General features: G+C 45.6%; 40 protein-coding genes (2 of these 40 cut by a window edge). 22 read left to right on the forward strand and 18 right to left on the reverse strand.

Going from position 1 to position 57,671, the window contains the following annotated elements; genetic code table 11:
- A protein-coding gene (treS, locus tag QUA45_RS00955) for a maltose alpha-D-glucosyltransferase (protein ID WP_333094690.1) crosses the window boundary here: on the reverse strand, positions 1-812 show its 5' portion. Its footprint begins 2,569 nt before the window's first position; 812 of the gene's 3,381 nt are visible here — the first part of the coding sequence; it begins with the start codon at positions 810-812; its stop codon lies off the left edge, out of view.
- A 573-nt stretch (positions 813-1,385) separates the two neighbouring features.
- On the opposite strand from treS, the gene QUA45_RS00960 reads away from it, so the two are divergent.
- Positions 1,386-1,616 (forward strand): photosystem II protein, Psb35-related, encoded by a 231-nt coding sequence (locus tag QUA45_RS00960; protein WP_333218950.1) that lies wholly within the window; start codon positions 1,386-1,388, stop codon positions 1,614-1,616.
- Positions 1,617-1,715: 99 nt separating this feature from the next.
- Here QUA45_RS00960 and QUA45_RS00965 read toward each other — a convergent pair whose 3' ends face one another.
- Positions 1,716-4,667 (reverse strand): AAA family ATPase, encoded by a 2,952-nt coding sequence (locus QUA45_RS00965; protein WP_333094691.1) that lies wholly within the window; start codon positions 4,665-4,667, stop codon positions 1,716-1,718.
- Between the two features lie 275 nt (positions 4,668-4,942).
- Here QUA45_RS00965 and QUA45_RS00970 point away from each other — a divergent pair, with 275 nt between their 5' ends.
- The 3 genes from QUA45_RS00970 (at position 4,943) to QUA45_RS00980 (ending at position 9,381) form a co-directional block, all read left to right on the forward strand.
- Positions 4,943-6,358: an MBOAT family O-acyltransferase gene (locus QUA45_RS00970; protein WP_333094692.1), complete on the forward strand. Its 1,416-nt coding sequence runs from the start codon at positions 4,943-4,945 to the stop codon at positions 6,356-6,358.
- A gap of 5 nt (positions 6,359-6,363) precedes the next feature.
- On the forward strand, positions 6,364-7,335 hold the full coding sequence (locus QUA45_RS00975; RefSeq protein ID WP_333218952.1) for a DUF459 domain-containing protein: 972 nt from the start codon (positions 6,364-6,366) through the stop codon (positions 7,333-7,335).
- A gap of 276 nt (positions 7,336-7,611) precedes the next feature.
- Positions 7,612-9,381 (forward strand): hypothetical protein, encoded by a 1,770-nt coding sequence (locus QUA45_RS00980; RefSeq protein ID WP_333094695.1) that lies wholly within the window; start codon positions 7,612-7,614, stop codon positions 9,379-9,381.
- Positions 9,382-9,497: 116 nt separating this feature from the next.
- Here the strand turns inward: QUA45_RS00980 and gloA are convergent, their stop codons facing one another.
- From gloA to QUA45_RS01000, 4 genes are all read right to left on the reverse strand, one after another.
- Positions 9,498-9,926, reverse strand: a complete 429-nt coding sequence (gene gloA, locus QUA45_RS00985) for a lactoylglutathione lyase (RefSeq protein ID WP_333094696.1) — start codon at positions 9,924-9,926, stop codon at positions 9,498-9,500.
- Positions 9,927-10,036: 110 nt separating this feature from the next.
- Entirely contained in the window at positions 10,037-10,549 is a 513-nt protein-coding gene (locus tag QUA45_RS00990; RefSeq protein WP_333218954.1) for a cupredoxin domain-containing protein, read from the reverse strand.
- A gap of 19 nt (positions 10,550-10,568) precedes the next feature.
- Positions 10,569-12,824 (reverse strand): heavy metal translocating P-type ATPase, encoded by a 2,256-nt coding sequence (locus QUA45_RS00995; protein WP_333218956.1) that lies wholly within the window; start codon positions 12,822-12,824, stop codon positions 10,569-10,571.
- A gap of 36 nt (positions 12,825-12,860) precedes the next feature.
- Positions 12,861-13,055, reverse strand: a complete 195-nt coding sequence (locus QUA45_RS01000; protein ID WP_333218958.1) for a heavy-metal-associated domain-containing protein — start codon at positions 13,053-13,055, stop codon at positions 12,861-12,863.
- Between the two features lie 322 nt (positions 13,056-13,377).
- Here QUA45_RS01000 and QUA45_RS01005 point away from each other — a divergent pair, with 322 nt between their 5' ends.
- From QUA45_RS01005 to QUA45_RS01030, 6 genes are all read left to right on the forward strand, one after another.
- The gene (locus QUA45_RS01005) at positions 13,378-14,100 is read left to right on the forward strand and encodes a DUF305 domain-containing protein (protein ID WP_333094701.1); all 723 of its coding nucleotides are present in this window, start codon (positions 13,378-13,380) and stop codon (positions 14,098-14,100) included.
- A gap of 348 nt (positions 14,101-14,448) precedes the next feature.
- Entirely contained in the window at positions 14,449-14,646 is a 198-nt protein-coding gene (locus QUA45_RS01010; protein WP_333094702.1) for a hypothetical protein, read from the forward strand.
- Between the two features lie 202 nt (positions 14,647-14,848).
- Positions 14,849-16,795 carry an efflux RND transporter periplasmic adaptor subunit gene (locus QUA45_RS01015; protein WP_333218960.1) on the forward strand — a complete coding sequence of 649 codons (1,947 nt, stop codon included), beginning with the start codon at positions 14,849-14,851 and terminating at the stop codon, positions 16,793-16,795.
- A 97-nt stretch (positions 16,796-16,892) separates the two neighbouring features.
- Positions 16,893-20,006, forward strand: a complete 3,114-nt coding sequence (locus QUA45_RS01020) for an efflux RND transporter permease subunit (RefSeq protein ID WP_333218962.1) — start codon at positions 16,893-16,895, stop codon at positions 20,004-20,006.
- A 39-nt stretch (positions 20,007-20,045) separates the two neighbouring features.
- Positions 20,046-20,525, forward strand: a complete 480-nt coding sequence (locus tag QUA45_RS01025; protein ID WP_333218964.1) for a hypothetical protein — start codon at positions 20,046-20,048, stop codon at positions 20,523-20,525.
- Positions 20,526-21,264: 739 nt separating this feature from the next.
- The gene (locus tag QUA45_RS01030) at positions 21,265-28,797 is read left to right on the forward strand and encodes an amino acid adenylation domain-containing protein (RefSeq protein WP_333094707.1); all 7,533 of its coding nucleotides are present in this window, start codon (positions 21,265-21,267) and stop codon (positions 28,795-28,797) included.
- A gap of 329 nt (positions 28,798-29,126) precedes the next feature.
- On the opposite strand, the gene QUA45_RS01035 is transcribed toward QUA45_RS01030, so the two are convergent.
- The 3 genes from QUA45_RS01035 to QUA45_RS01045 form a co-directional block, all read right to left on the reverse strand.
- Positions 29,127-30,071, reverse strand: coding sequence for an FTR1 family protein (locus tag QUA45_RS01035; RefSeq protein WP_333094708.1), 945 nt, complete (start codon positions 30,069-30,071; stop codon positions 29,127-29,129).
- An 87-nt stretch (positions 30,072-30,158) separates the two neighbouring features.
- Positions 30,159-31,187, reverse strand: coding sequence for a helix-hairpin-helix domain-containing protein (locus QUA45_RS01040; protein ID WP_333218966.1), 1,029 nt, complete (start codon positions 31,185-31,187; stop codon positions 30,159-30,161).
- A gap of 160 nt (positions 31,188-31,347) precedes the next feature.
- Complete coding sequence (locus QUA45_RS01045; protein WP_333094710.1) at positions 31,348-32,352, reverse strand: multicopper oxidase domain-containing protein; 1,005 nt, start codon at positions 32,350-32,352, stop codon at positions 31,348-31,350.
- Positions 32,353-32,557: 205 nt separating this feature from the next.
- On the opposite strand from QUA45_RS01045, the gene rppA reads away from it, so the two are divergent.
- From rppA to rpmB, 5 genes are all read left to right on the forward strand, one after another.
- Positions 32,558-33,247, forward strand: a complete 690-nt coding sequence (gene rppA / locus QUA45_RS01050; RefSeq protein WP_333094713.1) for a two-component system response regulator RppA — start codon at positions 32,558-32,560, stop codon at positions 33,245-33,247.
- A gap of 86 nt (positions 33,248-33,333) precedes the next feature.
- Positions 33,334-33,564: a hypothetical protein gene (locus tag QUA45_RS01055; protein WP_333218968.1), complete on the forward strand. Its 231-nt coding sequence runs from the start codon at positions 33,334-33,336 to the stop codon at positions 33,562-33,564.
- Positions 33,565-33,762: 198 nt separating this feature from the next.
- Positions 33,763-35,094 carry a two-component system sensor histidine kinase RppB gene (gene rppB / locus QUA45_RS01060; RefSeq protein ID WP_333218970.1) on the forward strand — a complete coding sequence of 444 codons (1,332 nt, stop codon included), beginning with the start codon at positions 33,763-33,765 and terminating at the stop codon, positions 35,092-35,094.
- A gap of 264 nt (positions 35,095-35,358) precedes the next feature.
- Positions 35,359-37,347 carry a molecular chaperone HtpG gene (gene htpG / locus QUA45_RS01065; protein ID WP_333218972.1) on the forward strand — a complete coding sequence of 663 codons (1,989 nt, stop codon included), beginning with the start codon at positions 35,359-35,361 and terminating at the stop codon, positions 37,345-37,347.
- Positions 37,348-37,488: 141 nt separating this feature from the next.
- Positions 37,489-37,725: a 50S ribosomal protein L28 gene (gene rpmB, locus QUA45_RS01070; protein ID WP_333065932.1), complete on the forward strand. Its 237-nt coding sequence runs from the start codon at positions 37,489-37,491 to the stop codon at positions 37,723-37,725.
- Between the two features lie 78 nt (positions 37,726-37,803).
- On the opposite strand, the gene QUA45_RS01075 is transcribed toward rpmB, so the two are convergent.
- Positions 37,804-40,779, reverse strand: coding sequence for an adenylate/guanylate cyclase domain-containing protein (locus QUA45_RS01075; RefSeq protein ID WP_333218974.1), 2,976 nt, complete (start codon positions 40,777-40,779; stop codon positions 37,804-37,806).
- A 367-nt stretch (positions 40,780-41,146) separates the two neighbouring features.
- Complete coding sequence (proS, locus tag QUA45_RS01080) at positions 41,147-42,952, reverse strand: proline--tRNA ligase (protein WP_333218975.1); 1,806 nt, start codon at positions 42,950-42,952, stop codon at positions 41,147-41,149.
- Positions 42,953-43,037: 85 nt separating this feature from the next.
- Here proS and QUA45_RS01085 point away from each other — a divergent pair, with 85 nt between their 5' ends.
- Together QUA45_RS01085 and QUA45_RS01090 are read left to right on the forward strand one after the other, a co-directional pair.
- Positions 43,038-43,343, forward strand: a complete 306-nt coding sequence (locus tag QUA45_RS01085; protein ID WP_333218977.1) for a hypothetical protein — start codon at positions 43,038-43,040, stop codon at positions 43,341-43,343.
- A 516-nt stretch (positions 43,344-43,859) separates the two neighbouring features.
- The gene (locus tag QUA45_RS01090; protein WP_333218979.1) at positions 43,860-46,988 is read left to right on the forward strand and encodes an MFS transporter; all 3,129 of its coding nucleotides are present in this window, start codon (positions 43,860-43,862) and stop codon (positions 46,986-46,988) included.
- Between the two features lie 276 nt (positions 46,989-47,264).
- On the opposite strand, the gene QUA45_RS01095 is transcribed toward QUA45_RS01090, so the two are convergent.
- Together QUA45_RS01095 and QUA45_RS01100 are read right to left on the reverse strand one after the other, a co-directional pair.
- Positions 47,265-47,720, reverse strand: a complete 456-nt coding sequence (locus QUA45_RS01095; protein WP_333094725.1) for a Uma2 family endonuclease — start codon at positions 47,718-47,720, stop codon at positions 47,265-47,267.
- The gene (locus tag QUA45_RS01100) at positions 47,680-47,856 is read right to left on the reverse strand and encodes a hypothetical protein (RefSeq protein ID WP_333094727.1); all 177 of its coding nucleotides are present in this window, start codon (positions 47,854-47,856) and stop codon (positions 47,680-47,682) included. Before QUA45_RS01100 ends, QUA45_RS01095 begins: the two co-directional genes overlap by 41 nt.
- A gap of 288 nt (positions 47,857-48,144) precedes the next feature.
- On the opposite strand from QUA45_RS01100, the gene QUA45_RS01105 reads away from it, so the two are divergent.
- Entirely contained in the window at positions 48,145-48,624 is a 480-nt protein-coding gene (locus QUA45_RS01105; protein ID WP_333094728.1) for an orange carotenoid protein N-terminal domain-containing protein, read from the forward strand.
- A 221-nt stretch (positions 48,625-48,845) separates the two neighbouring features.
- On the opposite strand, the gene QUA45_RS01110 is transcribed toward QUA45_RS01105, so the two are convergent.
- Both QUA45_RS01110 and QUA45_RS01115 read right to left on the reverse strand, forming a co-directional pair.
- Positions 48,846-49,277, reverse strand: a complete 432-nt coding sequence (locus QUA45_RS01110) for a VOC family protein (RefSeq protein ID WP_333094730.1) — start codon at positions 49,275-49,277, stop codon at positions 48,846-48,848.
- 38 nt (positions 49,278-49,315) lie between these two features.
- Entirely contained in the window at positions 49,316-49,990 is a 675-nt protein-coding gene (locus QUA45_RS01115; protein WP_333094731.1) for an acetoacetate decarboxylase family protein, read from the reverse strand.
- 202 nt (positions 49,991-50,192) lie between these two features.
- Here QUA45_RS01115 and QUA45_RS01120 point away from each other — a divergent pair, with 202 nt between their 5' ends.
- From QUA45_RS01120 to QUA45_RS01130, 3 genes are all read left to right on the forward strand, one after another.
- Positions 50,193-50,855: a glycerol-3-phosphate ABC transporter substrate-binding protein gene (locus QUA45_RS01120; protein WP_333094732.1), complete on the forward strand. Its 663-nt coding sequence runs from the start codon at positions 50,193-50,195 to the stop codon at positions 50,853-50,855.
- A 247-nt stretch (positions 50,856-51,102) separates the two neighbouring features.
- Complete coding sequence (locus QUA45_RS01125) at positions 51,103-51,954, forward strand: hypothetical protein (RefSeq protein ID WP_333218981.1); 852 nt, start codon at positions 51,103-51,105, stop codon at positions 51,952-51,954.
- Positions 51,951-53,180, forward strand: coding sequence for a tetratricopeptide repeat protein (locus QUA45_RS01130; RefSeq protein WP_333218983.1), 1,230 nt, complete (start codon positions 51,951-51,953; stop codon positions 53,178-53,180). Before QUA45_RS01125 ends, QUA45_RS01130 begins: the two co-directional genes overlap by 4 nt.
- A gap of 142 nt (positions 53,181-53,322) precedes the next feature.
- Here QUA45_RS01130 and QUA45_RS01135 read toward each other — a convergent pair whose 3' ends face one another.
- The 3 genes from QUA45_RS01135 to QUA45_RS01145 all read right to left on the reverse strand — a co-directional run bounded on the left by QUA45_RS01135 (position 53,323) and on the right by QUA45_RS01145 (position 56,646).
- A complete protein-coding gene (locus QUA45_RS01135; protein WP_333094735.1) occupies positions 53,323-54,804 on the reverse strand; it encodes an S-layer homology domain-containing protein in 1,482 nt (493 codons plus the stop codon).
- A 161-nt stretch (positions 54,805-54,965) separates the two neighbouring features.
- Positions 54,966-55,952 (reverse strand): DUF6263 family protein, encoded by a 987-nt coding sequence (locus QUA45_RS01140; RefSeq protein ID WP_333094736.1) that lies wholly within the window; start codon positions 55,950-55,952, stop codon positions 54,966-54,968.
- A 4-nt stretch (positions 55,953-55,956) separates the two neighbouring features.
- Entirely contained in the window at positions 55,957-56,646 is a 690-nt protein-coding gene (locus QUA45_RS01145; RefSeq protein WP_333218985.1) for a polysaccharide deacetylase family protein, read from the reverse strand.
- A gap of 600 nt (positions 56,647-57,246) precedes the next feature.
- Here QUA45_RS01145 and QUA45_RS01150 point away from each other — a divergent pair.
- On the forward strand, positions 57,247-57,671 hold the 5' portion of the coding sequence (locus tag QUA45_RS01150) for a ChaB family protein (protein WP_333094739.1). It continues 343 nt past the right edge of the window; the window shows 425 of its 768 coding nt (coding positions 1-425); its start codon is at positions 57,247-57,249; the stop codon falls past the right edge of the window.

Below are 57,671 nucleotides of genomic sequence, written 5' to 3' on the forward strand. Positions count from 1 at the left end.
TTCATATGACATTCATCCCCGGCAGCGTAATATTGAACTGCATCCTCCGGCCACTGATTCGCCTCAGCCAGCAGCATCCGGTTCGGAAATTTCTCATCTACGTGCTGCCGCAATTGCTTCAGGAATTGGTGAGTTTCTGGCAGGTTTTCGCAGTTAGTACCTTCGCGCTCGTACAGGTAAGGCACCGCATCCATCCGCAGTCCGTCTACTCCCAGTGCCAACCAGAAATCTACCACATCTAAGATGGCTTGGCGGACGGCTGGATTGTCGTAATTTAAATCTGGTTGGTGAGAATAAAAACGGTGCCAGTAATAAGCTTTTGCTACCGCATCCCAAGCCCAATTAGATGTTTCAAAATCTTGGAAAATAATCCGAGCATCTTGATATTTTTCCGGCGTGTCGCTCCACACATAAAAATCTCTTTCGTTACTTCCTTTCGGGGCGCGGCGCGCTCGCTGAAACCAAGCGTGCTGATCGGAAGTGTGGTTGACAATTAACTCAATAATGACTCGAATTCCCCGCTGGTGCGCTGCTTCTAAAAGGTCTTTAAAATCCTCTAATGTGCCGTAAATCGGGTTGACGGTAGTATAGTGAGATGTATCGTAACCGTCGTCTCGGAGCGGCGAGGGAAAAAATGGCAGTACCCAAATTGCTGTTACTCCCAAGTTTTGCAGGTAATCCAGTTTTTCTGTCAGCCCTCTAAAGTCGCCGATGCCGTCTGCATTGCTGTCGGCAAAAGCCCGAACTGGTACTTCGTAAATAATCGCGTCTTTGAACCACAAGGGGTCGTCATTTAACATTGAGTTGGGCATGATTTGTAGCGATGATTGGTAATTGGTAATTTGTACTTAAAATTTGGTAATTGGGAGTTGTTAGTTCCCATCCAAACCGATAAATCATAACTCATAATTTAGCCGCTATTCCTCATGCCAGCGGCAGACTTTTAATCGTAATTTATTAACGCAAAACTTATAATTTCTTAACTATAAAATCTCAACAAGCTGTTTTGCTATTTCGGATACAGTTCACAATTCCGATACATATGCGCGGTGTACACCCGAAAGACAGGTCCGCGGTGCACACCCTACCAAGGCGTGTCAACTTAAGCCTGAAACCCCTCTGAATCTCTCGCTGGTAGTCCAGTCTCGATCCCGCTAAATCCCCCTTGATAGGACTTTGAGAACACTCTTGTCCCCCCCTTATTAAGGGGGGCTAGGGGGGATCGAGCCCTTGTTGACAGTAAGCGCACCCTACAGACTCAGGATTAGGTGCGGTATTTACTACCTGCCAGACGGTTGCCACGACATTACAGTACCTTGACGTTTATGACTAATTTTCGTTACATTAGTTTACATAAAGCAACAAAAGTTAAGGAAAAAGCAAATATGGCTATTGTAATCGCTCTTTTAATCGTCGGTTGGGTCGCAGCCTCACTAATTGGCACTCAAGCATATTTCCTCGGGGAACAGTCAAAGCCCATCCACGAGCGGAATTGGAACGATGAATCTTTTGAAAAATTGGCTGTAGCAATCACGGCAACAGAGATGGATTACAGCGTTCGCGTTCCCGCCTACAGCCTGGATGCCTATGGCAGCCGCACCATCTCTAATTCTTGACATATTTCACCATTTTTAATAACAGGCAGGATGCCTGTTCCACAAGAAAATTGATTGTTTGTGGAACAGGCATCTTGCCTGTTCCAAACTATTCGGCAACTACAAACTGTTACCTGTCAGCGCTGGGCGAGAATCTTTTTTGCGAAATAGTAAACTATTATTTTCGCAGTCGATCGCAATTGTATCACCCTCCACAAACGCATTTTCCAGAATCTTGTTAGCCAGCGGGTTTTCCAGCTCCCGCTGGATGGCGCGTTTCAAGGGACGAGCGCCGTAAACCGGATCGTAACCGACATCTGTGATATGGTTTTTCGCCGCATCGGACAGTTCCAAAGTAATTTTTTGTTCGGCCAACAACCGCTCGATCCGCTTCACTTGGATACTGACTATTTGCCGCAGTTCGACCTTGCTCAAAGTGTGGAACAAAATTATCTCGTCCACCCGATTGAGAAATTCGGGTCTGAAGTGCGATCGCAGCGCTGTCATCACCCGTTTTAACATCTGTTCGTACTCTTGGTCTGTCTCCCGGTCTTGAGTCAATAAATTTTCATTTTCACTCTTGTTTTCAGTCTTGTTTTCACTCTTAGTTACAGTATCAACATCAACTCGCTGGGCCGACACCTCAACAGTACCGTCGGCAGCCACTTTATAATCTGTCTTTTGACTTGACAAATCTTTCGTTTCCTGCTTCCGATTAGCAGGTTTTTTGACGGTTTTTTCCTTCTTAGTAAACACGTCTAAAATGTGGTCGCTGCCGATATTGCTAGTCATCACAATTACGGTATTTCTAAAGTCAACCACTCGACCTTGAGAATCGGTAATTCTGCCGTCATCCAACACTTGCAGCAAAATGTTAAATACGTCCGGGTGCGCTTTTTCCACTTCGTCAAACAGCACCACCGAATAAGGATGTCTCCGCACTGCTTCGGAAAGTTGTCCCCCTTCATCGTAACCGACATATCCGGGAGGAGCTCCTACCAACCGGGAAACGCTGTGCTTCTCCATGTATTCCGACATATCGATGCGGACGATCGCATCATCGCTGTCAAACAAAAACTCCGCCAACGCCCGCGCTAACTCTGTTTTTCCGACGCCTGTGGGGCCCATAAACAAGAAAGAGCCGATCGGCCTCCCCGGATCTTTCATCCCCGCCCTAGCGCGCCGAATTGCCGCCGCCACGGCTGTTACAGCTTCCTCTTGACCGATGACTTTTTGGTGCAAGTGTTTTTCCAATTGCAGCAATTTTTGGCGTTCGGATTCTAACAACCGATTAACCGGAATGCCCGTCCATTTGGCGACAATTTCCGCAATATCGCCCTCAGTAACTTTTTCCCGCAGCAGGGAAGAACCTTGAGCTTGCTGTTTCAAAAGTTCCGCTTCTTTCGCTTCGCGATCGCGCACCGCAGTTTCCAACTTGCCGTACTTTAACTGTGCGGCTTTATTCAAATCGTAAGCCCTTTCTGCTTGTTCGATTTGCACTCGCAATTGGTCTTCTTCTGCTTTCAATTTATTGATTGCATCCAACAACTGCTTTTCGCCCAACCACTGAGAGGACAATTTTTCCTGCTTGACTTTTAAAATGTCAATCTCAGATGTGATGCGTTCGACGCGGAAGCCGAGCCCGGGGGCGAGAGCACCTTTTCCTTCGCCTTCGATCGACAATTTTTCCATTTCCAACTGCATCACCCGGCGGTCAATGCCTTCCAATTCCACAGGTTTAGAGGTAATCTCCATTTTCAAATGGGCGGCCGCTTCATCTACCAGGTCGATCGCCTTGTCCGGCAAAAAGCGATCGGAAATATAGCGAAAAGACAGAGTTGCAGCAGCTACCAGGGCCGAATCAGTAATTTTTACCCCGTGGTGGCGTTCGTAACGGTCTTTCAATCCGCGCAAAATCGAAACAGTATCTTCAACACTTGGTTCGCCAACAAATACTTGTTGAAAGCGACGTTCCAGGGCTGGATCTTTTTCAATATTCTTGCGGAATTCGTCGAGAGTTGTTGCGCCGATGCAGCGCAATTCGCCTCTCGCCAACATCGGTTTTAACAAATTTCCCGCATCCATTCCCGAACCGGAACTGCCACCGCCACCAGTCCCGACAACGGTGTGCAATTCGTCAATAAATAGGACTATTTGCCCGTCGGAATCGATGACTTCCCGCAATACCGATCGCAATCGTTCTTCAAATTCGCCCCGGAATTTTGCCCCAGCAATTAAACTGCCCATGTCAAGGCTAAATAGCTGGCGATTTTTCAAAGATTCCGGTACGTCGCCGTTGACAATTCGCTGGGCTAAACCTTCGGCGATCGCAGTTTTTCCGACTCCGGGATCGCCAATTAACACCGGATTGTTTTTTTGGCGGCGGGAAAGAACTTGTACCACGCGGCGGATTTCCTCGTCGCGGCCGATTACTGGGTCGAGTTTGCCTGCTTTGGCGGCTTCTGTCAAATCGCGGCCGTACTTGCTGAGGGCGTCGGAGTTAGCTTCCCCATCTTGATCTTGGGCTTTAGCGTTGCTGCGGCTGCCTTTCCCGGTTTCGGAATTTTTTTCTTGGGCTTTAGCAGTGGCGCGGAAAGATTTGATTGCTTCTTCGAGTTTTGGTCGATCGATCGTACCGGCTGGGGGTTTGCGATCGTAACCTGGGCGGCCCGGCGGGCCGTCGCCTTTTGTCAGCAACCTGCGACCGACTCGTTCGTCTTCTACTAAGCCAATTAATAAATGTTCAACGGCGATAAAATTATCTTGCCAAGTCGCCCTGGTGGCCTCGGCAACATCTAACATCACTTCTAAGCCGCGACCGAGGTATAGTTGGTCAGCGTTGGCAACTCTGGGCTGTCGTTTGGCAAAAGCATCTAACTGCTGGGCCAACCGGGGGGCATCGACTCCAGCTTTGCTGAGAATGCTGTTGGCCTGGCCTTGCTGTTCGAGAAGGGCAATGGCTAAATGTTCAACCTCTAGCTGCTGATTGGCAAAGCGGCGGGCTACATCCTGGGATTTGACAATGGCTTCCCAGGCTTGATCTGTAAATTTGCTAGGGTCTGTTGGCTGCACGTTGGTTCCTCGCAATCAAGGGGATTCCTGTTGTTATCCGTTAATACATCGTCTCACAACCATCATAATCTTTAAACAGGATTATGAATTTATGAGTGCGGTTAACTAGGGCGGAAGTTGTGAAATAATTGACCTGTTGCAAAAGCTTCCAGTCCGCAATCCACCCCAAATTTTGTGCGGTCAGATCGGCGGAGGGCGATACCCTTGGGGAGAGGTTCGCTGGCCGTACTTATAAAAATATTGCCAGAAACAAGATTTTTAATCGGCTGAGATTTATGCTATTTCCGACTTACCAATTTCTCGTATTTTTCCTAATTATTTTTAGCCTGATCGTCTCTGTGAAACCCCAAGTCGATTTGTATAAAATTGTCTTGTTAGTTTCTAGTTTATTATTTTATTCGTTTTGGAGCTTTGACTTTCTCTTGCTCCTGATTTTCTCTACAGTCTACAATTATATCATTCTACGGGTTCTCTGCAACAGTAAGTATAAAAAACTTGCTTTAATCTCCGGTCTCATTTTAAACATTGGCTATCTCGGCATCTTTAAATATTGCAACTTCTTTGTAACTTCTTTATTTGAGGTACTGAACCAGCTACAAATTCCAGCCAACTTTCCCGTTTTACAAATAATCGCCCCCGTCGGCGTGTCTTTCTACACTTTTAGAATGATTTCTCATTTAATCGACTGCTACCAGCAAAAAATCCCTTGTCCGAAATTTGTAGACTATGCCGCCTATATTACCTACTTTCCCCAAATTGCCTCCGGGCCAATCTCGCGAGCTCGCGAATTTTACTGGCAGCTAAATTCACCGGAAAAATACGACTATAAAATTGAAGAAGTTATAGTTTTGATTTTGTCGGGACTCTTCAAAAAATATACTTTATCGAGCTTTTTGTTTAACTTCACTGACTTGCCATTCAAAGTCCCGCAGCAGTACAGCAGCATCGATTTAATCCTCGCGGCAATTTCCTATTCCTGTTTGATTTACGTAGATTTCAGCGGCTATTCGGATTTAGCGAACGGCATCTCCTGTTTGCTGGGTTTCAAACCCATTGCCAACTTTAATATGCCATACCGATCGCTCAGCTTGCAAGAATTTTGGAAAAGGTGGCACATCAGTCTTTCCGAGTGGTTAAGGGATTACGTTTACTTTCCCTTTGGTGGCAATAAATACGGCAAGTTGAGGAAGTACGTAAATTTACTGATGACAATGGCGATCGGTGGATTTTGGCACGGCGCAGGTTTAAACTTTATTTTCTGGGGAGCAATTCACGGTTTAGGATTAATTGTCAACCATTTATGTAAAGATATCCCCCAAGCTATCCACTTTAAATTAGACTATGCGTTTCCCAGATTTGCAAAATTTTGCAGTTGGTTGTTAACATTTAGTTTTGTTACTTGTAGCTGGGTATTTTTCGGCACTCCCAACTGGGAAACTGCGGTGAGTTTTTTTGAAGGAATTGTCCATCCTGCAGTCGCAACTTTTCAATTTAACTTTTGGCAATTGTATTTAGTAATTGCAGTTATCGGCGCGATTAACTTGTGGGGCGATCGCATCGCGAAACTATTGCAAACCGTATTGTCATTAAAAAACATTTTCTTTCGGGTTGTCTTAGTTTCGCTGCTCGTATATACTATCTTGATGTTGGGGCCGAGTACCGTTCCGCCTTTTATTTACTTTAATTTCTAATAAATATGAAAGACCGGGAAATTTTGCTGATTGTTACTTCTGTAATTCTCACTTTAATATTTTCAAACTTATCATTATTTCTCAAAAGCTTTGCTTCAACTCCTTTCGCCAGTCCAGAAATTAAACAAGCGGCGCGCCTGATCGAAATAGACGGTTTCCGAAAATCAGAACAAGATTTTTGGAGCAAAATTAAAGATATTAACTTCGATAGCCTCCCCAAAGAACCAGAAATCCCTCCAGTCAAAACCGAAACAAAAGCGACCGTTGAACCCCCAAAGCCTGCTAATGCTAAAAAACCAACCCCAGCTAAACCCAAACTAACCAGACCTTATCGCAGATTTTTATTTATTGGAGATTCCGTAATGTTCGACTTAGGAATTCAACTCCAGTACACTCTTAAGAAAAAATACAATATCGCCGATACGAAAATTGACTACAAAGTCTCGACGGGGTTAAATCGGATAGATTATTATGACTGGTATGCCAGAACTCGCCAAGTTCTTAATAATTACCAGCCCGATGTAGTGATAGTTTTGTTCGGAGCAAACGATCCTCAAAATATTATTGATTATCAAGGAAAAGCCCGGGTTGTTATGACAAAAGAATGGCAAAAAGCTTATCAAAAAAGAGTAGAAAGATATGCCAAGTTACTAGATGCGTCATCCGTCAGAAAAGTGTATTGGATAGGTCAATCCATACCTAAAAAGCCTTTTTATATCAAAGCTTTTCCCATCATGAACGATATTTATAAAAATGCCAGCAAATCTTCATCCAAAATAGAATTTATTTCTACTTGGGAGACATTTGGACAAGCCGGAAAACTTGTTCCTGTAGTTGCCAATAAATCGGGTAAGCGAGGCTATGTAAAAAATAATGACGGGTTGCACTTTACCTCCCACGGAGCTCAAATTATCAGCGACTTAATTGTTGACCAAATGGTGAGCGACAAAATATTAAAAGTTCCGACAAAGAAATGACTATAGTAGGTTGGGTTTCGTGACCAAACCTAAAATTTTGACATTTCACCGATTACTGCTAAATTATATATTTAGTTAGGGGCGCGCCTTTGCCTTGCTCAACCAGGTTTATAAGAAAAATCTGGGGTTTAGTCAGGAGAAATTTACTGGTGAAACCGGGTTTATAACTCCCTATGCCTCCAGGACTAATATTGACAAAAAGCAGCAGTAAATGCAATGCTGAATTTAGCATCAAACAACGGCGTCCATATCTAGTAATTGTCCTGGGGACAAATTATGACGAGCAATATGTGGAAACTCGATCGCCCTAGCATCCCTGAGCCAATGGAATGCAGTGGTACAGCACTAATCATCGCTCTCACTAAATATACTCAACCTTGGCAAAGAGTAAACACAGTTGAACGAACTTTGCAACATTGCGGGATCGATCCTTTTGCTGAAGTTTTGGGCGTACAGAACAGCGGAATATTAAGGGCTAATATACCGGAATCGCTCAGAAAACCACATCCGAATTTGCTGTTTCGCGCTTTGGCAATTCAGGCATTTGGGAAGATGCGAGAGGGGCTGATATCAAGTGAGATAGCGGCTAGAGCCACTGATTTTAGCAAAAATCTGCTGGCGGCGTTAGAAGTGGAAGCGCGAGGGGGATCGACTCCTTTAATTCGCTGGTCTGCGGCTGTTAGTATTAAGTCAATTTGCTTGGATGAAGCAGGGCAAGGCAAGGAAGGTGCTGTCAATATCACCATCAATGCAGAGGAAATTGAGCGGCGGGTGGTAGAAGAGCAAATTAAAGTGTTAACAAGCAACAAATTTGCTTTGGGCGACAGCAGCAGAAATGACAGCAGTAAGGAATATGAGAATTGTCTCGATTTTTGGGTGTACGGGCCGAGCTGGCTGCTGCCGAGCCTGTCAATGGATTGCGAAGAATATCTGTTTTGGATCGAGCGAGTATTTGCTGCGATCGCAGTTACGAGTCCGTACAAATTGAGTGCCGAAAACGATGCAGCGGTAACAAACTTTTGGGAAGTTGCCGAAAATAATTTTAATGACTGGGAATTCTCCAAAATACTTGCCAAAATTTTTGAGTTCCTGCACCACCCGGAAGCGAGAGTAAAAAATCTAGCTGCTATTATTTTAGAACCGTACAAAGACAAGCTAGACCGAAAAGCGGCGCAGATTATGACAGCGATCGTATATAAATTTAATGTAAAATATCAGCCCTTAGAATGTCTGACTATTTCCGAAATTGAGGAGTACAAAGCGTCACTATATCGAGGTAAAAAGGAAATTGACGAGATGTATAGTCAGGCTTTGTCGCTGTGCGGCGATCGGGATGTCGAACTCGCAAGTTTCTTGTCATCTAAACAAAATAAATACCAAAATACTCTAGACGAGCATATCAACAATCTCAGCAAGTTAGTTAAATCAATAATATATTGCCAGAGTTTGTTAGATGCTAATAGGGAACTTTTGTATTTGACTATAGAGCGGCTAGAAAAATGGGATTACACCCTCGACAATAAACTGGCTGCCCATCGCAAACAACTCACAAACCTGAGCTTAGACAAAAACACCTCGGAGCAGTGCATCAACCTAGACAATGAACTTAATTATATCAGAGACGCTTTGCAGTATACTCTGTATGAAATTACCTCAAATATTAACAGCAAAATTAGAGAGTTAGAACTTTCTGTGTCCAAAAATAACAAGACTGCAACAGATATGTTTAAGTGGACGTGGGTATTATTCGGGGTGTGGTTTTCAGTAGGGCTGCTTTTATATTTATCTGATGTAGTAATTAACTCGATATCCACCGTGAGCTACCAAAGCGAATTTCTAGTTTATTGGACTATTTTTTTTAGTGTGATGGTGGTATTTTTGTTAGTATTAGCTGTATTCTTTTCGGCGCTCGCTGCTTTAGACCAGCGCCGAGAATCTAAATTAATTCCTAAATTTGATAGTTTAAGTCAAATAGGCAGCAGTTTTGCTATTTTGTGGCAAAAGAGTTACTTGCAGCAGTTTGTACCGTCGGTGCGATCGCATTAAAAATGTTGAAAACTTCCTAAATCCCCTCAGTAGGGTGCGTCAGAGAAAGAGTTTCAACCTAACTCAAAAAGTTTGTTTCTGACGCACCCTACCAGGACTAGGAGGACGATCGATCTCTAAGATGCGGTTGCCGCACTTACTTTCTGGGTGTTGCTACCTTGATTTGCCAGTTGAATTAATTCAACCTTATATCCATCTGGGTCTTGCACAAAAGCGATGACTGTTGAACCGTGCTTCATCGGGCCGGGTTCGCGACTAACTTTACCGCCACGAGCTTTAATTTCTTCGCAAGTACCGTAAATGTCGTCAACGCCGATCGCAATATGACCGTAAGCATCCCCCAAATTGTACTCTGTGACGCCCCAGTTGTATGTTAATTCCAAAACTGTAGTGTCGGATTCATCGCCGTAGCCCACAAAAGCCAGAGTAAATTTACCGTCTGGATAGTCCTTTTGCCGCAGCAATTTCATGCCCAGAACCTCAGTGTAAAATTTGAGGGACTCTTCCAGGTTGCCGACTCGGAGCATCGTGTGTAGTAGTTGCATTTAGCTCACTCCAAATTTCTTAAGCTTTCATCTATTTTAGCGATTTCTTGCTGAAAAAACTCGCGCCTCAACCGTCGCAGTTGCCGCAGGTTGATAACTTTCTATTTGATTTAGCTTTGTACTTCCACTACACCCCGAAACATATTCATGCCGCACGTAAATAGGTATCGTCCAGGTTGGTCAGGGGTGAATTCAACAGCCGTTACCTGATTTAGAGGTAATTCTCGCACAATGTGAAAATCTGGTAACAACACTTTTTCAAGACAACTATTGGGGTCACGCCTCAAGAAATTGAGCCTGACTAATTTACCCGCTTTCACAACTACAGTGGCAGGCTCATAACCCCCGTCTACAGTAATATTCAACTCTTGTATCCCCTGAATAGATTCAGCTTGCTGCCCTTTAGCTTTACTGAATAAAAACCACCACAATTCCAAACCAATTAATGTTAAACCACCTATTGTGACGCCAACTTTTAAACCTAGTGGCTGTTCAATGCTGCAGAATTGAGTCGTAGAAGTAGAATGCTGGACGGACATTTCGGAAGCTTGAACTCCCGATGTCATTCCCATCACAATTCCTAAACTCGCGAGACTTCGCCAAATTTGAGTAGGCTGTAACATTTTTATAATTCCTCCAAATTTAAGCAATAGATTTTGGTTTAAAATTCCGCAAACGCAAAGCATTAGTAATTACAGAGACTGAACTGAAAGCCATTGCTGCACCGGCGATAATTGGATTGAGCAGCCAGCCAAAAATGGGGAACAAAATGCCCGCCGCGATCGGTATTCCAGCGATGTTGTAAATAAACGCAAAAAACAAATTTTCCCGGATGTTCCGCATGGTGGCGCGGGAAAGTTTAATTGCTGTAACTATGCCTTGCAAATCTCCTGAAATTAAGGTAATGTCACTGGCTGCGATCGCCACATCGGTGCCGGTGCCGATCGCAATTCCCACGTCTGAAGCGGCCAAAGCCGGCGCGTCGTTAATCCCATCTCCCACCATCGCGACAATTTTTCCTCCCCGTTGCAGGGCTTGGATTTGAGCTGCTTTTTGGTCGGGTCTAACTTCGGCAAAAACGCGAGTAATGCCCACGGATTGGGCGATCGACTCCGCAGTCGCGCGGTTGTCCCCCGTCAGCATCGCCACCTCCAAACCGAGTTTTTGAAGTGCTTTCACCGCCTGCGCTGACGATGGTTTGAGAGCATCAGCAATGCCGAGAATTGCCTCTATTTGGCCTTCTACAGCCATCCAAACAACCGTTTTGCTCGCAGCTTCCAAAGCTCTCCCGCGCAGTTCCAGATATTCAGTATCGCAGCCTAGTTCCTGCATCCACCTCAGCGTTCCCAGGGCGATCGACTTCCCGCCTACAACCCCGCGCACGCCACTCCCTGCGATCGCCTCAAAATCCTTAACATCCCTCAAATTTACCTCTTGAGATTGAGCGTATCTAACAACAGCTTCCCCCAAAGGATGCTCCGAATTGTGCTCGACCGACGCCGCCAATTGCAGCAATTTTAACTCATTGCTGTTCGCCGTTCCTTTAATTGTCACAAAATCAGTTACAGTCGGCTTACCTTCGGTAAGAGTTCCAGTTTTATCTAACACGATAATTTGGATTTTGTGAGCCAATTCTAAACTATCGGCTCCTTTAATTAAAATTCCGTTTTCTGCACCTTTACCAGTGCCAACCATCACAGCAGTCGGAGTCGCTAAACCCAAAGCGCAGGGACAAGCAATAATCAATACTCCCACCATTGTCACGGTCGCTAGAGTGAAGTTTCCCGTCGTGTTAAACCAGACAATAAAAGTAGCTAAAGCGACGGAAATTACTACAGGAACAAACCAACCCGTCACTTGGTCGGCTAACTTTTGAATTGGTGCTTTTGAACCCTGTGCATCCTGCACCATCTTGACAATTTGAGCTAAAAAGGTATCTTTGCCAACTCTTGTCGCCCGAAACTTGAAGCTGCCAGTTTTGTTAATTGTCGCTCCGATAACTTCGTCGCCAAGCTGCTTTTTGACAGGCAAACTTTCTCCCGTAACCATTGCTTCGTCTACAGTGGAAGAGCCTTCAATTACCTCTCCATCTACGGGGATTTGCTCTCCCGGCCGCACCTGCACAACATCGCCAATTTCCACTTGGGCGATCGGCACTTCCAACTCTTCCCCGTTGCGAACTATCCGAGCAGTTTTTGCTTGCAAACCCATGAGTTTCCGAATGGCTTCGGAAGTCTCTCCCTTCGCCCGATTTTCTAGGGTTTTCCCCAACAAAATTAAGTCAATAACGCTAGCTGCTACTTCGTAGTAAACGCTAGGAGTCAAACCTTGGGCTGTCAAGAAACCTGGGAAAAATGTCACAAATACAGAATAAAAGTAAGCAGCACTTGTACCCAAGGCAATCAGAGTATCCATTGTCGCTACACGCCGTTTTAGGGATTTCCAAGCTCCCACATAAAACGATTTGCCGCACCAAAATTGTACGGGGGATGTCAGGACTAATTGCAGCCAAAAATTGTGCAGCCATGCGGGAATAAATGGCAGGTGCAAGCCGGTCATCGCTGGAATAGCGCCCACAACTAGCAGGATGCTTATGATGCCTGCTGTCCAGAGTTTCCGCTGCAAGGTTTGAGATTCAGATTTGCGATCGGCTTGTTCGGAATCATCCTCTGTCGCCGCCATTTCTGGAAGTGGCAAAGCTTGGTATCCCGCATCATCAACCGCCGATTGAATTGTTTGTAAGTCGGTTTGCTGGGAGTCGTATTGGATGGTTGCTTGTTCCATCCCAAAATTGACATGACACTCAATTACGCCGGGAACAGATTGAATTGCTTGTTCGATAGAGGAAGCACAAGAAGCACAACTCATGCCCCGCAATTTAAGTGTGAGATTGTCCATATATGCCATCCTCAATGAGACATTTACCCTTTGTCTTTAAATAGTTGGATAGCCCGCCGATGCGATCGCTTTCCTAACATCACTTTCCGACTTAGCGGTTTGAATCGTGACCAATTTTGTCTTGAGATCCGCCTCAACAGTTGAGGCTGAGTCAATGGCTTGGACTGCTTTTGCGATCGTAGTCGCACAAGCAGAACAAGCCATTTTAGGAACTTTTAGCTGTAAAGTCATAATTTGAACCTCAGCAGAAACTACTCTGCTCAATCAATGAATTAACTCCATTGTAAAGTCTCCAGTTAACTGGAGAGTCAAGGGTAATTGCAAAATAAATCAGGAATTATAAAAAAACTGGTTTGACACGCTACCCATAGGGGTAAGGCACGCGCTGTGCACCCTACATAATTAGATTCAAGTGAGTTCTGTAAATCTTAAATTTGAGGGCGATCGACGGCACAGCAATAATTCTTTACAAGTTCGCAGCAAAAATTTCATCCTAATTTCATTTATATATGAAAAACTGAAAATAAATGGCAGTTTTAAGGATATAAAATCTATGAAACCAATTTCATTAAAAACAGGCTTTGCAGTCCTGATATTGACCGCCGCAGCCGCTTTAACCAGCGGAGTGCTTGCAGCTTGTTCAAAAGCCCCTTCCAGCGAAACTCAAGCCCCAAATGTTACGGCTGCAACCGAAGCAAACAACAAGCAAAACGTGGCCCAAGGCGGTGGCATGAATCATGGCATGAATCATGGCATGAATCACGATATGTCAATGGATTTAGGCCCTGCCGATGCCGATTACGATTTGCGGTTTATTGATGGCATGACAGTACACCATCAAGGTGCTGTAAACATGGCAAAAGAGGTGCTTAACAAATCAAAACGCCCGGAAATGAAAAAACTTGCCACTGATATAATTGCTGCTCAAAACCGCGAAATCAATCAAATGAAAGAGTGGCGAAAAGCTTGGTATCCCAAAGCCAGCAGTACCCCGATGGCTTATCACGCTCCAATGGGTCACATGATGGCAATGACTCCCGAACAAATGCAAAGCATGATGATGAGCATGGATTTAGGGGCCGCTGACGACCAATTTGACTTGCGATTTATTAATGCGATGATTCCTCACCACGAAGGAGCTTTAGTGATGGCTGAAGATGCTTTGAAGAAGTCAAAACGCCCGGAAATGAAGAAATTGTCTCAAGAAATTCTGACTTCGCAAAAGCAAGAAATTGAGCAAATGAAACAGTGGCGCCAAACTTGGTACAAACAGTAATTTAGCTCACCTCAATAAAAAGTGACCCCAATCGCGAAAATGAGTGACATTAATCACAGTAGCTCAAGAGTTCCGAAAATACTTACTTCACCAAAGCAAGAAATCGAGCAAATGAAAAAGTCGCGACAACCTTGGTAGACAAAGTAATGTAGCTCGACTGTGGCTGTCAGCATTTGTCTGACTCCACCTCACTTCCCTGAGAGTACCTACACCTACTGTAGATAATTGAACCGCCCTACCTCTAAAGTAGTAGAAAGTTACGTAAGAATACTGTAGACAATTGCTCAGCCCTACCTCTAAAGTAGTAGATAGGTCAGCAAAAAGCTATATACATAGAGAAGGTAGTTTATGATATTGAATACCTTGGAATTAAACAGCACTTATAAATCGAATGCAGCCGTAGATGAGCTACTGAGCGAATTGACAAAAGAAATTGCAGCGCCAGCAGAGATAAAAAAAACAGAAAAAAATCTACAGCAAAATCGCTTGTCATTAGGCGAAACTTATCTTCGTATTTTAGAATCTGGTGGGCATCTGGGCTGCTGATTCAAAATTTCATCCTAATTTCATGTGACCGTGAAATACTAGGTTGAGTAGAGCATTTCTAGCTCTTGGTCATTGCTTAGCGGTCGCTTCTTGGAAAATGCTAATAAGTAACTTTACTTAATGGGTGTTACTTACTTACCTTGGCAAAATACCAACTGCTAAACCTGTGGCACTCAACCTGATTTCAAGGACAATGCCAACGATGATATTTTACAAATATGCTCCATCTCCGGCAATTATTAGCAGCTTTTCGGGAAGTTTGCTCAGCCTAATTTTGCTAACTTCTCCCGCCGCAGTTTTTGCCCACGCTGGCCACGGAAATGAATTTCACCAAAGCAGCGAAACACCTCAAACTCCTGCTGCTATTTCTGTCGATGCCGAAACAGCAAAACGATTAGGAATTAAAGTCTCCCCTGCTGCCTCTCAGCGACTAGATATCGGCATTAAAACTACTGGACAAATTGAAACTTTACCAAACCAAAAAGTAGAAGTTACTGCTCCTGTTGCTGGGAAAGTAGTAGAGTTGCTGGTTAAGCCTGGCGACAAAGTATCAAAAGGTCAACAGGTTGCGGTTTTATCGAGTTCAGAATTAGGACAATTGCGGGTTGAATCTCTCTCGAAACGTGCCGAAGCTGAGGCAGATTTTCAGCAAGCGGAAGGCGATCTCAAACTAGCACGAGAAAATTACGATCGCCAACTTCAAGTATCTGCAGCAGAAATCGCCCAAGCCCAAACCCAATTGACAGCGGTAACTAAGCAGTACCAGCGAGAACAAGAATTAGTAAACAAGCGTTCGGTTGTGCAAGCCGCTAAAGAAAACTATCAACGTCAAGTTGAAATAGCGCAAGCCGAAATAGCGCGGGCAGAAACAGAATTAACTATTGCTAAAGAACAGTTCGATCGCGACCAAGAATTAGCGGCATCAGGAGCGATCGCGCGGCGCACAATGCTGGAATCGCAAGCCCACTTCGCCGAAGCACAAGCCGCTGTTGCTAAGGCAAAAAGCCGTCCTGAAGTTATCAAAGCCCAAACCGAAATTAAACAAGCCGAAGTAGACCTGCCGATGCGGGAATTGCGGGAATCTCAAGGCAGAGTAGCAGAAGCAAAAGCTCAACTTACCAGAGCTCAGAGTCGCCGGGAAGTCCTAGAAGCCGAGAACCAACTCAAACGCGGCAAAACTGCCGTTGAAGTCGCTCAGTCGCGCATTCGCTTGGCTGACGCAGCCTATCAAGCGCGACTCCAACAATTAGGAACTGTTGCCAACGATCGAGGACTCGTTACCGTAGTTGCTCCGATTTTGGGGACGGTAGCCGATCGCGAAATCACCCCAGGAGAGTCAGTAAACGCTGAAAAACCGTTGATGAGTCTCTTAAATGACAGCCGCGTTTTTGCCACAGCCAATATTTACGAAAAAGACCTGAATCAAGTAAAAAAGGGTCAGGAAGTCAGGGTAAAAGTCGCTAATTTACCCGATCGCACTTTTAATGGAAAAATCGCCTTAATTGGGTCATCCGTGGAAGGAGAAACGCGGGTTGTGCCGGTCAAAGCAGAACTAGATAATATTAACGGGGAATTAAAGCCCGGACTGTTTGCGGAGTTAGAGATTTTAACAGACAAAACTGCCACAAATATTTTAGCAATTCCGAGTGCGGCGGTAGTGGATGTTAGCGGTAAAAAAACCGTTTACGTCCAAAATGGCAATGCTTATCAAGCTGTTGAAATTGAACTCGGTCAAACTGCCGGAGATTTAGTTGAAGTTAAGAGGGGTTTATTCGAGGGAGATTTGATAGTAACGCAGCGAGCACCTCAACTTTACGCACAATCTTTGCGGGGGGACAGCAAGTTCTCAAAAGACGAGGCAAAGAAAGACGCACCTCCCAAGGTAACAGAGGTTAATTTTAATAATTTACCCGTGTCTTTATGGTGGGCGGGAATAGGAGGAGGAGTTGCGATCGCATCCCTGACTTTCACAGCCGGCGTGTTGTGGGGAAATCGGCGCAAATTGCCAGCAATAGCAGCGGATTCTGGAAACAATGCCGGAAACAATAGTTTTTCCGCCTCTGCATCGGCGTTGGACAATGAATTGCTGTTACACAATAACAACCATCACGTTAAAACTCAAGAGGCAGAAGTCAAGAGTTTAAAGTAACAGCACGACACGGAAGTCACGGATACACGGATAGCTGTTTTTATCAATGCCCAATGCCCCATGCCCAATTCCCAATTCCCAATTCCCAAATTATTAAATGTTCAGCACAATTCTCAGATGGGTAATTAACCGTCGCTGGCTAGTCGTTATCGCCACCATTATTATTAGTCTTTGGACATTATATATCATCCCGCAAATGTCCCTTGATGTCTTCCCTCCTTTTGCACCCCCGCAGGTGGAAATTCAGACGGAAGCACCGGGTCTGGCACCGGAAGAAATCGAGTCTTTAGTAACACTGCCAATTGAAAGTGCGATTAACGGAACTCCTGGGGTGACAGCAGTGCGATCGTCTTCTGCTGTGGGCCTTTCTTCGGTTAAGGTAATCTTTGATTGGGGAACTGAAATTTATCAAGCGCGCCAGTTGATAACAGAACGGTTGCAGCAAGCTGAAAGCAAACTCCCGGCTGGGGTAGAAACACCGCAAATTTCTCCGACAACTTCTCCTGTGGGCACTGTTATTACCTATGCTTTTACATCAGAAACTACTCCTTTGATGGAAGTGCGCCGTCTGGTTGATTGGCAAGTCACAAATCGGCTTTTGGCAGTAACAGGCGTTGCTCAAGTGGTGGCTTACGGCGGCGAAGAAAGGCAGTATCAAGTATTAGTAGAACCTGCCAAGTTGAAAGCTTTTAATGTGTCGTTGCAGCAAGTTGGCGAAGCGGCGGCGGCTGCGAATGTTAACGCGCCGGGGGGGTATTTAATTACGCCGGATCGAGAAACTTTAATCCGGGGGGTGGGGCGGATTGAGTCTCTGGAAGATTTGCAGCAATCGGCGATCGCCTCTCGCCACGGAACACCTGTCAGAATTTCTGATGTAGCTGATGTCAAGATTGGTGCTGCAATCAAGCGGGGCGATGGCAGTTTTAACGGCAAAAAAGCTGTAATTGTGATGGTAAACAGACAGCCAGTTGCTGATACTCCGACGGTAACTAAAGCGGTTGAGGCAGCAATGGCTGAGGTGCAGCAAGCTCTGCCAAAAGATATTAAAGTTACTGTGACTTTTCGACAGGAAGAATATATTAACTCCTCGGTGGAGAATGTGCGATCGGCTTTAGTTGAAGGCAGTATTATCGTCACCATTATTCTCATCCCGTTTTTGATGAATTGGCGCACTCTGACGGTTGTTTTGCTGGATTTCTTTCTGACTTGGCTGTTCGGTTTGCTGGCGATGTATTGGCTGGGGCTGGGGCTGAATACGATGACTTTGGGGGGTTTGTCGGTGGCGATCGGCACTGCTATCGACGATGCGATCGTCTATGCCGAAAATACCTACCGCAACTTGAGAGAAAATACGTCTTCTCTTCATCCGCGTCCGGTGATGGATGTGATTTTTGATGGCAGTCAGGAGGTGCGCGATTCGTTAATTGGAGCGACTGTTATTGGTATTGTGGTGTTTTCTCCTATTTTTACTTTGCCCGGTGTAGAAGGTCGAATTTTTACGCCGATGGGGATTACTTATCTCGTAGTTGTGGTGATTTCTAGTCTGGAATCGCTGTTAATATCTCCGGCCCTTTGTGCTATTTTGTTGCCTAACAGACGTATGAGTTCCGAGGAACCTTGGCTTCCAAGATTTTGCAAGCGCACCTATCATTTTTTTATAAAATTGTCAATGCGCTATTCGGGAATTATTTTAGCTTTAGCTGCTGCTAGCATGGTGGCTGCGTTAATTATTTTACCTTCCTTTGGGCGGGTGTTTTTGCCGGAGTTTCAGGAGCAAACTTTGGTGAACACTATTATGCTTTATCCGGGGGTTTCTTTGGAGACAACAGATAGCGCGGCTTTTGCTATTGAAGATGCACTTAAGGATGATAGCAGGTTTGAATACGTGCAAGTGCGATCGGGCAGAGCTCCGGGAGATGCTGATGCTGCGGGAGTTAATTTAGCTCACATTGATATCGGTTTGAGCGAGGCTGGGATGAAAAACAGGCCGCAAACTTTGGAGTCGCTGCGGCAGGAATTTGCTAGATTGCCGGGAGTTGCACCCAATATCGGCGGTTTTATTTCTCACCGGATGGATGAGGTTTTATCTGGTGTCAGAAGTCAGATTGCTGTCAAAATCTTTGGCCCGGACTTGGATCAACTTCGCAGCATCGGTGCCCAAGTTGAAGAGCAAATGAAAACAGTTGACGGAATTGTGGATTTGCAACTCGAACCGCAGGTGCCAGTGCCACAAATTCAAATTAAATTTAACCGTCAAGCTGCGGGTAGATACGGTTTGAAAATCGGAGAGCTTTCAGAAATTATTGAAACAGCTTTGAACGGCAAAGTTGTTTCTCAAGTTTTGGAGGTGCAGCAAACTTTCGATTTAGTTGTTTGGTTGCAGCCTGAAGCCCGAAATAACTTAGAAACTATTCAGAATTTGCTGGTTGATACTCCAAGTGGCAACAAAATCCCCCTCGCCCAAGTTGCTACTGTCAAATACGGTACGGGCCCAAATACCATTAACCGCGAGAATGTTTCTCGCTTGATTGTGGCTGCAGCGAATGCTAAAGGTAGGGATTTGCGATCGGTTGTGAATGAAATTCAAGCTAAAGTCAAACGAGAGGTGCAGTTGCCTTTTGGCTATTTTATCCAGTACGGCGGTCAATTTGAAGCTGAGCAAAGAGCTTCGCAAAATATTATGATATTTAGTGCGATCGCCTTTTTGGTAATTACAGTATTGATGTACTTGTCCGTCAAGTCCCTTCCTTCAACTGCTATGATTATGATTAATTTGCCGATCGGCTTAGTGGGAGGAGTAATTGCGGTAGCTTTGACTGGCGGCATCATCTCTGTAGCTTCCCTAGTTGGCTTTGTCACATTATTCGGCGTTGCTACCCGTAACGGCTTGCTTTTAGTAGACAACTACAATACTAAATTTGCTGAAGGACTGCCTTTTAAGGAAGCAATAATTAAAGGTTCGATGGAAAGGCTCAATGCCATCCTGATGACCGCTTTAACTTCGGCTTTGGGTTTAGCACCTTTAGTATTTGAAGGCGGGGCGGGCAAGGAAATCCTCCAACCGCTGTCAGTAGTAGTTTTAGGAGGGTTATTTACTTCTACAGCACTAACTCTGTTAGTTTTGCCAGCTTTGTATGCTCAATTTGGGACATTTTTACGACCTCAAAAACCTCAGCCAGTTATTGAAGACGGTAAGGTACTTAATGTGTGATATTTTCTAATTATTGTCCGTCAACAAGGAGTCAAACCAATGAAATCGCTCAAGTCTAGCTTAGTTATTCTAGGTAGTGTCGGATTGCTGTTTTTGGGAGCTTGCAGTAAAGGCGACCAAGCAAGCGATCCAAATAACACTCCAGCCTCCCCTCCTGTAGCCTCTCAACCTGCCTCTTCTACTCCCGCCACTGCTCCTGCAACAGCAACTAAAGGGGGACAAGTTGTAAAGTCTGGAGCTTACTATTTAGAATTTGTACCTGAAAAAGAAGCTACCGGAACTCATTTAGATGTTTTTGTGCAAAAAGGGGAGAAAAAGGAACCAGTTCCTAACGCCAAAGTGACGGCTCAATTGCAGTTGCCGAATGGAAAGCAGCAAACCCTAGCTCTCAAGTATGATGCTGAGGGCAAACATTACGCTGTGGTGTTTCCCGGCAAAGATGCAGGAAGTTATCCCGTGAAAGTTACTGCGGATATTAACGGAGAAAAAGTTGATGGTCGTTTTACCTTCAATCAATAAATAGCTGATTTCCTAATGCGCTCTAACTTATGGGCGCATTAGGAAATCAGCAACAAACAACTGCCTCTTGCATTTCCACTAAACTAAACTTTTCCGGCAAATATACTTTCACAAACTCAAAATCATCTGATCTCAAAAATTTAAATTTTTGAGTAAAAAATGTGTACTAATGTAGATGATTGATATTTGTTTGCGATCGGCAATTATATTGAATCTACAACATCGGAGTGCGATCGCCTGCGTCAGCTATTGCTGATAAAGGGTTACAAATTTTCAGCTCAACATTTGCATCCTTTGTTGAGTAAACCTTTTAGGACTGTTAGTACATTTGTATGGGGGAAGTCCAGGTTAAAACTCCGCTGACAAATGCCCGTCAGGAACCATCGCGGACTGGGCTGGATTTTGATCGCACCTTGACAGGGTTAGGGAACGATCGCTTATGATGGGGAGCACGGGGATCGGGTGCATCGCTAGGCTAGCCTTGGGCAATGGCAAAGCTGACGGACTGGGGTTAGATCGCGAATTAGAAGTGATGATGTCAACCTATTAGAAGTGATGATGTCAACCTAGCTACTTAAAAAAATCTCAAATTAGCTAACCAGGCTTCTAGAGCGTGCGGCGAACTCTTTCATGCCTGAAACAATGATTATCAAGCGAATAAAGTGATTGTCCCAGCAGTGGAAAGACCCCGTGGCAAACACTGTTAGATTGACTTGCTCAAACTATAAGCAATACAAATATGTATATTCAGAATCAATTTAGTTGTTTTCTTATTGGAGAAGGAACTTTACTTATTCAATGTGCTGAACTTCTTTTAGAGCGGGGTCATCAGATTTTCGGTGTCATCTCCCGTGATGTATCGATAAGTAGCTGGGCGAAGGCAAAGCACATACCTCACATCCCACAAACAGAGAATCTCATAGCATTTTTAAGACAACAGCCTTTTGATTACCTATTCAACATTGTCAACAGATCGCTATTACCCAAAGAAATTTTGGAGTTGCCGCGTCAGTTAGCGATCAACTACCATGATGCCCCACTGCCGAAGTATGCGGGACTCAATGCTACCTCTTGGGCTTTGATGCACCGGGAGAAGACTCATGGGGTGACGTGGTATGTGATAAGTAATTTGGTTGAGGGCGGCGATATCCTGAAGCAGGTTGCTATCGATATTGCTGATGACGATACGGCTTTTTCTCTCAATGGGAAATGTGATGAAGCGGCGATTCGTTCGTTTGAAGAGTTAGTTGATGATATCTCAAGTGGCCAAGCGTTAGCGAACAAGCAGAACCTAGATGAGCTAACCTATTTGGGACACTCAAAAAGACTTTTTGCTGGAGGTGTACTCTCGTTCAATCGTTGTGCCTATGATATGGATGCCGACATTAGGGCATTGGACTTTGGTTCCTACCCCAATGCCCTTGGTGTGGCGAAGTTGAGTATAGGGAGCGACTTGATCATTATCCCCAAACTCGAAGTTAAGGATGACCTGTCTAAGTCTTCTCCAGGAACAATCACGGCGATTGAACCCAACTTCTTGACGGTTTCTACAGCAAGTTACGAGGTAGTGCTGCGCCAAGTGCTGACCATCGACGGTCAAGCGCTATCGATTCCTGATTTGGTCGAGAGATTTGGACTGCAAGTTGGGTATAAGTTTAAGGACATCGAGCCAGACAGGGCGAGGCGTATTGAGAGGTTTGATGGATTAATTGGTCAGCACGAGGATTTTTGGGTAAAGAAATTAGCGACGTTACAGCCAATTACGGTTCCCTATGCAGATCCGATGGCATCACACTTGGAACAGAAGCAGTACACAAGTGTAAAGATGTCCATACCGCATGAAGTCACAACATTTCTGGAGGAGCGCCAGCCCGAATGGAATAAAGGCGACTTCCTGTTTGCTGCTTTTGCCATTTATCTGGGCCGTATTGGAGGAACTGGATGTTTCGATATCGGATTTAGAGATGTCGAGCTGCAACGGGAGTTAGTAGGGATCGAAGGCGGTTTTGCCTCAATTGTTTCTTGTCGCGTAGATATAGACTACGAGCAAAGTTTTGAGGAAGTTTTTAAAGTCATTGAGGAGCAGGTGGAGTTGACCAAACTTCACAAGACTTATGCGCGTGATGTCGTAGCTAGGTATCCAGCTCTTCGTTCATTGCCCGATCGGAGTCGTGAACCCATTTTTCCGGTGGTCGTAGAACGGGTAGAAAAACTAGACGAGCACCAAGCCGGGTTTGGTAATGAGTTGACGCTGGTCATTCCGTCAGAGGGGAAAGAATGCTGTTGGCTCTATAACACCGAGGCATTGGATGGTGACAGCATTGCCAGGATGTTGGATCAGTTTGCTACTTTCTTGCAAGGTATCGTAACTGACCCCAAAGGGCGCGTTGCCGATCTGCCTCTGTTATCTGAGCGAGAGTGTCACAAAATTCTGGTGGAGTGGAATGATACTCAGGCAGATTACCCCAAGGATAAGTGTATCCATCAGTTATTTGAGGCTCAGGTGGAGCAGACACCTGATGCGATGGCGGTAGTTTATGAAGACAAACAGTTGACCTATCGGGAACTAAATGGCCGAGCGAATCAGCTAGCGCACTACCTGCAAAAACTGGGGGTAGGACCAGAGGTTTTAGTGGGGATTTTTGTAGAGCGATCGCTGGAGATGATGGTGGGGCTTCTCGCTATTCTCAAAGCGGGTGGAGCCTACGTGCCTCTAGATCCGGCATATCCGAAAGAACGTCTAGGGTTCATGCTGTCAGACTCACAGGTGTCGGTGCTATTGACCCAAGAGAAGTTGCTAACTCGATTGCCTGAGCAAGGTGCGTATGCGATCTGCTTGGATACAGGCTGGGGGTTAATTTCTCAGGAGAGTGAGAAGAATCTCAACAGCGGGGTTAATGCCGCCAACTTGGCTTATATAATTTACACCTCTGGGTCAACCGGGAAACCAAAGGGAACGATGATTGTCCACCAAGGATTGGTCAATTATCTTAGCTGGTGCATAAAAGCGTATGCAGTAGCCGATGGGGTTGGTTCTCCGGTTCATTCTTCGATCGGCTTCGACGCGACCATTACCAGCTTATTCTCTCCCCTATTGGTAGGACAGAGGGTAGTCTTCCTCCCAGAGAAGCAGGAGATAGAAGCTCTTAGTGCCGTCTTGTGTTCTCAAAGTAATTTTAGCCTCGTCAAAATCACCCCGGCCCATCTGGCACTACTCAGTGAGTTATTACCCAGTAAGCAGGCGGCGGGTCAGACAAGAGCCTTAATTATCGGTGGCGAGGCTCTCTCGAAAAAGAGCATTTCATTCTGGCAGACTCACGCACCTGAAACTAGACTAATTAACGAATACGGTCCCACAGAAACGGTTGTTGGATGCTGTATCTATGAGGTTCCGGCTCAGACCTCCCTATCAGGTTTGGTTCCAATTGGTCGTCCTATTGCCAATACTCAGCTTTATATATTGGATCGGTCTCTCCAACCCGTCCCCATCGGAGTCACAGGTGAACTGCACATTGGTGGCGACGGTTTAGCGCGGGGCTATCTCAACCGGACAGAGTTGACGACCCAGAAGTTTATCCCCAACCCCTTTAGTAACCAACCCGGAGAACGTCTGTACAAAACTGGGGACTTAGCTCGCTATCTACCCGACGGCAACATCGAGTTTCTCGGTCGTATCGATAATCAGGTGAAAATTCGTGGCTTTCGCATCGAGCTGGGCGAGATTGAGGCAGTGCTGATGCAAAACCGGGCTGTCCAAGATGCCGTAGTTATAGACCAGGAGTACGACCTTAATGACAAGCGCCTCGTGGCCTATGTGGTTCCTAGCCAGGAGCAAGTCCTCTCCATCAGTGAACTGCGCCGCGACCTAAAGCAGAAACTGCCCGAGCACATGATACCTTCTGCATTTGTGCAGCTCGAAGCGGTGCCGCTGACGCCCAACGGTAAGGTCGATCGCCGCGCTCTCCCAGTGCCTGACGGGACAAGATCAAATCTAGAAGAAACTTTTGTGCCACATCTTACGCCTTTTGAGGAAGTGCTCGCGGGCATCTGGAGCGAAGTTCTCAGGCTTGAGTGGGTGGGCATTCACGACAACTTCTTTGAGTTGGGGGGACATTCCTTACTAGCAACCCAAGTCATTTCTCGCGTGCGCGAAGCTTTCGGAGTAGAACTCCCCCTGCATACTCTCTTTGAGGAGCCTACCCTAGCTGGCTTGGCCAAGAGCGTCGAGACAGCCAGCCGAGCAGAAGAAAAAGGCAGTCTACAGGGTCTGCCCATTAGTCTCATCTCACGCGAGGGAGACCTGCCTTTGTCGTTTGCTCAGCAGCGGCTGTGGTTCCTCGACCAATTGATGTCTGGGACACCCCTATATAACCTCCCTAACGCTCTTGGCTTGAAAGGTTCGCTCAACGTGACGGCACTAGAGCAGAGCTTAAGTGAAATTGTGAGGCGTCACGAAGCTCTACGGACTACCTTTAGTGCTGTGAATGGGCAGCCAATTCAGGTCATTCATCCGGCTGTTACCTTGCTGTTGCCGATCGTAGACCTCCGGGAACTTCCTGAGACTGAACGGGAGGTGGAAGCTCAACGGTTAGCTACTGAGGAAGCTCAGCGCCCCTTTGACTTGGTTAATCAACAATTGTTTCGCGTCAAACTCTTGCACCTGGCAGAAGAGGAACATTTGCTCCTGTTGACCATGCACCACATCGTCTCCGACGGCTGGTCTCTTGGTGTGTTTATGGGGGAATTGACGGCGCTTTATGAAGCTTTTTCCACTGAGAAGTCCTCGCCATTGCCTGAACTACCTATCCAATATGCTGACTTTGCGGCCTGGCAGAACGAGTGGCTCGTCGGTGAGGTGTTGGAGGTTCAACTTAACTACTGGAAGCGGCATCTAGGTGGTCAGTTGCCCGTGCTGGACTTGCCCACCGATCGCCCCCGACCTCCAGTTCAAACTTATCGAGGTGCAAGGCAATCTCTGGAACTGCCTAAGAAAAGTTCCGATGCCCTCAAAGCGCTCTCGCAGCAGGAAGGCGTTACTTTGTTTATGACCTTACTGGCGGTCTTCCAGATACTACTCTACCGATATACAGGTCAGGAAGACGTTATTGTGGGTTCTCCCATCGCTAATCGCAACCGCGTTGAAGTTGAAGGGTTGATTGGATTTTTTGTCAATACTTTGGTGCTACGAACTGAGCTTTCAGGCGAGCCAAGTTTCCGGGAATTGCTAGGTCGGGTGCGTGAGGTGGCTTTGGGAGCCTATGCTCACCAGGACTTGCCTTTCGAGAAGCTGGTAGAGGAACTGCAACTAGAACGGGATTTGAGCCGTAATCCCCTGTTTCAGGTGATGTTTGTTCTCCAAAATGCCCCGATATCGGCTTTGGAGTTTCGGGGTCTAAGTCTAACCCCTCTGGAAGTCCATAACGGCACAGCAAAGTTTGATTTAACCCTTGAACTAGAAGAGAGTGCGGAGGGTATCAGGGGCTGGTTTGAATACAACACAGACTTGTTCGACACCCTCACTATCACCCGGATGACGAACCATTTTCAGACCTTGGTGGAAGGCATCGTCGACAATCCCGAACAGCGCCTCTGCGATTTACCCCTGTTGAGTGCAGCCCAACAGCATCAACTGCTAGTGGAGTGGAATAACACCCAGACAGATTACCCCAATCAAGCCTGTATCCATCAGTTATTTGAAGCCCAAGTAGAGCTAACTCCTAACGCGGTTGCAGTAGTCTTTGAAAACGAGCAATTAACCTACCAGCAGCTCAATTATCGTGCCAATCAACTAGCACACCACCTGCAAAAAATGGGTGTGGAGCCAGAAATGCTGGTCGGAATTTGTGTAGAGCGATCGCTAGAGATGATCGTAGGACTCCTAGGCATTCTCAAGGCTGGTGGGGCTTATTTGCCGTTAGACCCATCGTATCCCCACGATCGTCTAGCCTTCATGCTGGAAGATGCCCAGGTGTCGGTGCTATTAACCCAACAGAAGCTAGTCGCAGGTTTTTCCGAGTACAAAGCACAGCGTTTGTGCTTGGACACCGACTGGGAAGTAATCGCCCAAGAGAGCGAGGAAAAACCCCTCATCTGCCTGACGAGCGATAACCTGGCTTATACAATCTATACCTCCGGTTCTACAGGGAAACCCAAAGGAGTGCTGGTAACCCATCAAAACCTAGTCCACTCCACCAGTGCTCGTATTTCTTATTACAGCGAACCCGTCACCAGTTTCTTCTTACTTTCGTCGTTTGCCTTTGACAGTTCGATCGCAGGCATCTTTTGGACATTGTGCCAGGGAGGCATACTTGTAATACCACCAGCAAATTTCCAACAAGAGCTGTTACAGCTTACAAAGTTAATTGCTCAACATCATGTATCGCATTTATTGAGTCTTCCATCTCTCTATAACCTGATTTTGGATCAAGCGGAATCACAACAGCTCACTTGTCTTCGTAGTGTTATTGTGGCAGGCGAACCGTGTTCCAGAGAGTTGGTTGAACGCCATACTAAGCTGCTGGCTAAGACATCTTTGTTCAACGAATACGGGCCAACAGAAGGAACGGTCTGGAGCAGTGTATATCATTGTCAGTCTTCGGCACTCAGAACACAGGTTCCGATTGGTCGCCCTATTGCCAATATGCAGATATATCTGCTGGATAAATATTTGAATCCTGTTCCCATTGGTGTACAGGGGGAACTCCACATTGGTGGTGAAGGCATCGCCCGAGGCTACCTCAACCGCCCCGAGTTGACCAAAGATAAATTTATCCCCAACCCCTTTAGCAATGAACCAGGGACACGCCTTTATAAAACTGGGGACCTAGCTCGTTATCTACCCGACGGCAACATTGAGTTTCTCGGTCGCATAGATAATCAAGTCAAAATCCGTGGTTTCCGCATCGAACTGGGGGAGGTTGAGTCAACTCTATCCCAATATCCTACTGTGCAGCAGTGTGTAGTAACAGCAAGGGTTGACATAGAAGGCGACAAACGTTTAGTTGCCTACATTGTTTCCAATCAACAGCAGAAACCCACTACCGACGACCTACGATGCTTCCTCAAGCAAAGGCTCCCTGACTATATGGTGCCATCAGCCTTCGTTTTCCTAGACACCATACCCCTAACACCCAACGGGAAAATAGACCAGCGCGCCCTGCCCGCACCCGACGGGCTCAGGCAAGAGCCAGCTAGTACCTTTGTGCCTCCCAGCGATGATTTAGAAATCCAACTAACAAAAATTTGGGAAAACGTTTTACGCAAAAAGCCCATCAGTGTGAAGGACAATTTCTTTGACGTGGGAGGACACTCTCTACTAGCCGTGCGCCTATTGGCACAAATCGAGAAAGCCTTTGGGAAAAATCTCCCCCTGGCTACCCTCTTCCAATCACCAACTATTGAGCAACTGGCCAACATTCTCCGCCAGAAAGGATGGTCAGCACCTTCGCAAACGGTGGTGACAATTCAACCGGGAGGCTCTAAACCGCCTTTGTTCTTTTTCCATGTACTTGGCGAGGGTCTAAAGTTTTGTCGCCCTTTGGCCAGTCATCTAGATCCTGAACAACCCATTTATGGGCTAGCAGTAGGGATTATGGATGAAGTTTCTTTGAATAAAATTGAGGATCTGGTGGCTCACTACCTCAAAGAAATGCGAATCATCCAACCTGAAGGTCCTTATCTTTTAGCAGGTATATATTGCGGGGGCCGAATAGCCTATGAGGTGGCGCAGCAGCTCCACGCGCAAGGTCAAAAGGTAGCTCTGCTAGCCTTGTTAGATACTTTAAAAGATGATAGAGCCATCAAAATAATGCCAGTCGAAGAGCGGGTATTGGCGCACTGGAATAACTTTTTACGATTTGGCCCCGCCTACTTGTTAAGCCAGAGGAGGCTAGAGGAAGCAAAGAATCGGCTAATGAGTATTTACTGCGAGTTTTACGAGCGTATGGGGCGTCCTTTGCCTCCAGCTTTCCAAAGCTTCACTTATCGAAAGAAAAAAGAGGAGGGAAATATGGAGTGGGAGTTCGCACCAAAACAGGTTTACCCGGAGCGAGTGACCCTCTTCCGGCCTATGGAGAACATGGACTTCTTAGAGCCTGATTTGGGATGGAGCGAACTGGCTCCTGGAGGATTGGAGATCCATGATGTTCCTGGCAATACCTTTAGTATGCTACAAGAACCTCACGTACAGGTGCTGGCTGAAAAATTGAGGGAGTGCATAGATCGTGTGCAGGCGGATGATTTCTATCATGTCGGGCCGATTAACGATGATTAAACTTTTGCCTCCGGCTACCAAGAGACTGGACTTCCCCCATACAACTGTACTAACAGTCCTAAAACTCTTACTCAACAAAGGATTCAACTGTTGATCTGACAATTTGTACCCATTTATTAGCAATAGCTGATGCAGGATCTCGCGCTCAATTGTTGTAAATTCAATATAATCGCCGATTACAAACAGATATCAATCATCTACATTGGTACACACTTTTTTACTCAACAATTGACACCTTTGTGATAAGAGGCTTTTGAGTTTGTGTAAGTATATTTGCTGGGGCAAGTTCCGACTAAAAAGCCGATCGTATTTCGATCGCACTTAATTTCCTATTTCATTACCTGTGTTTTTTTCAATGGGAAAAAGACGCGACCTGCCAGACTTTGGAAGTAGATGCCACCGACAGTACCTAAAAACATCAAATAGGCGATCGCCTGCACGACATAGAGCTTATCCGTGTAGCCAAACAGCGCACTCAACAACAAACCGGGAAACTTTTCTTCGGGAAGCAGTTGCGAGGTATTCCAGACCATCGGCCCGAGAATGCAAGAGTGAATTTTAGTAAATCTTTCGTAATAGAAACACAGTGCTGCTGATTCGCGATTTGTTTGCGATAAAATATTCATCGCGCTGTCAAAAATTCCCAAAGTAGATACCACTAAACCCGCTACAATAAAGAGCAATAAAATGCCCATATATTTGAAAAACAGGCGGATATTAATTTTGACTCCCCATTTAAATAGCAGGACGCCCAGTCCGGTGGCTGAGAGAATGCCCGCCAAAGCGCCGAGGGCTGGAATAATGCCTTGTTGAAACTTGGCAACGACAAACAAAACAGTTTCAAACCCTTCGCGCAAAACGGCAATAAAAACTAAACTAAATACGCCCCAACCAGCATGAGAGTTTTGCGTTAAGGCGGCACTCACAGCGCCTTCAACTTCGGCTTTCATAAATCGCGCTTGCTTGGTCATCCAAATCAGCATCCAGCTCAGCATTGCGATCGCTATCAGCCCAAAGATTCCCTCTAGCAGCGACTCCATAATCGGTGCAAAAGGCTGATTGGATGCGGACAAAATTTGAATCGTCCAGCCGAAAAGTACACCTATCAAAGCGCTGGCGATAAGTCCAACGCCAACACCACCGAAAACCCAAGGACTTAAATAACTTTGTCCTGATTTTTTGAGGCAAGCTAGAACGATTCCGACAACTAAAGCGGCTTCGACTCCTTCGCGGAGGGTAATTACAAATGTGGGCAATGCTTCGCCAAAATTCATTTTTTTATGGTGGGAATGAGAGTGGTTAATGAGCGAGGTAATTGGCAGATTATTTACCAATTACCGCTCTTGATGAGAGTGGTGTTTTTAGGATGCTGGTTTGAGAACTTTTTGGCTGTCGCTTTCGATCGTTTTAACTAGCTGGTTGACTTGTTCGGTGGTTTTGACGGGGGTGGGGGGTGCGATCGCCGTTGGCCAATTTGTCTTCAGTTCAGCCATGTTGGCAACAATTGCTTTGTCAATTTCAGGGCTGGTTTTAGCCACTTGTTCGGCGATATCTTTGTACAGCATTTCCGCGTACATGACAAAACCCCGCGAATCTTGGTATTCAATAATTGCGGAAATTTTGCCGTTAGCAACTGCGGCTCCGTATTCGGAATTAGCTGTATCCAGCAAGCCGTTAATCACTTGCAGCACGAATTTCGGATCTTTTCGCTGCGTTTCGGGAAGGGCGGCAATTGCTCCATCAACTGCTTGCATAGATGTGTCAAATTCCGCCTTGACTTGAGCCGGATCTTTTGCACCCGCTTTAACTAAATCCTGCAATTTAATTAAAGTAGCCTTAAATTCAGGAATTTTACGCTCGTTTAACTGATCTTCCACATCGGCATAAATTTCTTCGACTGGATGCCCGATGTGCGGTTCTGCCTGGTCGGGTTTGCCTTGATCCAATAGTTCTTGGGCTACGAAAAGATGCCCTTTCATCAAGCCAAGTTTAGTCATGTAATCTACATCTTTGGCTTCGCCTGTCAGCACCACATTTTCAATAGTTACCAGGTCTTTAATTTGGTCGAATTGGGCTTGAGTAATGACATTTTTGGAAACCAATTCTTCGACTTTTCCGTAAGGGCGGCTGGCTTGAATTTTGTTAGAAAGTGCCGGCACTCCTAACTTGGCTTCAAGTTTATCTAACTCTGAAAGAATGGCAGTATTGATGTTGATGCCGCCCTTGCCGCCGTGATTCCCGCTGTGACCGCTTGTGGATGCCGGACTGGCTGTGGCAGCGGGTGAGGGTGTGCTGTCGGTGTTGCTAGCCGTGGGGGAAACGCAACCGGTCAGAGCAACGAGGATGGCTGTAGCAGTGACTGTAGGTAATAAATGAAAAGTTGATAACATGGCAGTTGCTAATTTTTACGTTATGTGCATTTGGACTCGCAAGTTATTAAGAAACTTTCTCAATTATTTACGAGCTATTCATTTTACCTATTTGCGATCGAGCTTGTCAAATAATTTCATACTTTATGTGAATCGGCGCACCCTGGTAGCAGGATTCGGTTTAAGTGATGACTTCAAATACCCCCATGCAGCCTGCTTCGGCGATCGCATCTTGATGGGGATGAAACATATATTTTCCAGGGTAGCCGTAGGTAAATTCTAATATATGTCTTTCAGCTACTCCCATGGTGATGACATCAGTTCTTTCACTGGGAGTTAAAGTCATTCCCGTGCGATATACGTCAAAAAAGTTGGCGTGCAAGTGGAAAGTTACTGCTGCTTCGTACTCAATCAGGTTGAGAACGTAGAGCCGGATTAACTGATTTTTGTAAATAGGAATCGGGTTATTCATATAATAATTTGGCAACCCATTAAAAGCGTATAGTTCGTTTTTTTCGTCCTCGTTTACGTCATATCCCCCCATGATTAACATGATTTCATCTGCGGGAGGACGGGGTTTTGGCGGATCGATAATGAACATTCCATATAGTCCTTTACCGATGTGGCGTGTTACGGGAGCAATATGGCAGTGATATAGATGGACTCCATAAGGATTGGCATCGAATTCATAAATAAATACCGAACCGTTCCTTACTGGTTTAACGCCATCCATTTCTGTGGGGTGAATGCCGTGAAAGTGCAGCGAGTGAGAATGTCCACCTTTGTTAGAAAAGATGACGCGGATACGATCGCCCTCAGTTGCCCTCAATGTCGGCCCCGGCACGCGATTGTTGACGTTCCAGGTGTTGAAAGTGACGGCGCTGTTAAGTTGGACGATCGAAGTATTAGCTTCCAGGCGAAATTCCCGAACCGTGCGCCCGTTTTCGCGCGTCACCGTGCCGTAATCAAAATCCCGCGCAATTTGCATCGGGTTGATATTGCTGACGGTGAGTGCATCTGCCGGGATTGGCGGAATTCTCGCCACTGATGTCGGTTTGCGAGTCAGGTTTTGAAGTGCGATCGCGCTCCCCGCTACCCCAGCCCCAGCTATTCCTAGCTGTAGCAGTTGGCGGCGACTCCAGCGCCCAGCCTTTTTAATGGCGGGGCGATCGGATAAATCTGTCATACTTATTGATAATTTTTCGCAAAAATTTACTCGTGGTAGATTATAAGACATTACCAGCTTGTTGTCAATTATTGTCAACAGTTATTTTTTCGGCGAAGTCAGAAAATTTCATGCTGATTTCATCTCAGTATGTGAGGTTAGATGTTGGGGTAGATGCTGCCAATCGCTAACAATGTATAAGGATTTACCGCTATAAATTAGAGTTATGAGAGTTTTGCTAGTTGAAGATGAGCCAGATTTAGGGAAAGCGATCGATCGCACTTTAAAGCAGGAAAAATATATAGTTGATTGGGCTTTGGATGGCAATGAAGCTTGGGAATATTTAGACAGCCAGTGGACGCAATACACCCTCGCTATTTTTGACTGGTTGCTACCAGGATTGTCAGGATTGGAACTGCTGCGGAGATTGCGTGCTAAACATAGCGCACTGCCCGTTTTGATGCTGACAGCAAAAGACCGAATGGAAGATAAAGTTGCGGGACTAGATGCCGGGGCTGACGATTATTTAGTTAAACCGTTTGGGATGGAGGAACTATTAGCAAGATTGCGGGCTTTGCAAAGGCGATCGCCCCAAATTCAACCGCAAGAGCTACAGGTAGGAAATCTGGTTTTGGACTGCGGAAATCGAACTGTGGGCCATCTCGATCGAAGTGGCAACAGCCAGATAATTCCTCTAACAAACAAAGAGTTTCAACTGCTACAATACTTTATGAAACATCCCTACCAAATTATCACTACTGACCAAATTCGGAATCAGCTATGGGAGGCGAGTGCAGATACCTTTAGCAATGTGGTAGCAGCTCAAGTGCGCTTGCTGCGGCGCAAACTTGAGTCTGTGGGCGGCACGAATTTAATTGAAACCGTTCACGGCGTCGGGTACCGCATGAGAAATTAAAGCGGTAGGGGCAACGGCGCGCGGATTATATCTCGTTTCCAGTATCTGGCTATAATATAGAAAATTCGATCGTAAAAATGACTGCTATGAAAGATTTAATCGAACAAGAGTTAGAAAAGCTCGCTATAGAACAACTTAAACAAGTATTTAAATTTATTTTTTTCCTAAAATTCCGTACCCGATTAGCTACTATTCCATCAATCGCTGAGACTAACTTAGCTGCACTATACGGCGAATTTTCCGAAGAAGACACACAACTTGCGGAACTCGCAATAAGCGAATATACAGAACTCCTAAAACATGAAGATTTGGCGTGACAGCCAAATATAAAAAATGTATTTTTACCTGGAAATGTTTATGTTAATAGGACTTAGACACGGGTGTCATAAACCTGATTATTTAAGAGCTTATTCTCTCTTTTATCCTCCTCTGCGTTCTCTGCGTCCTCTGTGGCAGGTAAAAAAATATCATCTTCAACTAATTGCCAATTACCAATTACTAGCAAGATATGAAAAGTGAATCAAAATAAACTATTTAACCGAACTCGCTGGCAATTAGCCATTTCCTATGCGGCTGTAATGGGTTTGATTTTAAGCGTGTTGGGATTTGGCGTATACAAGGCGATCGCCCACGCTCACTGGGTAGCCATAGACCGCGAATTAGAATCGGTAGCGGGGACGCTGCACGACAGCCTAGAACTCAAATTGCAGCAGCCCGGACGCTTGGAGCCAATAGTAAACGAACTTTTGCCCAACCTCCGCCTAATTGGAGTTAAAGGCATTAAAGAACAGTTGCCAAGCCGCCATATTTTAAGCGCTATCAACCAAGGCTATTATTATATTCGTTTATTTGATTATTCGGGGAAATTAATTGCTACAGCAGGCGCTTATCCCGAAGAATTACCACCAGCATTGAACTCCCAATACTGGCAAACAATAACTGACGCCAAAGGCAATGTTTACCACCAAATTTCTGTAGCGCTACACACCCAAACACAGCAAGATTGGGGATATTTTCAAGTTGGCCGGAGCCTGCAAGACTTCAATGACTATCTCAGTACAGTGAAATGGGTTTTGAAATTAGGATTGCCTACAGCATTGATTTTGATAGGCTTTGCTAGTTGGTTGTTGGCAGGATTGGCCATGAAACCGATTTACTCTTCTTACCGACAAATCCAACAGTTTACAGCGGATGCAGCTCACGAATTGCGGACGCCTTTAGCGGCTTCGCAGGCGACTGTAGAATCGGCGCTGTTGACGCCTCAATTAGATGAACAAGAGGCGCGGGAAATTTTGCGGACGGTAGAGCGCCAAAACCGACGATTGACTCAGTTAGTTGCTGATTTGCTGCTGCTGGCTCGCATGGATAATCAAGCCATACGCGATCGCCTTCAATTGTGTTGTTTGAATGACCTTGTTAGCGATTTAGTCGAGGAATTGGCAGCAATGGCGATCGCTTCTAAGGTAACGTTAACATCCGAAGTGCGAGTGCAGCAGCAATTAAATGTTGTCGGCAATTCCGACCAACTTTATCGCTTAGTTGCTAATTTAATTGTTAATGCCATTCAATACACTCCGGCGGGCGGGAAAGTAACAGTTATTTTAGATTGCAGCCACCAAGAGGCCATCGTTCAGGTTCAAGATACCGGTATTGGGATAGCGGCGGCAGATTTAGAGCGAATATTCGATCGATTCTACCGAGTTAACAGCGATCGATCGCGCAATACCGGCGGTTCGGGACTGGGATTGGCGATCGCCCAAACCATAGCCCGGGCACACCGCGGCAGCCTCAGCGCCCGCAGCGAATTGGGTTCCGGCAGCACCTTTCTCCTGCAGTTGCCTTTGTGAGCTACTATGTGAGGGCAACTGACATCTTGCACCATGTTCGCTTAACAGGCTTTTCGGCCTGTTCCACAAAAAGTGAATTATTTTGTGGGGAGTAGGGGTTGGAGAGGAGAACCCGCCCGTGAAAGGCTGATTGAGAATTGTCCGAGATGTGGGGAAAACCGAATCATCTTTTTGTGGTAATCCCTTTTGCAGAAGAGAGCACGATCGCCGAAAATCATTAAATAGCTATTTCTAAGCAACTAGCAGTCATCAGAGAGAAAAATTATGACAGTTTTAGAACAGGGAACAATCTCAATCCATACCGAAAATATTTTCCCGATTATCAAGAAGTCGCTATATACTGACCACGAAGTCTTCTTGCGGGAACTAATTTCTAACGGCGTCGATGCCATTGCCAAACTCAAAATGGTTTCCCGTTCCGGCGAATACGGCGGCGACACGGGCGAACCGCAAATCAACATAGCGATCGACAAAGAAAACAAAACCCTCTCAATTTCCGATAACGGCATCGGCATGACCGCCGATGAGGTAAAAAAATACATCAACCAAGTCGCTTTCTCCAGCGCAGAAGAATTTATTGAAAAATACCAAGGCAGCGGCGAGGACGCAATTATCGGTCACTTCGGTCTCGGTTTCTACTCTTCTTTCATGGTGGCCAAGAAAGTAGACATTGATACTCTTTCTTACCAGGAAGGCTCCCAAGCAGTGCACTGGTCTTGCGACGGTTCTCCCGCTTTTGAACTATCAGAATCTTCCCGCACTGAACGCGGCACTACTATTACTCTTACCCTCCAAGACGAAGAACAAGAATATTTAGAACCCAGCCGCATTAAGCAGTTAATCAAAACTTACTGCGATTTCATGCCAGTTCCCATCAAATTTGAAGGAGAGGAACTCAACAAGCACAAAGCAATTTGGCGGGAATCAGCCAGCAATTTGCAAAAAGAAGATTACTTAGAACTCTACCGCTACCTTTACCCGTTCCAAGACGAGCCGCTGCTGTGGGTACACCTGAATACAGATTATCCTTTCATTGTCAACGGGATTCTTTACTTTCCAAAACTGCGCCCGGATGTCGATGTTACCCAAGGCAATATTAAGCTATTCTGCAACCAGGTTTTTGTCAGCGACCACTGCGAAGAAATTATCCCGAAATTCTTGATGCCACTGCGGGGAGTTATTGACAGTACCGACATTCCCCTGAACGTTTCTCGCAGTTCTTTGCAAAGCAATCGGACTGTGCGGAGAATCGCTGATTATATTGCTAAAAAAGTGGGCGATCGCCTGAAAGAACTCTACCGCGACGATCGTGACGAATACATCCGCTGCTGGCAAGATATCGGCACTTTTGTCAAGTTTGGCACTCTCAACGATGACAAGTTCAAAAAGCAAGTCGAAGATATTTTAATCTACCGCAGCACCTACGAACCAACAGCCGAGAAGCCAGAAACTGTAACGCCCGAAATTCAGGTGCAAAGTGAGGAAGGAGATTTGTGGCAAGATGTCACTCCGAAGTCGGAAAATTCTAGTTCCACGCAGCCTTACACGACTCTAAAAGAGTATTTGGAACGCAATCAAAAACGCCACGAAAATCGCGTGTTTTATTGTACCGATCCGGCGTCTCAAGCAACTTACGTGGCAATGCACAAAAGCCAAGGTTTAGAAGTGCTGTTTATGGATTCTTTCATCGACACGCACTTTATCAGCTTTTTGGAACGAGAATACTCAGATGTCAAATTCTCGCGGGTTGATTCCGACATCGACGAAACGCTAATTGACAAAGAGAAAGAAGCGGAAATTGTAGATCCGGCGACGAATAAGACTCGCAGCGAACAAGTTAAAGAGATGTTCCAAAAAGCTCTCAACAAGCCGAAAGTGAACATTCGCACAGAAGCTTTGAAGTCTGACTCTGCGGAGGCGACGCCACCTGCGATCGTACTTTTGCCGGAAGCTTTGCGCCGGATGCGCGATATGACGGCGCTTTTGCAGCAGCAAGCGGCGGAATTCCCCGAAGAACACGTTTTGCTGGTGAATACGTCTCACCCGCTGATTCAAAATCTGGCGAGTTTGAGTCAGGGTGCGATTATTCAAGGCGGCGGTGAGTCTCCGTCGGCTGAGTTGGCGAGTATGATTTGTCACCACGTTTACGACTTGGCTTTGATGGCCCAGAAGGGTTTCGATGCTGAAGGGATGAAGGATTTTGTCGAGCGATCGAATCAAGTCTTGACAAAATTGACTGAACGTGCAATGTAATTAACCCCCCCAACCCCCCCTTGCTAAGGGGGGGAGCAAGAGTTTATTTCTATTGGTAAAGGGATAAGTCAAGCCTTCTTCCTTCTTCCTTCGGGTATAATGAGAGGCTGCACGCAAAAAAACGGTAATCTGGAGGGAAGTATGTCACGGAAATGTCAGCTAACGGGGAAGAAGGCGAATAACGGTTTTGCAGTTTCTCACTCGCACCACCGCACTCACAAGTTGCAAGAGGCAAATTTGCAGTGGAAGCGGGTTTGGTGGCCGCAGGAAAAGCGCTGGGTAAGATTGCACCTTTCTACAAAGGCGATTAAAACCTTGCAAAACAAGGGTTTGGAAATCATGGCGAAGGAAGCTGGAATTAACCTGTACAAGCTTTAAAAAACTTGGCTAATTGAGAAAAGGGCGATCGGGCAAATTAACTGGTGCGATCGCCCTTATTTTAGGGAAAAACCTTGACTAGAGCAATTTTCGGCATTCCAGTAAATAAGTAGTCATCACGCCTTTGCCTTTAACTTCGATCGCGCCCCGACTTTCAAATACATACTTATCGTGCAATATATCATAAATTGCCGACGTGACTTGAATGCACCCCGGCAAGCCGTGGGATTCCATGCGGGAAGCGGTGTTAACGGTGTCTCCCCATAAATCGTAAATAAATTTTTTAATACCGATTACTCCGGCGACAACCGGGCCGGTGTTAATGCCAATTCTGATGCTAAAATCTCGATCGTGGGTATCGCTGAATTCAGTAATTGCCTGCTGCATATCGAGGGCCATTTGGGCGATCGCCTCTGCATGATCGCTGCGGGGCATGGGCAGCCCTCCTACTACCATGTAGGCGTCGCCAATCGTCTTAATTTTTTCCAATCCGTGCTTTTCTGCTAGGCGGTCGAATGTGGAAAAAATGTCGTTAAGCAAGGAAACTAATTCTGGCGGAGAAATTTGGGAACTAATTTGGGTAAAACCGACTAGATCTGCAAATAATACTGTTACTTCGGAAAATGTATCGGCGATAATGCTTTGGTCTTGTTTTAATCTATCGGCGATCGCTTGCGGTAAAACGTTGAGTAGGAGACGGTCGGATTTTTCTTGTTCTAAGCGCAAAGCTGCTTCAGCTTGTTTGCGAGTTGTGATATCTTGAACAGTACCTTCGTAATAAAGCAAATTTCCGTAGGAATCGCGCACGGTATAAGTATTTTCTGAAATCCAAATTATGCTGCCATCTCGTCGGTAAATTTGAGATTCAAAATCCGATACTTTTCCTTGTTCTTCTATTAAGCGGACAACTTCGGCGCGGCGATCGGGGTCAACATAAAGTTGTTGGCTAATATCAGTTAGTGTACCCACCAATTCCTCGCGTGAACTGTAACCGTAAATGCGAAGCAAAGCAGGATTGGCGCTGAGATATTGCCCATCTGGGGTAGTTTGAAAAATGCCGACTATCGCATTTTCAAAGATGCTGCGGTATTTTTCTTCAGCTTGCCGCAGTGCTTCTTCAGCCCGCTGGCGTTCTCGCGCTTCCATTGCGAAAGTTACAGAGTCGGCTAGAGAAACAGCAAAACTTTGTTCTTCAATCGTCCAAAAGCGGGGCATTCCTACGTGTTCTAAACAGAGAACTCCTGCTGTTTCTCCGCCTATTTGAATCGGCGTATCTAGCATAGAAGTGATGCCGAAGGGAATTAGGTAAGATTCCGCAAATTCTTTAGTTCTAAAATCGTTTTGCGCGTCAAAGGCAGCAATTGCGCGTTCTTCTCGCAGTGTTTGAAAATAGACAGGATAGTCTGCTGCTGCTAATTCCAAGCCGTGTGAGTGCTGGTTGAGAGTGCGATCGAACAAATCTAGGCACTCGATCTTGGATTTAGTGCGATCGTACAGCCAGACGCTCGATCGGGCAACTTCCAGAGTACGGCTAGCAGTTTCAGTTATTTCTTGAAGCGCTTTGGTTAAGTCGCCTTGATTCAGCGCTTTATTTTTGGCTAAATCAATTAATGCCGATTTCTGTTTCTGTAGCTGAAGTTCGCTTTGTTTCAGGGCATTTGTCCGCTCTTCAACTCGGATTTCCAGCTTTTCATTCAGCTTTTGCAGTGCTATTTCAGCTTTTCGGCGATCGGTGATATCTGTGCCGATGCAGAGGATGCCCAAAAGTTTGCCCGCTGCATCAACCAGCGGTTTATTTGCCCAAGATACCCAAACGCGATCGCCACTGCGCCGGATATTTTCATTTTCATAGCTGGTAAAGCGATCGGGATTTTGTAAAATTTGACTATAAACCAACTCTAAGTTATTTCCTTCACAGTCCGTCGGTGGAATAAGGGTTCCCAAAGCATTTCTTCCCAGAATTTCTTCCTCCTTGTAACCAAAGAATTTTTCGGCAAATTCGTTAAAAAAAGTAATATTGCCGTCAGCGTCCAGTTTCAGAATAATACTGTTAGCATTTTCCACCAATTCTCGATATTTAATTTCGCTCTCCCGCAGAGAATACTCTGCTGATGTGCGTTCAGCTACTGTCGCTGCCAATAACAGCGAGGTAATCGTAATTACACCCATAAAAGCTTGCAACAATAAGATAGCCTGATTAATATTGTCGGCTTTGGCTGTGAAGGGCCCCCCTCCATGAGAACTGCCAAAAATTGCGATGATTGAGACAATAAACGATGCTAGGACAGCGGCTCGCTGACCGAATTGAAGCGCAGCCCACATTATCAAAGGAAACGGCAAATATTCCAGGGGATAACGAGAAATAGAAGCTTCTTGTTTCGACTCAAAGACCAGCCAGCTCACCACAATTAATAATATTAACCATACTGCTCGCTCAATTAAATAATTTTTCTTTATTTCTGTTTGTATTTTTAAACGATAGGCGGTTACTTGAGGACGAAAAAATATTAAGATTAAGGGAGTGATAATTAAAATTCCCATTGTGTCTCCTAACCACCAATTCCATCGAGCCGACCAATATTCGCTCCACTCTATTTTTCCCGCTAAATATAGAGAAAATACGCCAATAGTGCAACTGATTTGAGTAGCAATTAGACCGCCAAACAAAATTAAAATTATTACATCTTTCAATCGCTCGATAGAGGGACGAAACCGGAACCAGCTCAGGGCAGTTACTGCAAAAACCGCTTGCAGAATTGCCCCGGCGTTTCCTCCCAGCCAAAGTGCAAATATCTGTTCAGTTGGGTTAACCAAATTGAGCAAAAATGTGCCCAAAATTATGGCAGGCCAGACTTTACTTCCAAACAATAAAAGTCCGGCTTGTGCAATTCCTGCAGGCGGCCACACCGAGGCAGCAAAGGGATTGACACCTTGAATTGAAATTGCTAGCCTCGCCCCCACGGCGTAAGCTACAGCAACGACAGTTACTTGGGCTAAGTACCGCCCTATTCGGGATTGAGGGAATCGCAGAAACTGATTTAGGTTCAGATTCATACCGAGTTTTAATTTTTAGGGAATTTCACATCTCAAGGAAGAAGGAAGTTCGGCAACGGATTCTGTAACGGATGTAACGGATGTAACGGATGTAACGGAATGTAATGGATGTCAGGAAGAGGGCAGAGGGCAGAGGGAGGAGGGCAGAGCATCTCATATTTGTAAAAACACTTCTTCTGGCTCCTTCTTTCTGACTCTTTCCTCCTGTATTTTGCCTCCTGCATTCTGCCTCCTGCCTCCAAAGTCCAATTTCTAGCTTTGCTGCAAAAGTGAGATGCTCCCTAGAGGGGAGCTAATGTAGGGTGTACACCGCGCACATTCCGAGCCTAGATGTAGGTGCAGCGCGCACCTTACCAATTAAAAAGGCTTAGTTGATGGCGGCTTCAATCCACTGTTTCAACGTAGAATTTACTTCATCAATGAGAATTTCCTGGGATTTGTGAGTTGCTCTTTCCACGACTTCAACTTTGCCTGCTTTCAGCGAACGACCCGGAACAATCCGATAGGGAATGCCGATTAAATCGGCATCTTTGAATTTAACTCCGGCCCGTTCGTCGCGGTCATCTAGTAGGGTTTCAATGCCAGATTGGTTGAGTTCTGCATAGAGTTTTTCGGCGACTTCTACTTGTTGGGCGTCGGAAATATTGGGGATGCTAATGATGGCGTGATACGGGGCGATCGCCACCGGCCAAATTATCCCGTCTTTGTCGTAGGATTGTTCTACGGCCGATTGAGCTAGCCGCGACACGCCGACGCCGTAGCAGCCCATAACAAAGGGCATTTCTTCGCCTTGTTCGCTGGTGTAGGTGGCGCCCATTGCTTGGGAGTATTTGGTTCCTAATTGGAAGATGTGGCCGACTTCGATGCCTCTGGCACTTTCCAAGGTTTGTTCGGGGTTGTGCACTGCCCGATCGCCCTTTTTGGCTGTTCTGACACCTACAACCGTTGCTGGTAGCGGAAATTCTTTATCCCAATTGGCTCCGACAACGTGGTATCCTGATTCGTTTGAACCGGTGACAAAGTTTGTCAGGTCAACGGCAGTGCGATCAACTAAACGCAGAAACTTAGAGTTGACCTGCTTGCTTCCAGCGATATAATCATCAGCAACATCGGGAGCCATATAACCGAGAGGTAAAGATTTAGCCGCCCATTTCCGCTGAGCTTCTGCATCGGGAACAGTCAAAAATAAAACTGTTTTAGCTTGATAATTGCCCGCTAACTTCGTCAATTCATTCAGCAACTTTACCTGATTCACATCTTGGTCGCCGCGAATGCTTACCAATACCAAGACTGTAATGCCATTATCGTAAACAGCTTGGTAAAGCACATTTTTGACAACTTGCGTCGGAGAACATTTCAAAAATTTGCAAAGTTTATCAATTGTTTCAGTTCCCGGCGTTTCCCGCTTTTCAAAAGCTGCAAAGGGCGACGGTTCGGCATCAGCAGGCATCGAGACAGCCTTTTCCACATTAGCGGCATACTGACCGTCTTCAGTATAAAGAACTTCATCTTCTCCCGCTTCTGCCAGCACCATAAACTCTTGAGAACCAGAACCGCCAATTGCGCCAGAATCAGCATCGACTGCTCGGAATTGCAAGCCCGATCGGCGCAGCATATTGCTATAAGCTTGAGCCATATCCTGATAAGTTTTTTTCAAACTTTCTTCGTTAGTGTGGAAAGAATAGCCATCTTTCATAATGAATTCGCGACCGCGCATCAACCCAAAACGCGGGCGAATTTCATCGCGAAACTTAGTTTGAATTTGATAGAGATGTACCGGTAATTGCCGATAGGAACGAATCATATCTTTAGCAATTGTAGTAATTACTTCTTCGTGAGTCGGACCCAATCCCAATTCTCGCTGCTGCCTGTCTGTCATTGCAAACATAATACCTTCAGCTTGAGTATAGGTATCCCAGCGGCCGGATTCCCGCCACAAATCGGCTGGTTGCAATTGCGGGAGGAGACATTCTTGAGCGCCGGTAGCGTCCATTTCTTCGCGCACAATTTGAGATACTTTTTTGAGAACTCGCCACATTAAAGGTAGATAAGCGTAAATTCCGCTACCGATGCGCCGGATGTATCCGGCACGGAGTAATAGTTTGTGGCTGGGGATTTCTGCTTCTGCCGGGTCTTCGCGCAGGGTGACAAAAAGCATTTGAGAGAGTCGCATGGCTGATTTCCTTAAAATACCGGATGATTGTAATCTCAGATTAACTTCTGATATTATCAGACGTGAGGCGATTTTGATTAAATATATGAATAAAATTTCGCAAAACTACGAAAAAGGTATGGCAGTATTTGATAATTGTCACTCTCCTACTGTGCAATCTCAGTGGCTTGCTTTAAAAGATGAAATAAAAGAATTTGTTCGAGAACCTAATTTAAGCGAAATTTGGGATATTGTTCATGCTGCTGGTCGATTGTTTTACAAACTAACCGGAATTCCTTTCAATTTACTTGCCTATCCTACTGTTCGCAAACACAGTCAACGTTTCGAGGAGTACGGCTGTATTCGCAGCCTTCGCAACTGTGAGGGTAAATGCTGCGGCAAAAATTCGTAGCCTAGGCTGCGGCGCACCCGATATCATGTTTGTTGAATGACCCGCAGTTAGATTTAAAAACCCTGGATCGCAACCGACTGCTTATGCAGATCCCTCCCTCGGAATTACTAGAGCGTTTTGAGCCTAAAAATCAAACGGAATCCTCAACTAGGTAGCGCACTCTACGATATGTAGAGTGCATCATATCGCACTTTACTACTATTGATAATTGGTGGCGATCGCCCCCCGCCTCAAACTTGCCACTTTTATGCGAACTCTGCTGCTATCAGTCCCAGAAAGACTGATTTCTGACTTTAGACGGATTTATTTTTTAGCTTCCACAGCCATAATAAGCAGTAAGGATGAGATAACTAGAGAACTGATTTACTACTCGTCCCAATTTCACTAATAAGGCCTTCCGTAAGATAAAGCCGAACCAAAACAAACCATCATCTAAAGATTACAAAATCCCCTATAAAAAAGTTGGGGACTCTTTTCGCTATGCCTAGTTAGGCATAAAAACTTAGGAGGTAAATTATGTTTGAAAGCGAGTTATTAATGTCGCTGTACAGTCCCAAATTCAATATTGCCCAAATGCCAGTAGAAATAGATGCGCGATTTGACCACCCCGATATCGGAGGGCTGATGTTTTTAAGCCCGCAGTTTTTCGTGGCATTAATCGCTGGAGTCATCATGGCTTTCGGCTTCCAATTCCTGTTAACAAATTTCTCGATTGCCGCCAAAATCTCCAACTGGGACGAGGCTTTACCCGACGATGATGATGATGAATCTGAAAGTTTGGGGACAAAAGTTCGTAAGACTGAAGGTCTAGTCGGGGGTTGGATTTTAGTCACCGTTAACCTGGCTTTATTTTTGGCTTGTTTTCTGGCAGTCAAACTAACTTCAATTGCCTCGGTAGACGGAGCGGCAATTATTGGTGTAGTCATTTGGTCGGCGTACTTTTTAACGCTGGTGTGGCTCGGTTCTAGCGCCGTCGGTTCCGCGATCGGTTCCTTGATAAAAACTGCTTTTTCAGGCGTTCAAGGCGTCATGGGTACTGCTGGTGCAGCGATCGGCAGCAAGATGGCCAGCGACCAAATGGTCAACACTGTAGAGGCATCTGTTGCCGCTGTCCGCCGCGAATTGAGTTCGGCGGTAGACCCGGATAGCATTCGCGAAACACTGCAAGATTATGTGGGTTCTTTGCAGTTACCGAAACTAGATGTTAAGGAAATTCGCGGTCAATTTGAAAAGTTGCTGGGCGATGCAGATATCAAATCTCTTGCGGGAAGCGACGTTCTGAAGAATGTTAACCGCCAGACTTTTGTGGATTTAGTTAAAAGTCGCACAGACTTTTCTCAAGAGGAAATAAATCAAATTGCTGACCAACTCGAAGGCGTTTGGAAGCAAACTTTCGGCAAGCAGCAACAGCAGAAAGACCCGAATTTAGAGTTGGTTGATTTTCTCAAGTTTGCGGCTCCCGATTTGCTGAAGTCTGACGAACTCAACGCCAAGCTGTCTCAAATTCTGGAAAGTAGGGAAAACAAATCGGAATCCAGCAGCGGCATGAAGCGAGCGATGCAGTTGGGTGTGGAAGCTCTTGTTGGCACTGTTTTGTCGCGGACGGATTTGTCGGATTTGGATGTTGAAAAAATCTCTGGTCAGTTGCAACAACTGACAGCACAAGGGACTCAAAAAGCTAAATCTTTTGCTTCTCAGGTGGGCGATAAAGTGCCGGCGCTGCCTTTCAATACAGCTAAGGCTGATGTGGAAAACTACTTGATGAATGCCCAACCGTGGCATCTCAACCGCGAGACAATCAAGCAGGAGTTTAGGGATGTTATTTACGACCCGGAAGCCTCTCCTGGGGCGGTTTTGCGCCAGTTAGAGATGTTTAATCCTGATTATTTTGTAGGGATTCTGGGCCGCCGCGAGGGGTTTGCTCCTGAACAGGTGACGGAAATTGCCGAACAGCTTGAAGGTGTCCGCCAAGAAGTGTTGGAAATCGTGCGAGATGCTGCTGGTAAAGAACAGTCTCAAGATTTGCGGAGCCGGATTGAGAATTATTTGCGATCGACTGGCAAAGATGAGCTGAATCCTGAAGGTATCGAACGGGATTTCCAAGCGCTTTTGGAAGACCGGGATGCTGGTTTTGAGGCTTTGCGCGATCGCCTGTCGCAGTTTAACCGCGATACTTTGGTGCAGTTGCTGGGTCAGCGGGAAGATTTTAGTCCAGAGGAAGCCGATCAGTTAATCGGGCGGCTCGAAAGTTCCCGCGATCGCGTGATTTCTAGAGCTCAAGAATTGCAAGAGCAAGCGAAATCAAAAGCGCAAGAATTGCGGCAAAAGGTAGAAGACTATCTACGCAATACTAATAAGGAAGAGCTCAATCCAGAAGCGATCGAGCGCGAGTTTCAAACGCTGTTAAGCGACCCGGAAGCCGGATTTAAAGCGCTGAGAGAACGCTTATCTCAATTCGACCGCGATACGCTGGTGCAGTTGCTGTCACAGCGCCAAGACCTCAGTGAAGAACAGATCAATCAGGCGATCGACCGGATTGAATCTGTGCGCGACAACATTATCCACGCGCCGCAAATGGTGGCAGATAGAGCTAAGCAGCAGTACGAGGAAGTTACTGCAAAAATTGGCGAGTACCTGCGGAATACAAACCTGGAAGAACTCGATCCAGAAGGCATCAATCGGGATTTGACTAAATTGTTTGAAAATCCGAAAGAGGGTGCTTTGGCACTTCGGGAAAGACTTTCTCAGGTCGATCGCGAAACTTTAGTCAAGTTGCTGTCGCAGCGGGAAGAGTTGAGCGAAGAACAGATCGAGCGGACGATCGATCGCGTGCAAGATTCGATTCGCAGCATCGTGAAATCGCCGCGCCGCTTGGCATCTCGCGCTCAGAAAACAGTCCGGGATTTCCAAGGCAGTTTGGAAAATTACTTGCGGAATACGGACAAGGAAGAACTCAATCCTGAAAGCATCAAACGCGATTTGCAGTTGCTGTTTAGTGAGCCGGGAATGGGGATGCAAAGTTTGGGCGATCGCCTGAAGCACTTCGATCGATCGACTCTGGTAGCATTGCTGTCGCAGCGGGAAGACATCTCGGAAGACGAAGCTAACAGAATTGCCGACCAAATTGAATCTGTCCGCAACCAAATTGTCGAACAAGTTCAAATGGTTCAGGACAAGTTCCAGTCAGCAATGGATGGTATTTTCGGAAAAATCCGGGATTACCTCAATTCGCTCGATCGACCAGAACTAAACTACGAAGGCATCAAGCGCGATTTACGCAAAGTGTTTGACGACCCGCAGGCAGGATTTGACGCGATTAAAGAGCGTTTAGGTGAGTTCGATCGCGGTACTTTAGTTGCCCTGCTGAGTTCTCGTTCTGATATTTCCGAGGCACAGGCTCACCGAATTGTTGACCAAATGGAAGGAGCCCGAGACAGCGTTTTATTGCGCTCGGAACGCCTGCAATCTGAAGCCAAAAAACGCATCAAAGAACTCAAGAAAAAGACCAAGCAGCAAGCAGAAGATGCGCGCGAAGCGGCAGCAGCCGCAGCTTGGTGGCTGTTCGGTACGGCTCTGACTTCTGTGGTTGTTTCGGCTTTGGCTGGAGCCATAGCAGTCAACGGGATTTCGGGTTTGTTTAGCTAGATTTTCAACGAGTTTGAAATAAAGTTCTCCTGATTCTAGGCTGGCTGTTTGCCAGCCTATTTTCTTTGACTGACACCCCATTTGTTTGGTGTGGCATAATTCCAGAATGATTTTAATTGTTTTGTGGGATGGGCGTCCCGCCCGTCCGGTGTATTGTCAAAGCAGGCGGGACAACCAACAATAATCATCCTCAAATTGTGCAACGCCATTTTTTTAGTCCGCCCGACCCCAGTCCTACCACGTCAACTGCGGCGGATTTTGTTTATGTAGCGAATTCTATCCCCCCATAAAATTCGGAGGAAATACTTTAGATAAATCTAGGGATAAATCCCCAAAATTACGGATTCCAACTGTCTCGTCAGGCAGAAAAATTCTCTTGACGCGATAACCAAATTTGCCTTGCAAATTCTGATACGGATCGCTGTAACATTCCAAACAAGTTTCTAATAAGTTAAATATCCAACAATCAGAGATACCCGCTTCAGCATAAAGGGGCAACTTGACTTGTTTGTCGTAATTCAAAGAAGAATGCGCAATCTCAATCAGTAACAATATATCCGCTGTTGTGGGGTGAGAGGATAAATAGTCATCAGGGCGATTTTGCACGATCGCGCGATCGGGTTCTGGTTCGCTGTCATCAGCCAGAATAATTGGTTGTTGTCCTCGCAGTGTCGCCCTTTCTCCCACCAGCTTAAATATACTCGCGTTCCAAGCGTGTCTCGCAAACAGCATGAGCCGTACCTTGAGCAGCACTTTTCACAAGTTCACCCTTGATTAGCTCAACTCGATCGTCCTCACCAAAGAACCCCAGTTCTGTGAGGCGGTGATATTCCGCTATGGTGAAGCGTTTTGCAGTTGCGCTCGACATAACAGCCACCTCAATACAGGTCTGTTGCGATTATAGGTGATCGTCGATCGGCTAAACAATGCTAATCATGAGCTCCACTAACAACCATACTGTCAAATTTGCCTCATCCTTTGGTTGCAAATTTTCCCGATTTTGGTAAATTTATTCCCCAAAATTATGTCCGGGATCATCTCTGTCTTAAGCAAGATTCTAGCATCACTATTTATTAGGTACTTTAACTTAAGTAGCAAACAAAAGTTTTCTCACAAATAAGAAAACTGAGCAATACATATTATTTTGGAGGCTTGAATGACTTTTACTACTACCAGTGCTTACGACCAAGGAAAAGCAGATATTAAGAAGTTGAGTGTAGACGACCAATTAGGTTTGCTGTGGTTTGTTTACACCCAAATGGGCAAGTCAATAACGCCAGCGGCTCCCGGTGCTTCGGGATCGGACATCGCTCAGGGTTTGTTCGAGCAAGTCAAGCCTCTGCCCCACGAAGAACAACTACAAGTAATGCGCGACATTGCCTCAAAAGCCAATACTGAAATCAGCCGGATGTACGGCTCAATGAGTCCTGAAACCAAGCTGGCTTTTTGGTATTTCCTAGCAGTAGGAATGGACGAAGGAACTATTATTCCTGTGCCTCCAGACTATCAACTTCCCGAAGCAGGAAAAGCTTTACTAGGAAAGATTGAGGGCATGGACTTTCAGCAGCAAATTGATTTTCTTCGCGGTACAATTTTAGACATGGGTGCTGAAGCCGCTCCGGGGGCTGGCATTTAAAAATAGGAATTACTCAGCGAATTAATTGCCCGCAGCCCCGGTTAATTTATGATTAAATTAGCTGGGGTTGCTCAATCTAGCAGTCCTGGACGCATTTAAACGTAATCCTGTCATTCATAAGCGTTGCGAAGAATCTTACAGATGCTTCGTTGCACTGCGTTTCACTCAGCATGACACATAGACTTTGCGTAAATGGTGTCTAGAAAACTTAATGCCTTACCTTATAACTTTGGCTGCGCTAATAACTTTTCTAACAGGGCGCTAACTTCCTGACCGTAGGAAATTTCCAGCGTATGACCGTCCGGGTCGCGGAGATAAGCCCAGTAGCCGACAGGAGGTTCCGAGTCATTAGGGCCGTTCAATAAAAGCCCTTCTGACTCAGCCTCACTGCAAAGGCGATCGACTTTTTCACGACTTTCGCAGGCGACGCCGAGATGGGAATGTGGTAAAAGTTTGCCATTCACTAATCGTGCTTTAATTAGCACAATGACGAACGGTCGAATTAAATCACAAATCCAAGCAACATCTAATGATGTAATTGGATCTACACGGCGGTGAACCACTTTTAGGTCAGCGTACTTCGCGTAAAACGAGATGCTTTTGTCTACATCGCTAACTGAAAGTGCAATGTGGGTAAAACCAATATCGCTCATGGGAACTTTCCTCCTAATAATGTACGCCAATTTTAGGGTTAATAACTGAATTCAGCCGATCTGTTCCCCATTATTTGCGGCGCACCTGCAATTAAACGCAGATCTTCGCAGGCAACTGTTAGCAAGGGCTGATATAAGTTTAAATGGGCAAAAAGGCTTTCTTCAGATATTTCTAATTCGCCTTTAATCAAGCCGATTCGAGATTTAAAGTCTCCTTTAAACAACAGCAAATTTCTCCTGTCAGCGCTGAAAACATTTCCGCTCAAAGACAGGGGTAAAGCTAAACTTTGCTGGGTATAACTGAGACTGCACAGTTGACGTTTTCCTTGGCTAACTGTGACGCGGTAGCCGAGCGGTGCTGCCTTTACCGAACCGCTGCGTTCCCAACTAAATTGCGCTAATTCTTTAGGAAGTCGCCAAATTTCGCGTCCGCCGGCTACCGACTTAGGATTGTCTACATAAATGTGAGAAATCCAAGCACCCCATTTTCCGGCATAATTGGCGATCGCGCTAACTACAATTAACTCATTGTACTCCATCACAGAACCCAACCCGTAGGAGGATATATAAATGCCGCCTAGGGTTTTTCCTGGCAATATAGAGACTATTTCTAACTCAGAGGGAACCAAGGAGCGCACTCGTGCCACATCTACCAATTGTAAAGTCTGAACAGCATAACCTTGCAGATTCCAAGGTGCAGGTGGATATACCATTTTTAGTGATTAAATGTCTGAGAGTTTATATTTATTTTAGCTTAGCGTCTCAAAAAGCAACATTTTTTTGTATCTCTTCACATATTCTTAGTAATTTTACATATAAGAAAATAATGTGTTGATAGCAGCCAAACAGTTGACATTTGAGAGAATATTAAATATGGTCTATCTAGTGAATATTTAGAAGGAAACCTAAACCTGTATGCTGACATCTTACAAGCCAGATGTTTTCGATAGTTTAGAGCATTTTTTCACGGCAAGAGACCTGCTAGAGCAAGCCCAGGATAACATGACAGAACTGGGTGCTATCATCCGCAGTTACGGTTTGCAAAAGCAGGTAGGTATTTGCTTACTTCACAAACACTTTGACCTGGCGGATAACGAAAGGTTGGTCGAAGAGTTTGACGGCCACAATGCTTATGTCAAGCCGACTGCAGAATACGGCGATGCTATTCCGTATATGTGGAAAGTGGAAAAAGATCGAGCATCAGGCAACTGGGTTTGGTTTCCCTTAGAATTTGTCCGCGTTAGTGAAGCTGTGTCGGCAGCAATTAAACGGTCAGAAGCAGTTGTCAATAACTCGGAATTTCTCAATGAAATTGCAGGTAAACTGTCAGACTTGGGGATGACAGATATGTTTGGCATCAGCATTTTGCACCGAGATGCAATTAAAGTTGCTGAGGGCGAAATTTTGGTAGAAAGCACCGACGATGAAGCCCGCGTTTTGACTCTTTCCTCAGTTCCCCGGCAGGATGTTGACCGCGCGACCTTAACGCAAACTCTCTGGCAGTTTCCCAATGATGAAGGGGTTGAGGTAGGAGCGATGTGCTCTCACTGCACTCACTGCACCCATTGCACTCATTAGGCAAGATTTCTAGAGGGTAAAAAGTTTGTAGTAAAGCCCTCATTGCTCAAAATTTTCTATATATGTAGGGTGTGCACTGCACACCTTACATATATAAGTAGCACGTCAAACCACTTTTTACCTAAGTCGTGAAACGGAAAAGAAAGGACTTGCATTTCTTACTACGAACGGGAAATTCAAGAAAAAGGACTTGCATTCCTTACTACAACCGGCATTTGCGATCTGGGCGATTAATACATATTAAATAATGTCCACTCTCCGTCAAAGTATAGTAATTTATCGCTACCAAAATCTGGAGTCAGAAACTACACAGAAAGAGTTCCCAACTAGAGTGTGGCTGAGTTCGGGCACGCAGCTAGCTTTTGACAGCGTACCCGATCGCATTCAGTATTGCGAAGGGGCTTTTATGCCAAAAGAACCTTGGAGGGAACCAACACCGGCAGAGTCTGCACTGCTTTGGGTTCATGAACCCCCACCGCACTATTTGGGTGTAGGAATTGTGCGTTTACCGCCGGATATTTTAGCTTTGTTTGCTGCTGCCGGTATCGCTTCCCTAACAACTCCGCTACAGGTTGCTGAGTTTAAATCAGATGAAAAATGCCTACAGGCACTCGATAAATTAATTGAGTATTTTCAGCCTTTTTGTCTGTCGGATGCGCCGCCGATTATTAACGCTATGGGAGGCAGGCAGCCGGGATTGAGTACGGCAACAATTGATAATAAACGCGGTTGCCGCAATGGTTTGCATACTGATAATTGGGATGGGTTGCCGCTGGCGAAAAAGCAGGAGGCTACTAATCGAATTTGCGTGAATTTAGGTCGGGACAGCCGTTACTTTTTGTTTGTGAATTTGACTGAAATTGATATTTTTGAAATGCTGGGATGTCCTGATTCTGATATTGGAAAACCTTGGACGCGACAGTTAACCAATGAGTTTATGCAGCGCTATCCAGAATATCCCGTCGTGAAGCTGAGAATTGCACCGGGCGAGGCTTATATTGCACCGACTGAAAATATGATTCACGATGCTTCTACAGCAGAAATGAAGCACTTGGATGTTAAGGTGATGATGCGCGGTTATTACAGGATTCCAGCATGAGTTTGGCCGTTAGCGAAGCCTTCGGAGAGGATCGCACTTTTACAGATAGTTGTAGAGATAGTTTGGAGGATGAGGGAAAATTGCAAGAGTCGATCGCCCTTTACGAAAAATTGATCGCCCAAAACCCCAATTCGCCCTCAGCCTACCACAATTTGGGAAAAGCGCTGCAACAAAACGGGCAAATTGCAGAAGCTGTCGCCTGTCACCAAAAAGCCATTCTCCTACAACCAAACTTTACTGCTGCTTACTTCCCCTTGCTGTACGCGCCGCTGCCTAAAGATTCTCCTCTGACTGACAGCCTGGTTGCTGTTTACCGCGAAGTTATCGAGATTTTGCCAAATTTTCCATTAGCTTACATTAACTTAGCTGTAGCGCTGAGCAAGCAGGGAAAAATTCAGGAGTCGATCGCGCTTTTTCAAACCGCAGTCCGCTTGCAAACAGTCGCATCTCGCCCGGAACTGTCGCAAGTAGAATGGAATTGGGCAAAAGCGCGATCGCCGGATTTTATTATCATCGGTTCTCCCCGTTGCGGCACAACTTCTCTCTACAAATATATCACTTCGCACCCTCAGATTTTACCTGCTGCCAATAAAGAAATTTGTTTTTTTTCAGAACATTTCAACAAAGGAATAGCTTGGTATCAATCGCATTTCCCGCCGACAATAGACGCGCATCATTTTTTGACAGGAGAAGCAACTCCGACTTATCTGACTCACCCGCTGGCTGCGGAAAGGTTGCACGGTTGTTTGCCCAAAGTTAAGCTGATTGTGATTTTGAGAAATCCGGTCTATCGGGCTTTTTCTCACTATCAAATGCTGGTGAGACGCGGTACGGAACGCAGAAGTTTTGAAAAGGCGATCGATTCCGAGTTGCAATTGCTTGATGGCGCAACCGCAACAAACTTAGAAGATAAAAATCCTGGGAAAGATTGTCATTATATTTATAAGAGTCTTTATGCTGGCAGTCTCAAAGAGTGGATGAAACTTTTTCCCAGGGAACAGTTTTTGATTTTGCAGAGTGAAGAATTTTATGCCGATCCGGCTGCGACAATCAAACAAGTTTTTGAGTTTTTAGATGTGCCAGATTTTCAACTGGGGAATTATCAAAAGTACAACGGTGGTGATTATCAGCCAGCAGATGATTTTGTCAACCAGCGATTGCGCGAGTATTTTCAGCCGCACAATCGGAAATTAGTGGAATATCTGAAGAGAGAATTTTCATGGTAATTACAAAAAACTTATAGGGGCGGGTTTAGCGCGAAATACAAAAGAGGGAACAACTAATCTAGATACCAAATCCGCCCCTACAAACACTATCGGCGTTAATCCGCGTTAATCGGCTTAAATCTGCGGTTAAAAACCTCCAAATCTACTTACTGGCATAACCCGTACTTACCAAAAACTCCCGTAACTGCCCAAAGAACTGAGTGCGATCGCGCCCTTGATAAACTCTCTCCAACAACTGCCAACCTTCCGCCTCCTGACCCATGACATACTTGTTCGCCATGAAGGCCGCCAAAACCCCCTTCACCTCCCCATTTTCACTCAAACGCTTGTTAGATTCCAGCCAAAGCTCAGCAGAATTTGTGTATACCTCCACCGGATACTGTTTGCTAACATCTTGCATTTTACCTTGGCGGTACTGCCAAATTTGCAGCGGAAAGCGAGAATCAGCGTAGTTTGTAAAAGCCTCGGAAAATCTGCCGTCCTGACTCTTAAACTCTGGGATATCATTTTTGCCAAAATCGACTATTTCGTAACTTACATTGCCCCAGAAATGCTTGATATGAGTGTATTTGTTAGCTGCCGAGTCGTAGCGGTAAATAAACGAATAATTGCAGCAGCGGACGCCGCTTTTGATTGAGACTAAATCGGCCAGCACTTCCGGTTCCTTGTCGCCGTCTAAATCACGGATTAGTAGCGATAAAAAACGTCCTTCTGATATTTCTTCGTTCGCCCTTTGGTCGGGGTTATCTACTAAAGAACGAGTTGGAATGAGCACTGGTTCTTCTAATAAAGTTTTACCGTTGCGGATAATTCTGATGCGGAGATTTTTTGCATTTTCTGCTTCTTTTATGAAAGAAACTTCCGCCCGAACTTTCCCGGCTTCCGAAATTTCTGTTGTCCTCGGCGGGCCGATATTCGCCGGAACTTGGGCGATATATTGGGCAGGAACTAAGGCAGTTTGGCCGGGTTTGGCGATCGCCTGACAGAAAAAAGTTGCGACTTCGGCGCGAGTAGCATTCCTAGTAGGTTCTAGCTGTTTAACAGCAGGATAATTGACCACAAGTTGTTTTTCTGTGGCGGCGGCGATCGCATTTCTTGCCAGTTCGGGAATTTGCGGCGCATCCTCAAAAGTCGCATCCAAAATCTCAGCCGCCGAGCCCGTAGGTGTATATTTCAAGCCGCTGGTTAAAGCTACCAAAGCCTGCCAGCGGGTAATATTCAAAGTTGGGTTAAAGATACTGCCACTGTATCCAGACATAAAACCCGTCTGATAAGCTTCTCGAATTGCTTTAAAACCCCAGTAATTTGTAGGAATATCTGCAAAGTCGATCGGAGCGCGGACGGTTTTGGCATCGGGAAAAGCCATGCGAACCATCGCCGCAAACTCAGCGCGACTGACGGGGCGATTCGGGCGAAAAGTGCCGTCTTCGTAGTAGCCACTAATGATTTTTTTCTGTGCTAACTCCTCTATGCAAGCTTGCGCCCAATGCTCGTTAACATCCTTAAATTTGGTTTGAGCAAATGCCGGCGCTACATTCAGGCCCGGAAACATTAAATTCCCGATGATTATCCCTAGGGCTACCACTAAACCGATGATAGCTTGCCATCTGTGCGATCGAATCATATAACAGACTCCTCTACTTACAAATTGGCGATCGAAACTTTCGGAAACTTTATATAATATCAGGTATATTAACCCCATTTAATACCAGTTATTAAAAATTTACCGACAACTAAGGACACGGCAATGCCATGACCCTAATTTTTAGACTTGTATAATAAAGCTTATTTCGACTCTAAAGTCATCTCCATCGTCATTTTTGTTGTGATTGTGGATTCTTCTGAACTGCCAGCATTTTTAGCACTCATTTCGCTATTTGAACTAATAGACACAGTAGAGCGAAAAGGATTTAATCTATCCAAGCGCCCTGTAAGTTGTCCTCGACCCTGAGAACTAAAAGATTTTAGGGTTAAGGTAGTTCCAGCAGGCAGTAGGGGAGAGGTAATATTTTGGGGGTTTGCTTGCTGCTCTATACTTACATTCATAGAGGCTACTCCATCTTGCCAGCTAGCCAATTCATAGGTAGTAATCTCATTCACATTAATACCACTGAAATCAGAGGCAGAAGAAACCCGCCATTTAGCTCCTTTTCCCACGGCTTCAGCAGGCAGCGGTGAGGCTAGTTGTTCTAGAGAGTTAGACATTTGTCCAACCATTTGTTTGACGTTGTTGTCAGCTCCTTCGGGTAAAATAATGTCCCCTCCTTTATGAAAACCGCGATTGTCCATGATGAAAGAGCCTTTCACTCCCACCATGTTTTTGAGTGCGGAACGCATGGCATCTCGGGCGGCTGGCGGCATATTTCCAGTATCGCCGGCGATATCTGAGTTAGTATAAGCAAACTCGTAGTGAATATCGCCGTTGGGATCAATTTTAGTGACTTTTGTCTCGAAAGTCATCACCGATGCTGGAATTTTATCTCCAGGCGAAGACCGACCCGATGCGGATATTTCCATATCCATTTTTACGGTCATAACAGTTGTTTCTTTGACATCGATAGCTGGTTTTAAACGCAGTTCTTGTCGTGGTTCCACTCCCGGATTTAGCAGTTCCACGTGCGGGGTTTTTGAGTTGGGGGCAGGCGCAGATACGCCAGGGGCTGGCTGCTGCACTACAAGTGGAGTTTCCGCACTTAGGGAAGCAGGAGAAAGCTCGATCGCCCATCCGGCGCTCGCCAAACAAAGAGATGTAATAAACAGTGTTTTTTTCATTAACTTAATTTCCTGTTACCTGAATGTTGACCTGTTCCCACAGTCGCTCGACTGTCACGAATTTGTAACCTTTATACAAAAGTAATGGAATTATTTTATCCGCCGAATCTGCAACATCTTCGCCGCCGCAATAGCCGTCGTGAAGTACAATAATAGATCCGTTTTCAGTTTGCTGGACGACGCGACCAATAACTTTCCTAACCCCCGGCCGCACCCAATCTTCCGGGACGACACTCCACATTACAGGGCGATATTCCCACTGTTGCAATAACTCTAATGTTCGCGGCGTAAAAATGCCGTTGGGCGGCCGCACGTCCAGGATTAATTCTGGGTCTAAACCGCAAGCTTTGGCAATTGCTTTTTGGGTGTCTTCTAAACTTTGTTTGAGTTCGTAGGTTTTGAGTTTGGGAAACGATATATGCTGATAGCCGTGGAGGCCGACCCAGTGTCCGCGATCGTACACTTCTTTAGCCGTTTCTGGATGGCGGTCCACACAAAAACCTAGCCAGAAAAAACTAGCTTTGATGTCGTATTTATCTAAAATTTTTAACAGTTGAGGTGTGTGCTGACGGTGCGGCCCGTCGTCAAATGTGAGGGCAATTTCTCGGCTGTTGATATCTCCCGTCCACAAACATCTGGGAAAAGCAGATTTGAGGATGGGATGAACGACAGGAAACAGGGGTGCTAGTGGCATTGATTAACCTTGTTAAATGCGATCGGGTAGAAATGAAGGTGCGTTACAATAAAATAAAGTTAACTCAATCTAGGTAAAGATGACAACTACCGTTGATATAAAAACGCTAGTTGTCAGCACGCCGGGAACTTGCTCCCGCCACCCGCGCATCGCCAAAAGCCGAATAACCGTAAAAATATTGCTATTGATTTTAATGTTGGGCTAACTCCAGAACTAATCATTGATAAAAAACCGCACTTGACTAAATCACAAACACAAATTTATGGTTTACTAACCTACTCTTAGGCGAATCAAGACAAAATCGACGCGGATATAGCAGCATAACAGGCTGATTTTTAGTGCGGCAAATCTGAAGGAACTATCAAACTCAAACCGTTACAAAAGAATATGCTCAGAATATTTGTAAGCTTATAATAGAGCTGAATAACTATTTGTAATATATGAGCAATCACGCCTTAAAAAATCCCTTAACTCTTTTGATAGAGCCTCAAACTATCTCCCCTTCCTCGACCTCTATCTCGCGGTCGATGTGCTTACCCTACAGTGTCTTCCTATACTGAAAACTAGCAAAACTAATCTACCAACCATCAAGGAGGAACAATGACCGAGGAATATTTAGCCGAACGAACAGTTTCAGCCGTATTTAAGGAAGAAGAACAATTAGACGGTGTAATTCGGCGGTTGCTCGATCGCGGAGTTTCCCGCGACCACATCTCAGTCATGGGAAAAAACTTTCAGTCTAAAACTAGAATTGCCGGCTTTCTTACTAAAAAAAATGTGATTTTAGGCGGTCTGCGAAGCGGGGCGATTTTTGGTTCGTTATTCGGTTCTTTTTTGGGTTTGCTAACTGGCGTCGGCGTGCTGTTTATTCCCTTTGTCGGTGCAGTAGTATCGGCGGGCCCGCTGGGTGCTGTACTGTTGGGTGCAGCTAGCGGTGCGATCGCAGGTTCGGCCGGTGCGGGTCTAGTTTCCGCTTTAGTCGCTTTGGGAATGCCCGAAGACAAAGCAACTATCTATCAAACCCG

This window comes from Microcoleus sp. Pol12A5 (assembly GCF_036701435.1).
Classification (GTDB): domain Bacteria; phylum Cyanobacteriota; class Cyanobacteriia; order Cyanobacteriales; family Microcoleaceae; genus Microcoleus.

What these genes read in the sequence shown, in the direction of transcription:
- QUA45_RS01100 (WP_333094727.1), bottom strand. Translation starts at nt 47,856, where the DNA reads ATGTCGAGCGCAACTGCAAAACGCTTCACCATAGCGGAATATCACCGC.
- QUA45_RS01090 (WP_333218979.1), top strand. Translation starts at nt 43,860, where the DNA reads ATGTTTGAAAGCGAGTTATTAATGTCGCTGTACAGTCCCAAATTCAAT.
- QUA45_RS01115 (WP_333094731.1), bottom strand. Translation starts at nt 49,990, where the DNA reads ATGGTATATCCACCTGCACCTTGGAATCTGCAAGGTTATGCTGTTCAG.
- QUA45_RS01075 (WP_333218974.1), bottom strand. Translation starts at nt 40,779, where the DNA reads ATGAATCTGAACCTAAATCAGTTTCTGCGATTCCCTCAATCCCGAATA.
- QUA45_RS01140 (WP_333094736.1), bottom strand. Translation starts at nt 55,952, where the DNA reads ATGAAAAAAACACTGTTTATTACATCTCTTTGTTTGGCGAGCGCCGGA.
- QUA45_RS01000 (WP_333218958.1), bottom strand. Translation starts at nt 13,055, where the DNA reads ATGACTTTACAGCTAAAAGTTCCTAAAATGGCTTGTTCTGCTTGTGCG.
- proS (WP_333218975.1), bottom strand. Translation starts at nt 42,952, where the DNA reads ATGCGACTCTCTCAAATGCTTTTTGTCACCCTGCGCGAAGACCCGGCA.
- QUA45_RS00980 (WP_333094695.1), top strand. Translation starts at nt 7,612, where the DNA reads ATGACGAGCAATATGTGGAAACTCGATCGCCCTAGCATCCCTGAGCCA.
- QUA45_RS01110 (WP_333094730.1), bottom strand. Translation starts at nt 49,277, where the DNA reads ATGAGCGATATTGGTTTTACCCACATTGCACTTTCAGTTAGCGATGTA.
- QUA45_RS01030 (WP_333094707.1), top strand. Translation starts at nt 21,265, where the DNA reads ATGTATATTCAGAATCAATTTAGTTGTTTTCTTATTGGAGAAGGAACT.
- QUA45_RS01035 (WP_333094708.1), bottom strand. Translation starts at nt 30,071, where the DNA reads ATGAATTTTGGCGAAGCATTGCCCACATTTGTAATTACCCTCCGCGAA.
- QUA45_RS01120 (WP_333094732.1), top strand. Translation starts at nt 50,193, where the DNA reads ATGCTGACATCTTACAAGCCAGATGTTTTCGATAGTTTAGAGCATTTT.
- QUA45_RS01105 (WP_333094728.1), top strand. Translation starts at nt 48,145, where the DNA reads ATGACTTTTACTACTACCAGTGCTTACGACCAAGGAAAAGCAGATATT.
- QUA45_RS01135 (WP_333094735.1), bottom strand. Translation starts at nt 54,804, where the DNA reads ATGATTCGATCGCACAGATGGCAAGCTATCATCGGTTTAGTGGTAGCC.
- rppA (WP_333094713.1), top strand. Translation starts at nt 32,558, where the DNA reads ATGAGAGTTTTGCTAGTTGAAGATGAGCCAGATTTAGGGAAAGCGATC.
- QUA45_RS00990 (WP_333218954.1), bottom strand. Translation starts at nt 10,549, where the DNA reads ATGTTACAGCCTACTCAAATTTGGCGAAGTCTCGCGAGTTTAGGAATT.
- QUA45_RS01145 (WP_333218985.1), bottom strand. Translation starts at nt 56,646, where the DNA reads ATGCCACTAGCACCCCTGTTTCCTGTCGTTCATCCCATCCTCAAATCT.
- QUA45_RS00995 (WP_333218956.1), bottom strand. Translation starts at nt 12,824, where the DNA reads ATGGACAATCTCACACTTAAATTGCGGGGCATGAGTTGTGCTTCTTGT.
- QUA45_RS01015 (WP_333218960.1), top strand. Translation starts at nt 14,849, where the DNA reads ATGATATTTTACAAATATGCTCCATCTCCGGCAATTATTAGCAGCTTT.
- QUA45_RS01095 (WP_333094725.1), bottom strand. Translation starts at nt 47,720, where the DNA reads ATGCTGTTTGCGAGACACGCTTGGAACGCGAGTATATTTAAGCTGGTG.
- htpG (WP_333218972.1), top strand. Translation starts at nt 35,359, where the DNA reads ATGACAGTTTTAGAACAGGGAACAATCTCAATCCATACCGAAAATATT.
- QUA45_RS01010 (WP_333094702.1), top strand. Translation starts at nt 14,449, where the DNA reads ATGATATTGAATACCTTGGAATTAAACAGCACTTATAAATCGAATGCA.
- QUA45_RS01005 (WP_333094701.1), top strand. Translation starts at nt 13,378, where the DNA reads ATGAAACCAATTTCATTAAAAACAGGCTTTGCAGTCCTGATATTGACC.
- QUA45_RS01085 (WP_333218977.1), top strand. Translation starts at nt 43,038, where the DNA reads ATGAATAAAATTTCGCAAAACTACGAAAAAGGTATGGCAGTATTTGAT.
- gloA (WP_333094696.1), bottom strand. Translation starts at nt 9,926, where the DNA reads ATGCAACTACTACACACGATGCTCCGAGTCGGCAACCTGGAAGAGTCC.
- QUA45_RS01055 (WP_333218968.1), top strand. Translation starts at nt 33,334, where the DNA reads ATGAAAGATTTAATCGAACAAGAGTTAGAAAAGCTCGCTATAGAACAA.
- QUA45_RS01130 (WP_333218983.1), top strand. Translation starts at nt 51,951, where the DNA reads ATGAGTTTGGCCGTTAGCGAAGCCTTCGGAGAGGATCGCACTTTTACA.
- QUA45_RS00975 (WP_333218952.1), top strand. Translation starts at nt 6,364, where the DNA reads ATGAAAGACCGGGAAATTTTGCTGATTGTTACTTCTGTAATTCTCACT.
- QUA45_RS01020 (WP_333218962.1), top strand. Translation starts at nt 16,893, where the DNA reads ATGTTCAGCACAATTCTCAGATGGGTAATTAACCGTCGCTGGCTAGTC.
- QUA45_RS01045 (WP_333094710.1), bottom strand. Translation starts at nt 32,352, where the DNA reads ATGACAGATTTATCCGATCGCCCCGCCATTAAAAAGGCTGGGCGCTGG.
- QUA45_RS00960 (WP_333218950.1), top strand. Translation starts at nt 1,386, where the DNA reads ATGGCTATTGTAATCGCTCTTTTAATCGTCGGTTGGGTCGCAGCCTCA.
- QUA45_RS01040 (WP_333218966.1), bottom strand. Translation starts at nt 31,187, where the DNA reads ATGTTATCAACTTTTCATTTATTACCTACAGTCACTGCTACAGCCATC.
- QUA45_RS00970 (WP_333094692.1), top strand. Translation starts at nt 4,943, where the DNA reads ATGCTATTTCCGACTTACCAATTTCTCGTATTTTTCCTAATTATTTTT.
- rpmB (WP_333065932.1), top strand. Translation starts at nt 37,489, where the DNA reads ATGTCACGGAAATGTCAGCTAACGGGGAAGAAGGCGAATAACGGTTTT.
- QUA45_RS01125 (WP_333218981.1), top strand. Translation starts at nt 51,103, where the DNA reads ATGTCCACTCTCCGTCAAAGTATAGTAATTTATCGCTACCAAAATCTG.
- QUA45_RS01025 (WP_333218964.1), top strand. Translation starts at nt 20,046, where the DNA reads ATGAAATCGCTCAAGTCTAGCTTAGTTATTCTAGGTAGTGTCGGATTG.